The sequence below is a fragment of the Marinobacter sp. G5_S1_61_S3 genome, from assembly GCF_054968585.1.
In genome coordinates this window covers 1-57,529 of the sequence record NZ_JBQKUK010000023.1, presented here as the reverse complement: position 1 = coordinate 57,529, position 57,529 = coordinate 1, and the positions used below count along the sequence as shown (strand labels likewise).

Annotated in this window: 52 protein-coding genes (1 of these 52 cut by a window edge); 32 read left to right on the top strand and 20 right to left on the bottom strand. The window is 56.6% G+C overall.

What is annotated here, in order from left to right; translation table 11 throughout:
- The 4 genes from gltB to ACTRWH_RS19005 form a co-directional block, all read left to right on the top strand.
- Positions 1-2,520 carry the 3' portion of a glutamate synthase large subunit gene (gene gltB, locus ACTRWH_RS19020; protein ID WP_462826737.1) on the top strand. It extends 1,929 nt beyond the left edge of the window, so 2,520 of the gene's 4,449 nt are visible here — the last part of the coding sequence; its start codon lies off the left edge, out of view; its stop codon occupies positions 2,518-2,520.
- Between the two features lie 77 nt (positions 2,521-2,597).
- Positions 2,598-4,016: a glutamate synthase subunit beta gene (locus ACTRWH_RS19015; RefSeq protein WP_007154607.1), complete on the top strand. Its 1,419-nt coding sequence runs from the start codon at positions 2,598-2,600 to the stop codon at positions 4,014-4,016.
- A gap of 122 nt (positions 4,017-4,138) precedes the next feature.
- Entirely contained in the window at positions 4,139-5,209 is a 1,071-nt protein-coding gene (hemE, locus tag ACTRWH_RS19010) for a uroporphyrinogen decarboxylase (RefSeq protein ID WP_041335359.1), read from the top strand.
- A 237-nt stretch (positions 5,210-5,446) separates the two neighbouring features.
- Complete coding sequence (locus ACTRWH_RS19005) at positions 5,447-5,815, top strand: PilZ domain-containing protein (RefSeq protein ID WP_036203604.1); 369 nt, start codon at positions 5,447-5,449, stop codon at positions 5,813-5,815.
- 178 nt (positions 5,816-5,993) lie between these two features.
- Here the strand turns inward: ACTRWH_RS19005 and radA are convergent, their stop codons facing one another.
- Together radA and ettA are read right to left on the bottom strand one after the other, a co-directional pair.
- The gene (radA, locus tag ACTRWH_RS19000; RefSeq protein ID WP_036203607.1) at positions 5,994-7,373 is read right to left on the bottom strand and encodes a DNA repair protein RadA; all 1,380 of its coding nucleotides are present in this window, start codon (positions 7,371-7,373) and stop codon (positions 5,994-5,996) included.
- Positions 7,373-9,034 carry an energy-dependent translational throttle protein EttA gene (gene ettA / locus ACTRWH_RS18995; RefSeq protein WP_036203610.1) on the bottom strand — a complete coding sequence of 554 codons (1,662 nt, stop codon included), beginning with the start codon at positions 9,032-9,034 and terminating at the stop codon, positions 7,373-7,375. Before ettA ends, radA begins: the two co-directional genes overlap by 1 nt.
- A gap of 366 nt (positions 9,035-9,400) precedes the next feature.
- Between ettA and glyA the strand changes: the two genes are divergently transcribed.
- From glyA to ACTRWH_RS18955, 8 genes are all read left to right on the top strand, one after another.
- Positions 9,401-10,657 (top strand): serine hydroxymethyltransferase, encoded by a 1,257-nt coding sequence (gene glyA, locus ACTRWH_RS18990; RefSeq protein WP_151981417.1) that lies wholly within the window; start codon positions 9,401-9,403, stop codon positions 10,655-10,657.
- A gap of 66 nt (positions 10,658-10,723) precedes the next feature.
- The gene (gene nrdR / locus ACTRWH_RS18985) at positions 10,724-11,242 is read left to right on the top strand and encodes a transcriptional regulator NrdR (protein WP_007155557.1); all 519 of its coding nucleotides are present in this window, start codon (positions 10,724-10,726) and stop codon (positions 11,240-11,242) included.
- Positions 11,239-12,354, top strand: a complete 1,116-nt coding sequence (gene ribD, locus ACTRWH_RS18980; protein WP_462826736.1) for a bifunctional diaminohydroxyphosphoribosylaminopyrimidine deaminase/5-amino-6-(5-phosphoribosylamino)uracil reductase RibD — start codon at positions 11,239-11,241, stop codon at positions 12,352-12,354. Before nrdR ends, ribD begins: the two co-directional genes overlap by 4 nt.
- Before the next feature lie 68 nt (positions 12,355-12,422).
- The gene (ribBA, locus tag ACTRWH_RS18975) at positions 12,423-13,538 is read left to right on the top strand and encodes a bifunctional 3,4-dihydroxy-2-butanone-4-phosphate synthase/GTP cyclohydrolase II (RefSeq protein ID WP_007155555.1); all 1,116 of its coding nucleotides are present in this window, start codon (positions 12,423-12,425) and stop codon (positions 13,536-13,538) included.
- Positions 13,539-13,592: 54 nt separating this feature from the next.
- On the top strand, positions 13,593-14,069 hold the full coding sequence (gene ribH, locus ACTRWH_RS18970) for a 6,7-dimethyl-8-ribityllumazine synthase (protein WP_007155554.1): 477 nt from the start codon (positions 13,593-13,595) through the stop codon (positions 14,067-14,069).
- A complete protein-coding gene (gene nusB, locus ACTRWH_RS18965; protein ID WP_036203620.1) occupies positions 14,069-14,545 on the top strand; it encodes a transcription antitermination factor NusB in 477 nt (158 codons plus the stop codon). Before ribH ends, nusB begins: the two co-directional genes overlap by 1 nt.
- A 3-nt stretch (positions 14,546-14,548) precedes the next feature.
- On the top strand, positions 14,549-15,499 hold the full coding sequence (gene thiL / locus ACTRWH_RS18960; RefSeq protein ID WP_462826735.1) for a thiamine-phosphate kinase: 951 nt from the start codon (positions 14,549-14,551) through the stop codon (positions 15,497-15,499).
- 3 nt (positions 15,500-15,502) lie between these two features.
- Positions 15,503-16,030 (top strand): phosphatidylglycerophosphatase A, encoded by a 528-nt coding sequence (locus ACTRWH_RS18955; protein ID WP_462826734.1) that lies wholly within the window; start codon positions 15,503-15,505, stop codon positions 16,028-16,030.
- A gap of 31 nt (positions 16,031-16,061) precedes the next feature.
- Here ACTRWH_RS18955 and ACTRWH_RS18950 read toward each other — a convergent pair whose 3' ends face one another.
- Positions 16,062-16,265 (bottom strand): DUF6316 family protein, encoded by a 204-nt coding sequence (locus ACTRWH_RS18950; RefSeq protein ID WP_027830997.1) that lies wholly within the window; start codon positions 16,263-16,265, stop codon positions 16,062-16,064.
- A gap of 269 nt (positions 16,266-16,534) precedes the next feature.
- Here ACTRWH_RS18950 and ACTRWH_RS18945 point away from each other — a divergent pair, with 269 nt between their 5' ends.
- Positions 16,535-17,203 carry a DUF2057 family protein gene (locus ACTRWH_RS18945; RefSeq protein WP_462826733.1) on the top strand — a complete coding sequence of 223 codons (669 nt, stop codon included), beginning with the start codon at positions 16,535-16,537 and terminating at the stop codon, positions 17,201-17,203.
- A 49-nt stretch (positions 17,204-17,252) separates the two neighbouring features.
- Here ACTRWH_RS18945 and ACTRWH_RS18940 read toward each other — a convergent pair whose 3' ends face one another.
- Positions 17,253-18,779 carry a WS/DGAT/MGAT family O-acyltransferase gene (locus tag ACTRWH_RS18940; RefSeq protein WP_091643441.1) on the bottom strand — a complete coding sequence of 509 codons (1,527 nt, stop codon included), beginning with the start codon at positions 18,777-18,779 and terminating at the stop codon, positions 17,253-17,255.
- Positions 18,780-18,900: 121 nt separating this feature from the next.
- Positions 18,901-19,812 carry a LysR substrate-binding domain-containing protein gene (locus tag ACTRWH_RS18935; protein WP_462826732.1) on the bottom strand — a complete coding sequence of 304 codons (912 nt, stop codon included), beginning with the start codon at positions 19,810-19,812 and terminating at the stop codon, positions 18,901-18,903.
- Positions 19,813-20,090: 278 nt separating this feature from the next.
- On the opposite strand from ACTRWH_RS18935, the gene ACTRWH_RS18930 reads away from it, so the two are divergent.
- Positions 20,091-21,092, top strand: a complete 1,002-nt coding sequence (locus ACTRWH_RS18930) for a glutathione S-transferase family protein (RefSeq protein ID WP_428399325.1) — start codon at positions 20,091-20,093, stop codon at positions 21,090-21,092.
- A gap of 16 nt (positions 21,093-21,108) precedes the next feature.
- Here ACTRWH_RS18930 and ispB read toward each other — a convergent pair whose 3' ends face one another.
- A complete protein-coding gene (ispB, locus tag ACTRWH_RS18925; RefSeq protein ID WP_075195676.1) occupies positions 21,109-22,077 on the bottom strand; it encodes an octaprenyl diphosphate synthase in 969 nt (322 codons plus the stop codon).
- 230 nt (positions 22,078-22,307) lie between these two features.
- Between ispB and rplU the strand changes: the two genes are divergently transcribed.
- The 4 genes from rplU (at position 22,308) to proB (ending at position 25,539) form a co-directional block, all read left to right on the top strand.
- The gene (gene rplU, locus ACTRWH_RS18920) at positions 22,308-22,619 is read left to right on the top strand and encodes a 50S ribosomal protein L21 (RefSeq protein WP_036203642.1); all 312 of its coding nucleotides are present in this window, start codon (positions 22,308-22,310) and stop codon (positions 22,617-22,619) included.
- Positions 22,620-22,655: 36 nt separating this feature from the next.
- Positions 22,656-22,916, top strand: a complete 261-nt coding sequence (gene rpmA / locus ACTRWH_RS18915) for a 50S ribosomal protein L27 (RefSeq protein ID WP_007155544.1) — start codon at positions 22,656-22,658, stop codon at positions 22,914-22,916.
- A 137-nt stretch (positions 22,917-23,053) separates the two neighbouring features.
- Complete coding sequence (gene cgtA, locus ACTRWH_RS18910; RefSeq protein ID WP_036203646.1) at positions 23,054-24,250, top strand: Obg family GTPase CgtA; 1,197 nt, start codon at positions 23,054-23,056, stop codon at positions 24,248-24,250.
- 164 nt (positions 24,251-24,414) lie between these two features.
- Positions 24,415-25,539 (top strand): glutamate 5-kinase, encoded by a 1,125-nt coding sequence (proB, locus tag ACTRWH_RS18905; RefSeq protein ID WP_462826731.1) that lies wholly within the window; start codon positions 24,415-24,417, stop codon positions 25,537-25,539.
- A 205-nt stretch (positions 25,540-25,744) separates the two neighbouring features.
- Here the strand turns inward: proB and rpsT are convergent, their stop codons facing one another.
- Positions 25,745-26,014 (bottom strand): 30S ribosomal protein S20, encoded by a 270-nt coding sequence (rpsT, locus tag ACTRWH_RS18900; RefSeq protein WP_075195679.1) that lies wholly within the window; start codon positions 26,012-26,014, stop codon positions 25,745-25,747.
- A 286-nt stretch (positions 26,015-26,300) separates the two neighbouring features.
- Between rpsT and murJ the strand changes: the two genes are divergently transcribed.
- The 6 genes from murJ to ispH all read left to right on the top strand — a co-directional run bounded on the left by murJ (position 26,301) and on the right by ispH (position 33,779).
- Positions 26,301-27,881, top strand: coding sequence for a murein biosynthesis integral membrane protein MurJ (gene murJ, locus ACTRWH_RS18895; protein WP_081899213.1), 1,581 nt, complete (start codon positions 26,301-26,303; stop codon positions 27,879-27,881).
- A gap of 65 nt (positions 27,882-27,946) precedes the next feature.
- Complete coding sequence (gene ribF, locus ACTRWH_RS18890; protein ID WP_075195681.1) at positions 27,947-28,918, top strand: bifunctional riboflavin kinase/FAD synthetase; 972 nt, start codon at positions 27,947-27,949, stop codon at positions 28,916-28,918.
- Positions 28,919-28,953: 35 nt separating this feature from the next.
- Positions 28,954-31,773: an isoleucine--tRNA ligase gene (gene ileS / locus ACTRWH_RS18885; RefSeq protein WP_462826730.1), complete on the top strand. Its 2,820-nt coding sequence runs from the start codon at positions 28,954-28,956 to the stop codon at positions 31,771-31,773.
- Between the two features lie 25 nt (positions 31,774-31,798).
- A complete protein-coding gene (gene lspA, locus ACTRWH_RS18880; RefSeq protein ID WP_087148989.1) occupies positions 31,799-32,317 on the top strand; it encodes a signal peptidase II in 519 nt (172 codons plus the stop codon).
- Positions 32,317-32,769, top strand: coding sequence for an FKBP-type peptidyl-prolyl cis-trans isomerase (fkpB, locus tag ACTRWH_RS18875; RefSeq protein WP_075195683.1), 453 nt, complete (start codon positions 32,317-32,319; stop codon positions 32,767-32,769). The genes lspA and fkpB overlap by 1 nt, the downstream gene beginning before the upstream one ends.
- A gap of 59 nt (positions 32,770-32,828) precedes the next feature.
- Complete coding sequence (ispH, locus tag ACTRWH_RS18870) at positions 32,829-33,779, top strand: 4-hydroxy-3-methylbut-2-enyl diphosphate reductase (protein WP_041335403.1); 951 nt, start codon at positions 32,829-32,831, stop codon at positions 33,777-33,779.
- Positions 33,780-33,809: 30 nt separating this feature from the next.
- Here the strand turns inward: ispH and ACTRWH_RS18865 are convergent, their stop codons facing one another.
- From ACTRWH_RS18865 to ACTRWH_RS18820, 10 genes are all read right to left on the bottom strand, one after another.
- A complete protein-coding gene (locus tag ACTRWH_RS18865; RefSeq protein WP_083637212.1) occupies positions 33,810-34,217 on the bottom strand; it encodes a type IV pilin protein in 408 nt (135 codons plus the stop codon).
- A gap of 46 nt (positions 34,218-34,263) precedes the next feature.
- Complete coding sequence (locus ACTRWH_RS18860) at positions 34,264-34,638, bottom strand: hypothetical protein (RefSeq protein ID WP_075195685.1); 375 nt, start codon at positions 34,636-34,638, stop codon at positions 34,264-34,266.
- 59 nt (positions 34,639-34,697) lie between these two features.
- The gene (locus tag ACTRWH_RS18855; RefSeq protein WP_462826729.1) at positions 34,698-38,102 is read right to left on the bottom strand and encodes a PilC/PilY family type IV pilus protein; all 3,405 of its coding nucleotides are present in this window, start codon (positions 38,100-38,102) and stop codon (positions 34,698-34,700) included.
- A gap of 74 nt (positions 38,103-38,176) precedes the next feature.
- On the bottom strand, positions 38,177-38,659 hold the full coding sequence (locus ACTRWH_RS18850) for a pilus assembly PilX family protein (protein WP_199480883.1): 483 nt from the start codon (positions 38,657-38,659) through the stop codon (positions 38,177-38,179).
- A gap of 32 nt (positions 38,660-38,691) precedes the next feature.
- Positions 38,692-39,819 (bottom strand): PilW family protein, encoded by a 1,128-nt coding sequence (locus ACTRWH_RS18845; protein ID WP_075195688.1) that lies wholly within the window; start codon positions 39,817-39,819, stop codon positions 38,692-38,694.
- 2 nt (positions 39,820-39,821) lie between these two features.
- Positions 39,822-40,304: a type IV pilus modification protein PilV gene (gene pilV, locus ACTRWH_RS18840; protein WP_052479560.1), complete on the bottom strand. Its 483-nt coding sequence runs from the start codon at positions 40,302-40,304 to the stop codon at positions 39,822-39,824.
- A gap of 8 nt (positions 40,305-40,312) precedes the next feature.
- Positions 40,313-40,798, bottom strand: coding sequence for a GspH/FimT family pseudopilin (locus ACTRWH_RS18835; protein ID WP_083637211.1), 486 nt, complete (start codon positions 40,796-40,798; stop codon positions 40,313-40,315).
- Between the two features lie 156 nt (positions 40,799-40,954).
- Positions 40,955-41,527, bottom strand: a complete 573-nt coding sequence (locus ACTRWH_RS18830; protein ID WP_305937458.1) for a GspH/FimT family pseudopilin — start codon at positions 41,525-41,527, stop codon at positions 40,955-40,957.
- 121 nt (positions 41,528-41,648) lie between these two features.
- A complete protein-coding gene (locus tag ACTRWH_RS18825) occupies positions 41,649-43,037 on the bottom strand; it encodes a sigma-54-dependent transcriptional regulator (protein ID WP_305937457.1) in 1,389 nt (462 codons plus the stop codon).
- A 53-nt stretch (positions 43,038-43,090) separates the two neighbouring features.
- On the bottom strand, positions 43,091-44,737 hold the full coding sequence (locus ACTRWH_RS18820; RefSeq protein ID WP_462826728.1) for an ATP-binding protein: 1,647 nt from the start codon (positions 44,735-44,737) through the stop codon (positions 43,091-43,093).
- Positions 44,738-44,822: 85 nt separating this feature from the next.
- Here ACTRWH_RS18820 and ACTRWH_RS18815 point away from each other — a divergent pair, with 85 nt between their 5' ends.
- Positions 44,823-46,475, top strand: coding sequence for an NAD+ synthase (locus ACTRWH_RS18815; RefSeq protein WP_085681588.1), 1,653 nt, complete (start codon positions 44,823-44,825; stop codon positions 46,473-46,475).
- A gap of 44 nt (positions 46,476-46,519) precedes the next feature.
- Here the strand turns inward: ACTRWH_RS18815 and ACTRWH_RS18810 are convergent, their stop codons facing one another.
- Positions 46,520-47,356, bottom strand: coding sequence for an outer membrane protein assembly factor BamD (locus ACTRWH_RS18810; RefSeq protein WP_041336829.1), 837 nt, complete (start codon positions 47,354-47,356; stop codon positions 46,520-46,522).
- Positions 47,357-47,492: 136 nt separating this feature from the next.
- On the opposite strand from ACTRWH_RS18810, the gene rluD reads away from it, so the two are divergent.
- The 3 genes from rluD (at position 47,493) to clpB (ending at position 51,923) form a co-directional block, all read left to right on the top strand.
- Positions 47,493-48,470 (top strand): 23S rRNA pseudouridine(1911/1915/1917) synthase RluD, encoded by a 978-nt coding sequence (rluD, locus tag ACTRWH_RS18805; RefSeq protein WP_085681587.1) that lies wholly within the window; start codon positions 47,493-47,495, stop codon positions 48,468-48,470.
- A complete protein-coding gene (pgeF, locus tag ACTRWH_RS18800) occupies positions 48,460-49,203 on the top strand; it encodes a peptidoglycan editing factor PgeF (RefSeq protein WP_075195694.1) in 744 nt (247 codons plus the stop codon). Before rluD ends, pgeF begins: the two co-directional genes overlap by 11 nt.
- 143 nt (positions 49,204-49,346) lie before the next feature.
- Positions 49,347-51,923 (top strand): ATP-dependent chaperone ClpB, encoded by a 2,577-nt coding sequence (gene clpB / locus ACTRWH_RS18795; protein WP_036203689.1) that lies wholly within the window; start codon positions 49,347-49,349, stop codon positions 51,921-51,923.
- A gap of 67 nt (positions 51,924-51,990) precedes the next feature.
- Here clpB and ACTRWH_RS18790 read toward each other — a convergent pair whose 3' ends face one another.
- Positions 51,991-52,449: a DUF4124 domain-containing protein gene (locus ACTRWH_RS18790; RefSeq protein ID WP_350033409.1), complete on the bottom strand. Its 459-nt coding sequence runs from the start codon at positions 52,447-52,449 to the stop codon at positions 51,991-51,993.
- Positions 52,450-52,947: 498 nt separating this feature from the next.
- Here ACTRWH_RS18790 and ACTRWH_RS18785 point away from each other — a divergent pair, with 498 nt between their 5' ends.
- The 4 genes from ACTRWH_RS18785 to pssA all read left to right on the top strand — a co-directional run bounded on the left by ACTRWH_RS18785 (position 52,948) and on the right by pssA (position 57,187).
- The gene (locus ACTRWH_RS18785; RefSeq protein ID WP_085681584.1) at positions 52,948-54,666 is read left to right on the top strand and encodes an acetolactate synthase 3 large subunit; all 1,719 of its coding nucleotides are present in this window, start codon (positions 52,948-52,950) and stop codon (positions 54,664-54,666) included.
- Between the two features lie 2 nt (positions 54,667-54,668).
- Positions 54,669-55,160 (top strand): acetolactate synthase small subunit, encoded by a 492-nt coding sequence (gene ilvN / locus ACTRWH_RS18780; protein WP_007155058.1) that lies wholly within the window; start codon positions 54,669-54,671, stop codon positions 55,158-55,160.
- A 68-nt stretch (positions 55,161-55,228) separates the two neighbouring features.
- Complete coding sequence (ilvC, locus tag ACTRWH_RS18775; RefSeq protein ID WP_007155057.1) at positions 55,229-56,245, top strand: ketol-acid reductoisomerase; 1,017 nt, start codon at positions 55,229-55,231, stop codon at positions 56,243-56,245.
- A gap of 90 nt (positions 56,246-56,335) precedes the next feature.
- A complete protein-coding gene (pssA, locus tag ACTRWH_RS18770) occupies positions 56,336-57,187 on the top strand; it encodes a CDP-diacylglycerol--serine O-phosphatidyltransferase (protein WP_036203693.1) in 852 nt (283 codons plus the stop codon).
- 73 nt (positions 57,188-57,260) lie between these two features.
- On the opposite strand, the gene ACTRWH_RS18765 is transcribed toward pssA, so the two are convergent.
- Positions 57,261-57,529: hypothetical protein (locus ACTRWH_RS18765; protein WP_462826727.1), on the bottom strand; the 269-nt coding region annotated here is incomplete at its 5' end.

Sequence of the window (57,529 nt, the reverse complement as noted above, 5' to 3'; positions counted from 1 at the left end):
CGGTGTGACTCCAACATCCTGGTTGAAACCGGTTGGGCCCGCGACCCGCACCAGTTTGCTGTGTTGTTTGGCTTTGGCGCTACGGCGGTCTATCCGTACCTGGCCTACCAGGTGCTTAACGACCTGATTCGCACCGGCGAACTGATGATGGACCCCATTGATGCGAAGAACAACTATCGCAAGGGTGTCAACAAGGGCCTGCTGAAGATCCTGTCCAAGATGGGGATCTCCACCATCACCTCCTACCGGGGGGCGCAGCTATTTGAGGCGATTGGCCTGGCAGATGATGTGGTGGACCTGTGTTTCAAAGGTGTTCCCAGCCGTATCCAGGGCGCCGGTTTCTTTGATTTCCAGCAGGATCAGGAACAGCTGGCGGCGGTGGCCTGGAAGCATCGCAAGCCCATCACCCAGGGTGGCCTGTTGAAGTATGTCCACGGTCAGGAGTACCACGCTTTCAACCCGGATGTAGTGGGTAAGCTCCAGGAAGCCGTGACCAGTGGTGATTACGGGCAGTACATGGAGTACGCCGGGCTGGTAAACGAGCGCCCGGTGTCCACGCTTAGGGACCTTCTTGGGTTCCGCAAGGATATCAAGGCGATTGATCTGTCCGAGGTGGAGCCAGTGGAGAATATCTTCCCGCGCTTCGACTCGGCGGCCATGTCCTTGGGTGCGTTGTCTCCGGAGGCTCACGAAGCCCTGGCGGTAGCAATGAACACCTTGGGTGGTCGTTCCAACTCCGGTGAAGGCGGGGAAGATCCGGCCCGTTATGGCACGGAGAAACGTTCCAAGATCAAACAGGTGGCGTCTGGCCGCTTCGGCGTCACCGCTGAGTACCTGCGCAGTGCCGATGTCATGCAGATCAAGGTGGCCCAGGGTGCCAAGCCCGGTGAGGGCGGTCAGCTACCCGGTGGCAAGGTCAATGACCTGATTGCCCGCCTGCGCTACTCAGTGCCCGGTGTGACGCTGATTTCGCCACCACCGCACCACGATATTTATTCGATCGAGGATCTGGCGCAGCTGATTTTCGATCTCAAGCAAGTTAACCCGAGCGCACTGGTGTCTGTAAAACTGGTGTCGGAGCCTGGTGTAGGCACCATCGCTGCTGGTGTGGCCAAAGCCTATGCGGACCTGATCACGGTTTCCGGCTACGACGGTGGTACAGCGGCCAGCCCGTTAACCTCCATCCGTTACGCCGGCTCGCCCTGGGAACTGGGCCTGAGTGAAACCCAGCAAGCGCTGCGCGCTAATGACCTGAGGGGCAAGATCCGCTTGCAGACGGACGGCGGTATCAAGACCGGTCTGGATGTGGTCAAGGGCGCTATTCTGGGCGCTGAAAGCTTCGGTTTCGGCACCACGCCAATGGTGGCTCTGGGTTGTAAGTATCTGCGTATCTGTCACCTGAACAACTGTGCCACCGGCGTCGCGACCCAAAACGAGCACCTGCGGGAAGAACACTTCAAAGGCACCGTTGAAATGGCGATGAACTTCTTCCGGTTCGTTGCGACCGAGACCCGAGAGTGGATGGCCAAGCTGGGCGTTCGCAACCTGGAAGAACTAGTAGGGCGTGTTGATCTGCTGGAGCGTCTGCCCGGCGACACTCCGCGCCAGAAGAAGCTGGATCTGACGCGTCTGTTGTCTAACGACCACATTCCGGCAGACAAGCCCAACACCTGTCAGGTGGAGCGCAATCATCCGTTTGATGAAGGCAAGCTTGCCGAGCAGATGGTGAAGGACACTGCGGATGCGATAGCCAGCAAGGCTGGTGGTACCTGGTCCTACAGGGTTACCAACTGTGACCGGTCGATTGGTGCTCGCCTGTCCGGAGAGATTGCCCAGTTGCACGGCAATCAGGGCATGGTCTCGGCGCCCATCACTCTGGATCTGACTGGCACCGCCGGCCAGAGCTTCGGTGTCTGGAACGTGGGCGGTCTCAACCTGCTTCTGGAAGGCGATGCCAACGACTATGTCGGCAAAGGCATGACCGGTGGCAAATTGGTTATCCGGCCACCGTCCGGAAGCGACTTTAAAACCCAGGATACCTCGATCGTAGGTAACACCTGCCTCTATGGTGCAACCGGTGGCAAACTGTTTGCCGCTGGCACCGCCGGTGAACGCTTCGGTGTTCGTAACTCCGGCGCCCATGCGGTGATAGAAGGTGTGGGCGATCACTGCTGCGAATACATGACGGGTGGTTTGGTCACAGTTCTTGGCAGCACCGGCCACAACTTCGGCGCTGGCATGACGGGTGGTTTTGCCTACGTGCTGGACTTGAACAATACCTTCGTGGACAAGTACAACCATGAGTTGGTGGAGATTCAGCGGATATCCAGCGAGGAAATGGAGTCCTACCGTAATCACCTGCGCGGTGTGGTCCGCGAGCATATTTCTGAAACCGCGAGCGAGTGGGCAGAGCATATTCTTGACAATTTCGATGACTACATTGGCCGCTTCTGGCTGGTCAAACCCAAGGCGGCGAACCTTCGCAGCCTGCTGGCCAGCACCCGGGCGCGTCCCGAGTAAAGGCGGTTGAAACAGGTAGAGGGCATTGCTGGAGAGGCAGTGCCCGCGTCGAAATTGAGTCTGATGAGAGCGTCACAATGAAAGAACGACTGAGTAACGACTTCCAGTTTGTCGAAGTAGGGCGTGTCGACCCGAAAAAAGTACCGGCAAAGAAGCGCAAAAAAGAGTTTGGTGAAATTTACCATCCATTCACCCAGGATAATGCCGCGTCGCAATCGCACCGTTGCCTGGAATGCGGCAATCCGTATTGTGAGTGGAAGTGCCCGGTACACAACTACATCCCGAACTGGCTGAAGCTGGTGTCGGAAGGCAACATCATGAGGGCAGTTGAGCTCTGTCACCAGACCAACTCCCTGCCGGAAGTCTGTGGCCGCGTTTGCCCCCAGGATCGTCTGTGTGAAGGGGCCTGTACCCTGAACGACGGCTATGGCGCAGTAACCATCGGGTCGGTGGAAAAATACATTACCGATACAGCCTTTGCTCTGGGCTGGAAGCCGGATATGTCCGCCGTCAAATGGACCGACAAAAAAGTGGCAGTGATCGGTGCTGGTCCGGCCGGCCTTGGCTGTGCTGACGTCCTGGTGCGCAACGGTGTAAAGCCGGTGGTGTTTGATATTTACCCGGAAATTGGCGGCCTTCTGACCTTCGGGATCCCCGAGTTTAAGCTTGAGAAGTCGGTCATGACCCGTCGCCGCAAAGTGTTCGAGGAAATGGGAGTGGAGTTCCGTCTGTCCACGGAGGTGGGCAAGGACGTGATGATGGCCGACATCCTCGAGGAGTACGACGCTGTCTTTATGGGGATGGGAACCTACACCTACATGAAAGGCGGTTTCCCGGGCGAAGATCTGCCAGGCGTTCATGATGCACTGCCCTTCTTGGTCTCGAATGTGAATCGTCGTCTTGGGTTTGAGAAAGACGCCGACGATTTTATCGATATGAAAGGCAAGCGAGTGGTTGTGCTCGGCGGCGGCGATACCGCCATGGACTGTAACCGCACCTCGATTCGTCAACAGGCAGCGAGTGTTACCTGTGCCTACCGTCGTGACGAACAGAACATGCCGGGCTCGCGCCGGGAAGTGTCCAACGCCAAGGAAGAAGGCGTTAAGTTCATGTTCAACCGTCAACCGATCGCCATTATTGGCGAAGACCGGGTTGAGGGAGTCAAGGTGGTTCAGACTCGCCTCGGCGAGCCCGACGAAAACGGCCGTCGTCGCCCGGAAGTGGTCGCTGGCAGTGAGGAAGTGATTCCGGCCGATGCAGTTCTGGTGGCCTTCGGATTCCGTCCGAGCCCGGCCGACTGGTTTGACGAGTTGAAGGTAAACACCGACGACTCTGGCCGTGTCAGTGCTCCGGAGGAAGTGGAGTTCGGCTTCCAGACCAGCAATCCCAAGATATTTGCCGGTGGCGATATGGTCCGTGGTTCGGATCTGGTCGTAACGGCTATCTGGGAGGGTCGCCAGGCGGCGGAAGGTATCATGGATTACCTGGATATCTGACAGCCCCCGGTTTCATCCGGGTTGGAAGGGCGGCTTGCGGACGGCGGGCCGCCCTTTTTTATTGCCACAAACCGGGTATCATTGCCCTCCTAAACTTTGACAGACAGCAGACTGGGAATGCTATGACCGAGCTGAAAAATGACCGTTTCCTGCGTGCGCTGATGCGTCAGCCCGTTGATCGCACGCCAGTGTGGATGATGCGCCAGGCAGGTCGATACCTGCCGGAATACCGAGCGACTCGGGCCAAAGCCGGAGACTTTCTCAGTCTGTGCAAAAACACACCGCTGGCCTGTGAAGTGACGTTACAGCCGTTGGAGCGGTTCCCGCTGGACGCTGCCATCCTGTTTTCAGACATCCTCACCATTCCTGATGCGCTGGGGCTTGGCCTGTACTTCGAAACTGGCGAGGGCCCGAAATTCCGTAACACTGTCCGCTCCGCTGCCGACGTAGCCGCGTTGCCCAAAATCAATGCGGAAGTAGACCTGGATTACGTGATGAATGCCGTGTCCACCATCCGTGGCGCACTTAATGGCAGCGTTCCGCTGATCGGCTTCTCTGGCAGTCCCTGGACGCTTGCCACGTACATGATTGAAGGTGGTTCCTCCAAGGACTTCCGCGAGGCCAAGAAGCTGATGTACGGCCAGCCGGAGGTGATGCATCAGTTGCTGGACCATTTGGCGGATTCTGTGATTGATTACCTGAACGGACAGATTCGAGCCGGCGCCCAGGCGGTCCAGATCTTCGATACCTGGGGCGGCGTGCTGAGTAGTTGGGCGTATCAGGAGTTTTCCCTCAACTACATGAAAAAAATCGTCGCCGGCCTGATTCGAGAGAACGACGGGCGTCGCGTACCCGTTATCCTGTTCACAAAGAATGGCGGCCAGTGGCTGGAGTCGATAGCGGAATCCGGTGCTGACGCGGTCGGTCTGGACTGGACAACGGATATCGGCAAAGCCCGTGCTCGCATTGGCGATCATGTTGCCCTGCAGGGCAACATGGACCCGGCCATGCTTTACGCGCCGCCGGAGCGGATTCGCCAGGAAGTGGCCGATATCCTGTCCCGCTACGGCACCGGCCCGGGCCATATCTTCAACCTCGGGCACGGGATTACCCCGGACGTTGATCCGGAGCACGCCGGGGCGTTTATCCGTGCGGTGACTGAGCTGAGTCCGGAGTATCACCTGCAAGACTGATGGTTGGGAGTAGCGGGCGGTTATTGGGGCTTTCCAAAACACGCCCGTAAATACGTCCATGTAGGGCTCGGTCGCGCCATCCCTGGCGCTCCACGGTTTTGGAAAGCCCCAACAACCGCCCTCTGTCCGGCTTCTGCGTTAACGCTCCGCAGAGCCTCTGTTTGGTGTTAGCGCTAGATAGAAGCTTCTGTGCGGTCTATAGTCATAACAAACGAGACCGGTCAACAGGAGTAACCCTTGCCAACCAAAGCCCCCGAAAAACGCCGCTTCCACAGAATCTCCTTCGATGCCGAATGCGAACTGCATTGGCAGGACGAAGTGTGGGTGAGTGAGGTGTTGGATATTTCACTGAAGGGCGTACTGGTAAAGCGGCCGTTGGAGTGGAGGGTTCCGCTGAAGCAGCCTTGCGAAGTGATCATCCATCTCGACGATCACGAAACCGGGATCGTGATGGCGGTGGAGTTACGGCACATTGAGGAAGAGCGGTTGGGGTTCAAATGCCAATATATCGATCTTGAAAGTGCGACCCACCTAAAACGCCTGGTGGAACTGAATCTGGGGGACCAAGCGTTATTGGAGAGGGAGTTTGCACATCTGATTGATTGAGGCTAGGGATTTCCGGAGGTAACTGCGAAGCTGGTAGGCAGGATTGGAAGGGCCTTTCCAAAAATGTGCGGAGCCATGGATGGCGGAGCCCAAGCGCACATGGATGTGCTTGAAGCGTTTTTTGGAAAGGCCCTTCCAATCCTGCCCGGCACCAAAAAACCAGGCTAGAAACCAAGTCTCAAAGCTCCTCCAAAGCCGACAACGCATCACTAAGCTTGGTCACGGGAATAACCTTCATCCCCTCAATAGCCTTACGAGGCGCATTAGACTTAGGCACCAAAGCGCGGGTAAACCCATGCTTGGCAGCTTCGTAAATGCGCTCTTGGCCACTGGGCACCGGCCGAATCTCACCAGAAAGGCCAACCTCACCGAAGATCACCAGATCCTGAGGCAGGGCACGGTCGCGGAAGGACGACACGATGGCCGCAAGCAGCGCCAAATCCGCACTGGTCTCGTTAACCTTTACCCCGCCCACCACATTCACAAACACATCCTGATCCGACACATGCATGCCACCATGGCGATGCAGCACCGCCAGCAGCATCGCCAGCCGGTTCTGATCCAGGCCCACAGCAACGCGTCTCGGATATCCCCCCTGGGCCATATCCACCAGCGCCTGAATCTCCACTAGCATAGGCCGAGTGCCTTCCCAGACCACCATCACCACGCTGCCGGGAGCTGCCTCCTCGCCGCGGTTCAGGAAGATGGCACTGGGGTTCTTCACTTCCTTCAGGCCCTGTTCCAGCATCGCAAACACGCCCAGTTCGTTAACCGCGCCAAAGCGGTTCTTGATGCCCCTCAGGGTGCGGTAACGGCTATCGCTGGAGCCTTCCAGCAGGATGGAGCAGTCGATCATATGCTCCAGTACTTTCGGCCCAGCCAGGCTGCCATCCTTGGTAACGTGGCCCACCAGGAAAAGAATGGTGCCAGTCTGCTTGGCAAACCGTGTTAGATAGGCTGCGCTTTCGCGAACCTGGGATACGCTGCCCGGAGCGGATTCCGACTCGGCGACATGCATAACCTGGATACTGTCCACCACCAGAATGCGCGGCTTTTCAGCCTCGGCAACCTGCATGACCCGCTCAACACTCGTTTCCGAGAGCATCTTCAGGTCTTTGGTGGGCAGCCCCAGGCGCTTGGCGCGCATGGCGACCTGTTGCAGCGATTCCTCGCCTGTGACGTACAGGGCTGGAACGCTGGACGCCAGGTGGCAGACCGCCTGAAGCAAGAGGGTGCTCTTGCCAGCGCCAGGATGGCCGCCCATCAGGATGGCGGAACCTTCCACAAGCCCGCCGCCCAGAACGCGGTCAAACTCCTGCATGCCGGAGCTGATGCGCGGCTGTTCGGCAAGGCTGACGTCGTCAAGGCTTTTTACCTCTGAGAGACTGCCCGCAAAGCCTTCAAAGCGGGCGCCGCGGGCGCCCTTGGCGTTGCCGCCACTGATGCCGCGGACCTCGCTGATCGTATTCCAGGCCTGGCAGGCGGTGCATTGCCCCTGCCACTTTGAATAATCTGCGCCGCATTCGGAGCAAACATAGGCGGTTTTTGCTTTTGCCATCAGGCCAGCTTCTTATACTTCATGCGCTGGGGCACCATGGCAGAGTCGCCCTTCCGCTTCTTGTGATCCTCATCGTATTCGCTGAAGTTGCCTTCGAAGTAGACCACTTCACCGTCGTCCTCAAACGCCAGGATGTGAGTGGCCACACGGTCCAGGAACCAGCGGTCGTGCGAGATCACCAAAGCGGAGCCTGGGAAGTTGAGCAGGGCTTCCTCCAGGGCACGCAGGGTTTCCACGTCGAGATCGTTGGTCGGTTCGTCCAACAGCAGCACGTTGCCACCTTCCTTGAGCAGTTTCGCCAGGTGCAGGCGGTTGCGCTCACCGCCCGACAAGTCGGCCACACGCTTCTGCTGGTCGGAGCCCTTGAAGTTGAAACGACCTACATAGGCTCGTGACGGGGTTTCGTAGTTACCGATCTTGATAATATCGTTGCCGTCGCTGAGCTCTTCCCAGACGGTGTTGTCGCCGTTCAGGTCCCGCATCTGGTCCACGTAGGCCAGTTTTACGGTTTCACCGACTGTGATGGTGCCGGAATCGGGCTTGTCGTAGTCGCCGATCATCCGGAACAGCGTGGACTTGCCCGCGCCGTTGCCGCCGATGATGCCAACGATCGCTCCCGGAGGAACGCTGAGCGAGACGTCTTCGTAGAGCAGGCGGTCATCGAAGGACTTGCTGATGCCATCGATCTCAATCACCTTGTCACCCAGGCGAGGGCCAGGTGGGATGTATAGTTCGTTAGTTTCGTTGCGCTTCTGGAATTCCTGGGAGCTCATTTCTTCGAAGCGGGCCAGGCGGGCCTTGCTCTTGGACTGGCGGCCCTTGGCGTTACTGCGCACCCATTCCAGCTCGTGCTTGATGGTCTTCTGGCGAGACGCTTCCTGTTTGGCTTCAACTTCCAGGCGCTTTTCCTTGTTTTCCAGCCACTGGCTGTAATTGCCCTCAAACGGAATGCCCTGGCCGCGGTCCAGTTCCAGAATCCAGCCGGCCACGTTGTCCAGGAAGTAGCGGTCGTGGGTGATGGCAACCACGGTGCCGGTGTAGTCGTGCAGGAAGCGTTCCAACCAGGCTACAGATTCGGCATCCAGGTGGTTGGTGGGCTCGTCCAGCAACAGCATGTCCGGGCTGGACAGCAGCAGACGGCAAAGCGCCACGCGGCGGCGCTCACCGCCGGAGAGGTTTTTTACCATGGCGTCCCAGGCCGGCAGGCGAAGGGCATCGGCAGCCACTTCCATCTTGCGCTCAATATCGTGGCCGTCGGAGGCCTGTATAAAGGCTTCCAGTTCGCCCTGTTTCTTGGCGAGGGCATCAAAGTCGGCATCCGGCTCGGCATAGGCGGCATAGACCTGATCCAGCTCCGCCAGTGCGTCATGGACGCCCGAGACCGCCTCATCGACGATTTCCTTGACGGTCTTGGCGTCGTCCAGTTCCGGTTCCTGGGGCAGGTAGCCGACGTTGATGCCGGGTTGGGGGCGGGCCTCACCAATGTAATCCTGGTCGATACCGGCCATAATACGTAGCAACGTAGATTTACCAGCGCCGTTCAGGCCCAGTACGCCGATTTTCGCGCCTGGGAAAAAGCTCAGGGAAATGTCTTTGAGGATTTCACGCTTGGGCGGAACCACCTTGCCCACGCGGTTCATGGTGTATACGTATTGCGCCATGTGTCGGAATCCTTCTTGCGAGTGTAAGTGTCGGAATTACTGATGGTGTCTGACTAAGGCCGTCGGTCAGGGCGATCCGGGCTCGTCAAAATCAAGGATGATTTTGTCGAGCGTACAGGGACGTATTCACAGCGTATCCCGGATCGCCCTGACCGATGGCCGTAACGCCAATAGCTAGTAGCCGCAACCAATGAATATTGACCGAGTAAGGTATCGAAACCAACCGGGGATAGCAATTGAGCAAAAAGCGCAGGCGGCGGCGTGTCGGTATCTGCGGACGGCATAAAGGGTGATTTTTTACCCATTTGTAAGATAGAATAGCGGCCCATTTTTTCGGGCAGCTAAGCACATAGGGGCAGCGCATCCATGTTTAATCGTGATATGAAAATCGCCGGTTTTGACGACGAGCTCTGGAACGCCATCCAGGCGGAAGAGAAACGCCAGGAGGCTCATATCGAGCTGATCGCGTCTGAGAACTATACCAGCCCCAGGGTGATGGAAGCCCAGGGTAGTGCGCTGACCAACAAGTATGCCGAAGGCTATCCCGGCAAACGTTATTACGGCGGCTGTGAGTTTGTCGACATCGCCGAGGACCTGGCCATCAGCCGGGCCAAAGAATTGTTTGGTGCTGCCTACGCCAATGTGCAGCCGCATTCCGGCTCACAGGCCAACTCTGCCGTATTCATGGCGCTGCTCAAGCCGGGTGATACGGTTCTGGGCATGAGCCTGGCCCACGGTGGGCACCTGACCCATGGTGCCAGCGTCAACTTCTCCGGCAAGATCTACAACGCCGTCCAGTATGGCCTGAACCCGGACACGGGGCTGATCGATTACGATGAGGTGGAAAGCCTTGCCGTTGAGCACAAACCCAAGATGATCATCGCCGGTTTCTCAGCCTACTCCCAGGAGCTGGACTTTGCCCGGTTCCGCGCGATTGCCGATAAGGTTGGCGCCTATCTGTTTGTGGACATGGCCCACGTGGCAGGTCTTGTGGCTGCTGGTGTTTATCCAGACCCGGTACCTCATGCCCACGTGGTTGCGACGACTACCCATAAGACCCTGCGTGGCCCCCGTGGTGGTTTGATCCTGGCCTGTGACGATGCCGACTTGCAGAAAAAGCTTAACTCCGCTGTATTCCCTGGCGGCCAGGGCGGCCCCTTGATGCACGTTATTGCTGCCAAGGCGATTTGTTTCAAGGAAGCCATGAGCGACGAGTTCAAGGTGTATCAGAAACAGGTGATCAAGAATGCCAAGGCCATGGCTGAGGTGTTTGTGTCCCGCGGATTCGATGTGATTTCCGGTGGTACAGAGAATCATCTGTTCCTGGTCAGCCTGATCAAACAGGACATCACCGGTAAGGATGCAGACGCAGCCCTGGGCCGAGCGCACATCACCGTGAACAAGAACGCAGTACCTAATGATCCGCGTTCGCCGTTCGTCACCTCCGGCCTGCGCATCGGTACGCCCGCGGTGACCACTCGTGGTTTCGGAGAGTCCGAGTGTCGCGATCTGGCTGGCTGGATGTGCGATATCCTGGATAGCCTGGAAGATGAATCCGTTAATGACCGGGTTCGTGAGCAGGTTGAAGGCCTGTGTTCGCGGTTCCCGGTTTACGCCGGCTAAATAGCCTGATTGCGCCCTCGGGCAGGCCTTGTTGCCTGGCCCGATGGTTTGCAGGAGCTTCTGAGTATGCATTGTCCTTTCTGTGGTGAAGCGGATACCAAGGTAATCGACTCCCGGCTGGTGGCCGAGGGTGATCAGGTGCGTCGCCGCAGGGAGTGCCTGTCCTGCCGTGAGCGTTTTACAACGTTCGAGTCGGCTGAGCTTGTGATGCCTCGAGTGGTCAAGCAGGACGGCACCCGTCAGCCTTTCGATGAGGAAAAACTCCGGGCTGGCCTGATGAAAGCCCTGGAGAAGCGCCCGGTGAGCATCGAGGAAATTGAGGCGGCGCTGAATCGCATCCGATTCCGGTTGCGGGCGACCGGCGAGCGTGAGGTCAAGTCCATGCAACTCGGTGAAGAAGTGATGACGGAGTTGCGTCAATTGGACAAAGTGGCCTACGTGCGCTTCGCGTCGGTGTACCGCAGCTTTCAGGACGTCAACGAGTTCAAGGAAGAGATCGAGCGCCTTTCAGCGACCTCGGGCGAAGACCCGGTGGATGTAGCCAAGGCCCTGGCGGATAACCATTCTTCCGAAGGGCAGGCATGATCGACGCTCAGGACACGGCGTTTATGGCACGGGCGGTGCAGCTTGCCTGGCGTGGTCGCTATTCGACGCATCCCAACCCGCGGGTGGGGTGCGTCATCGCCCGAGGCAGCAAGATTTTGGGCGAAGGCTGGCATGAGCGAGCGGGCGAGGCTCACGCAGAAGCGCGCGCACTCAGCCTGGCTGGGCCGGATGCCCGTGGCGCAACGGCCTATGTCACGCTGGAGCCCTGCAGTCATTTTGGCCGTACACCGCCTTGTGCCAAAGCGCTGATAGAAGCGGGCATCGCCCATGTGTTTGCGGCGACCAAGGATCCCAATCCCTCGGTATCCGGTCGCGGCCTGAATATGCTCCGTGAGGCAGGCATTCGTGTAACGGAAGGCCTACTGGCGGAAGAGGCCGTGCGATTGAATCCCGGCTTCATGAAGCGAATGAACGTTGGCAGGCCCTATGTCCGGCTTAAAATGGCTGCGAGCCTTGACGGCAGGACGGCCATGGCCTCCGGCGAAAGTCAGTGGATTACCGGCTCGGAGTCCCGCCGCGATGTCCAGCGTCTCAGGGCCATCAGCGATGCCATTCTGACAGGGGTGGGGACGGTTCTTGCTGACAATCCTTCACTGACCGTTCGTCGGACTGAATTGGGTGACATTGGTGACGCCACGGAGCCGTCCCGCCAGCCCCTGCGCGTGATCGCGGACCGGGACGCGCGTACGCCCCCGGGCGCTACGATCCTGCAGGGTGGCAATGTCCAGGTGTATTGCGCCTCCCCAACACTGGCAACCGCGCCGGCACAGGACCTTGCCGCGTTGGGCGTGGGCCTGACGGGTGTGGCCTGGAAGGATAATGGAATTGATGTTCGCGAGTTGCTCGACTCACTGGGGGAGTTGGGCATCAACGAATTGTTGGTGGAAGCTGGTCCAACGCTGGCCGGTACATTTATCAGCGAGCGTCTGGTAGATGAGCTATGGCTCTACCAGGCGCCGGTGTTCCTGGGCAGCACTGGCCGGCCCACGGCCAATCTGCCACTGGAATCCATGGCGGATAAGGTGCAATGGAAAGTGCTGGATCGCCGTCAGCTGGGCGAGGACCAGCGATTGATCCTCGCGCCGGGGTAACGGTTACTAAATTCATGGCTGCCGGCACCGACACTCGGACGGACAGACCAACAGGATGCAAATACGGTATGGCACTGAATAGCATTAAAGACATTATCGACGATATCCGTCAGGGCAAGATGGTTATCCTGATGGACGATGAGGACCGGGAAAACGAAGGTGACCTGGTGATGGCCGCAGAGCACTGTACGCCAGAGGCTATCAACTTCATGGCCCGCTTCGGTCGTGGACTGATTTGCATGCCGATGACGCGCCATCGTTGCGAACAGCTTGGCCTGCCGTTGATGGTGCAGCAGAATGCATCGGGTTTTGGCACCAAGTTCACCCTTTCCATTGAAGCGACTGAAGGTGTAACGACGGGTATCTCTGCCGCCGACCGTGCGCGAACTGTCCAGGCTGCTGTTGCCCGCGATGCAAAAGCGTCTGACCTGGTTCAGCCAGGCCATATTTTTCCGCTGATGTCGGACCCGGGCGGGGTGCTCAGCCGAGCCGGCCATACCGAAGCATCCTGTGATCTGGCAGCCCTCGCCGGCTGCGAGCCTGCCGGCGTGATCTGCGAAATCATGAACGACGATGGGTCCATGGCCCGCCGTGAAGATCTGGAAAAATTTGCCGAAACTCACGACCTGAAGATCGGCACGATTGCGGATCTGATCCACTATCGGACATTGAACGAGCGCACCATTGAGTGCGTTGAGCAGTACGACCTGGATACCGAGTACGGTGTATTCAACTTGCGCACCTATCGCGACAATATCCAGGGTTCCACCCATCTGGCCATGGTGATGGGGGATATTGCGGCTGAGGATCCGGTGCTGGTGCGTGTGCACATCACCGATACTCTGCGTGACCTGCTCGGTGCCCGCCGCGCCGATTCCCGTAGCTGGCCATTGCATCATGCTCTGGAGAAGGTGGCGAGTGAAGGTCGCGGCGTCGTTGTCCTGCTCAATAGCGCCGAAGACAGCTACAATCTTGAAGATCGTATCCACGAATTTTTCGAGCAGGATAAAAAGTCCGCGGGTAAGGGCAGCTCCGGTGTCTATTTTACCGTTGGTACCGGCTCACAGATTCTGAGGGATCTCGGTGTTGGCAAAATGCGCCTGCTGAGCCCGCCCATCAAGTTTTCTGCCATTTCCGGATTTGAGCTGGAAGTTGTGGAATACGTGCCCTACACACCCGAATAATGAACCCCGGCAGGCCCGTATCGTAACGGCGGGGCTGCCAAGAAGGAGCCATGCATGGCAGACATTAAAGTAATAGAAGGCGATTTCACTCACTGCAGCGGTAAATACGCACTGGTTGTCGGTCGTTTCAACGGTTTTGTGGTTGAGAGCCTGGTGGAGGGTGCGGTTGATACCCTGCGTCGTCATGGTATCGCCGATTCCGATATCACGATTGTACGGGTTCCCGGCGCCTATGAGATGCCGCTTGCGGTCAAGCGTGTGGCGGAAACCGGCAACCACGATGCGATTGTTGCGCTGGGTGCGGTTATTCGGGGTGGTACACCACATTTCGACTATGTGGCAGGCGAAGCCTCCAGCGGTCTGGGTGCGGTTAGTCTCGAAACGGATGTGCCGGTGACGTTCGGCGTGTTAACGGTCGATTCCATCGAGCAGGCAATCGAGCGGGCCGGTACCAAAGCCGGTAACAAAGGCGCCGAAGCGGCGATTACGGCCCTGGAAATGGTCAGCCTCTTCAAAAAGCTGGGTGAATAATGAGCGCATCGGAAGACAGTGCCGCGCAACCGGCCCCCGCGGGCCAACCTAAGGCAGGCGATAGACGCAGAGCCCGGGCTCTTGCGATGCAAGGCCTTTACCAGCGCCACTTCAGCAAGAGCTCGATCACCGATATCGAATCCGAATTCATCGTCGACAACGACATGTCGAAGGTAGATGCGGCCTATTTCCGCGATCTCCTCCGGGGGGTTCACCGGGAGCAGGCTGAGTTAGACCGTCTACTGGAGCCATTCCTCGATCGCCCGATCCATGAGGTGGATGCCATTGAGCTGGCGATCGTACGCCTGGGCGCGTACGAGCTCAAACATCGCCTGGACGTTCCATACAAGGTGGTGATCAACGAAGGCATCGAGATGGCCAAGAGGTTTGGTGGCACCGAAGGTCATAAGTTCGTCAACAGCCTTCTGGACAAGCTCAGTCACCGACTGCGACTGGCTGAGACCCGTCCCCGCTAAGTGATGGGTGAGTTCGAGCTGATCCGCCGTTATTTCTTCCCCATCGCCGAGGTTGGAAATGCCTCCTCGGTTCTGCTGGGCCCCGGTGACGACTGCGCCATTCAGCGTGTTGTGCCAGGCCTGGACCTGGTCTTTTCGGTGGACGCCCTGGTCGAGGGCGTGCATTTTCCCCACCACTACGATCCTGAAAAGCTGGGCTGGCGAAGCCTTGCCGTGGCTGCGAGTGATCTCGCCGCCATGGGGGCCGATCCGGTGTGTTTTACCCTCGCGTTGACCCTTCCCGATGCTGATCCAGACTGGCTGAGCGCCTATGCCTACGGATTGGCAAGTGCGGCGAGACGCTTTGGGCTGTCTCTGGCTGGCGGCGACACCACGCGTGGCCCACTGACCCTGAGCGTGCAGGTTCACGGTACGGTGCCGAAAGGTGGGGCCATCTTGAGGTCTGGAGCCCAGGTGGGAGATTACATTTGTGTTTCCGGTATGCTGGGAGAGGCAGGAGCGGCATTGGATCACCTTGAGAATAATGATCCCGGGCCGGACGTGCAGGCGGTTCTGCGAAGGTACCACTTTCCAGAGCCCAGGCTTGTGCTTGGCAGGGCTCTTCGGGGGCACGCCACTGCAGCGGTGGATGTATCTGACGGTCTGGTGGCAGACCTGGGACATATCCTCGAGGCCTCTGGAGTTGCAGGCAGTATCGATGCGAGTCGGCTGCCACTGTCGCAACATCTGAAGCGCCTTGTGGGTCAGTCTGCTGCCGGCCTGGCGTTGAACGCCGGGGACGATTACGAGTTATGCGTTACCTTGCCTCCGCAGGTTTGGGCTAGTCTCCCCGAGGATGTCCGGCGGGAGTTGACCGTTATTGGCGAGGTCGTTGCCGGGGAGGGTGTAACCATTGACTGGGGTGATCATATCGAGAACCTGTCAGCGGGAGGATACGACCATTTCAGGAACTGATTCATGAGCAGCGACGACAACCTCCAGGAACCCGAGCTCACTGAAGCACTGCTGCCGCCAGGGTTTCTCCGTAATCCGGTCCATCTGTTAGCGTTTGGGTTTGGCAGCGGTACAGCGGCCAGGGCGCCTGGTACCTGGGGCAGTCTTGCGGCGATTCCCGTCTGGTTCTGTTTTGCCTGGTTGCCACCCGTGGCTTACTGGGGAATTGTCCTGCTGGCCTTCGTGATTGGGATCTGGTTGTGTGGCAAGACGGCAGCCGATCTCAAGGTCCACGATCATGGGGGGATCGTTTGGGACGAGTTTGTGGGCATGTGGATCGCGCTGGGACTCATCCCGGACAACATTTACGGCATTCTGATGGCCTTCACGTTATTTCGGCTTTTCGATGTGCTCAAACCCTGGCCGATTAGTTGGTTGGATGAGTACTTGCCGGGCGGGCTGGGTATCATGGTGGACGATGTCGTGGCGGGTTTCATGGCGTTACTGTGCCTGCTCGCCATTGACCGGTGGTTGATGCCGATCATTGTCTGAGCATCGTTATGAGACTGGAGGACAGTCCCTATCAGTGGACCTGTTGCTCTTCCGGAAGAAGTCGCACAACATGCAGGAAACGCCTGAGGCCGGTTTCTGCGCGTTGCCGGGAGGCAAAAGGACCGCTGTCGAAGCCCTCCCGGGTGGTGAAATACCACTTGCTCCCGACGCAGAAGAACCGACTGCTTCGGAACGGTGCGGGGCCGTTTTCTCCGGACCGACGTTGGGTATCCATGTTGTCTCCTGAGCCCTTCAGTGCATTTGTGACACGTGTGGGCGCTATTTCAATTCTATGACTGTTTAAAATTAAATCAATTCCTGCCGAATTCAACATTTTTTTACATTTTTTGGGTAGACTTGATGCCTTCCCCGTAACCGGAGTGTCATCGGGTTACTGTAAACAGGCTGCATGTCTTGCCCTTGGCTCGGCCACTCTTCAAAATGCCTTTCAACCACAAGTGATTATCCGCCGGTGAAAGCTGGCGAACAGCACAAGGATATAGCATGAGTATCTATCACGTTTTAGTCTTTTTCAAGAAAGTACGATTCAGTGCAATGGCCCTTGTTGCCATGGTTTTGCTGGCGGGATGCAGCTCTACCATGAGCAACGTCCAAACCTGGGAGGGGGACGCCGTGGATTCCTCGCAGGCCGCCGTCCTCGAGTCCCCGGGTGAAATCCGGGTGCAGCAGGTGAATGGTCGCAAACTCGGTAACTTTCTAATGGATGACCTGGCCCTGAACTACGAGCTTTTACCGGGCGAAAATCAGGTTGTGTTTACCTATAAGACCATCTGGGCCAAGAGCGGCGTGGTCCGCAATGGCGAATCCAAAGTGCACGTTGTTGAAACAGCACCCCAGGCAGTGATGATCAATGCGCAAGCGGGTGATACCTACCGTTTCAGTTTCGAGTCTCCCGCCAACAAGAGCGATGCCGAGGCTTTCGCCAATAATTTCACTGCTGATGTGGTTGATGGGTCCGGTAATGTTGTAGCCACCGCCAGCGCCTGGGATGGCCAACCTGCCGGCACTCGAACTGCTGCAAGGGCGCCGGTCGGCTCTGGTGGCGAAGGAGAAAGCGCCGACTCAATGGGTACTCTGGGTGAGCTCAAGTCGCTTTGGGGTCAGGCCAATGAGGAAGAGCGACGGGCGTTCCTGCGTTGGGCCTTCGAGTAACCCGCAATCCTGACGGGCGGCGGCTCTGCCTGCCGCTCGTCATTGCCGTTCAGTTGCGAAATCGCCTGAACGTTTTCCGCAGAGCACCTTCCATGACGTTCAGTGCCTCGTCAGTCAGAGTCGGGTGACTGTCGGGGTATTCGCGCGTGTCTTCTTCATACGGCGGCAAAGTCTCGGCCGCCGATTCGATTGATTTCAGGCTGTTTTCAAGCAGTTCCGGCAGTGAGTCGCCGTCAGCCACTACGTCGGGGCACAGGGTGAAATTGATCGTCAGACTGCCCTGATAGCTCACTGCAACAATCACCAATCCCATGCTGTCGAACAGGGGGGCGGAGTTGAACTGCCGCACCAACCGTGAACCTTGTAAGTACAGCGGCACTTGTGGCCCGGGTACGTTGGTGATCGGGAGGTTGAATACCGGCTGGTATCGTTGCGCAATCTGCAGTTCGGAATACAGTCTTGCGGAGAGTGCGAGCATGGTGGAGGGCAGGAGCTCTGTCAGCCTGTCTGCCGCAATGGCTTCACGGTAGGGCTCGGATTCCACCGCATTCCAGTGTATCCGCCGAATTCGTTCGGCGGGATTGGGCTCGGTGGTGGCCAGGTCCAGTAACATGGCGGACATCTGGTTGCCGGTGGCCTTGCGAAGGCTGCTTGAACGCACGGAAATGGGGGTCATCGCTACCAGAGAGCGTTCCGTTGTGGCATTGCTCTTGTCCAGGTATCGACTTAAGGTTTCAGCGCATAGGCCGAGGACGACGTCGTTCAGGGTTACATCACCGAGTGTTGCTTTGATGGCCTTTAGCCTGGACAGGTCGAGGCTGGCGGAAACGATCTTGCGGTTGGCGGTAATCTGGCGGTTAAACGGGCTGTGAGGTGCCGAAAACAGGGGGAACGGCAACGGCAGCTTTCGCATCTGCTTTTGTATAAGCCCGCGAGCAGTGGCTTCGGCCGCACTTATGGCGAGGGACGTCATTTGCAAGGGTTTGCGTAGCAGATTTGCACCGGTCTGGAGAATGACCCTTTCTTCGGACGGTTCCGGCTGTGGGTACCAGGGGCGCGGTGTTTCTATCGCTCTCGCCTTCGGTGAATATTCCAGAAGTTTGCCAATGATTTCCTCGCCACTGAACGCATCAATGGCGGCATGATGCAGTTTTACGATGAGCGCGAAACTCTTGCTGTCTGCATCGTCGTCGAGTTGGAATCCGTCGACAAACGTGATGTGCCATAACGGGCGATCCCGTTTGAGCGGTTCTTCCAGAATTCGCGAGGCCAGCCCCATCAGGCTGTCGACTTTGCCGTGGTTGCCGAGGTTCACATAAGCCAGGTGCCGCTCGATACTGAAGTCTGGATCGTCAATCCAGTAGGGGCGACCCAGCCGCAAGGGTATTTCCTTCAGGCGCTGGCGGAAGAGGGGGACCACGTGGAGCCGGCTTCGCAGATAGGCGACAAAGGTGCTGAAGGCCAGGGGTTTGTCGCGTTCTCGGGCATCAAAAAGATAGATGCCGCCAATGTGCATGGGGGCGGTTTCCGACTCCAGATACAGGAATGAGGCATCCAGCTCCGACAGCTGCCGCATGGTTTGAGCTCCGTTCACAGGTTCTTGCGTGGGGGCAGTATAAACGACTGCGCCACTATTCTGTTGGCCGTTTTGCCCCGGAGGCCTGTGTTGTGAAGTCAGGACTATTTTGGGCGGTCATTCAGGGCTGCAGCCAGGCAGCAATGTCTGGAGAGTCTCCCAGCTTTTCCCAGAACCACATCAGAGCCTTGCCCTGGTCCTCGGCGTGGCGGGCCAGGTGAAGCTGGATAGCCTGCCTGGGTTCGTGGACTTTGAGTGCTATCAAACGGCCATTCGCCAGTTGATCACGCACCCGTGCTTCCGGGAGCCAACCGACGGCAAGGCCGGTTTCTTGTACGGCAATCTTCTGGTCGATATTGGCAACGGTCACGGTTCGCTGGCGGCGGAATATGCCGGCGTGGCCGGGGGGCAAGGAGCGGGAAGTATCTGCAGCTACTGCTGCGGGGAAGCGAGCAATATCCTCCTCCTTTAATGGCTGAGAGGCCCTTGTCAGAGGGTGGTCCGGTGCTACTGCGTAGACGAACGTCATGTTTCCCAACGGTTTTGTGGTGAAAGAGCCTGCAGGTTTGCTCACCTGATCGGCGCCAACAACCAGATCAATTCGTCGGCTTTGCAGCGCATCCCAGGAGCCGGCGAAGACTTCTTCCACCAGTTGCACTTCCACCGGCACGCCGAGTTCGTAAAACTCTTTTGCGGCGGGAAACAGGCACTCGGCCGGTAGCAGGGAGTTGAATCCGATTCGCAGTCGGGTTTCCCAGCCCTGGGCCACCTGGCGGGTGGTGTGGGCCAGGTTTTCAGCAGCTTCCAGCAGGGTGCGGCCCTCTTCCAGCAGGTAGCGCCCGGCTGGGGTAAGGGCTGCTCGGTGGCCGGTGCGATCGAATATGGCGACGTTGAGGTCTTCTTCGAGTTTCTGGACGGTGTAGCTGATTGCCGAAGGGACGCGGAAGAGTTCGTTGGCGGCGCCGGCGAAGCTGCCTTTGCGGTCGATGGCATCGAGGACTTTGAGGGCGTCTATGGTGATGGCTGTGTGCATGTTCGAATTATCTGAATGTGTTGGCCAGAATTGATTGTTTGAGAGCGTAGCAGGGTGGCCGGTATTCTTCCTGTTAAAGATTTAAGGCTTATTCAGAAATTTGAAGGCTCGGAGTCAGGTCACGCCAGGGATGGGTCATAAAAACACGCCGTAAACCCATCCCTGGGGGCTCGGCATTGCCATCCTTGGCAATGCACGGTTTTTACAACCCATCCCTGACGCGATCACAAACTATCGCAGCCGCCTTCTCAAAACATAAGGTTCAGGAGTATAGGGTTATGGGACTTCTCGTCGACGGCAAATGGCATGATCAGTGGTACGACACCTCGAAAACCGGCGGCAAGTTTGAGCGTGAGGCCGCCCGGTTCCGGAACTGGGTCACGGCGGATGGCTCGCCGGGGCCCGCCGGGGAGGGCGGTTTTCCGGCGGAGTCGGGCCGGTATCACCTGTATGTGTCGATGGCGTGTCCCTGGGCCCATCGAACGTTGATTTTCCGGGCACTGAAGGGGCTGGAGAAGCATATCTCGGTGTCGGTTGTGCATCCGGATATGCTTGAGAGTGGCTGGGAGTTCCGGCCGGATGAAGAGGCGCATCGGGACTCGGCCAATGGTAAGCGCTTCATGTACGAAGTATATCTGAAGGCGGCGCCCGATTATTCCGGGCGGGTGACGGTGCCGACGCTGTGGGACAAGGAAAGGCAGACGATTGTCAGTAATGAATCGGCGGATATTATCCGCATGTTTAACTCGGCATTCGATGGGCTGGATGGTGTCCGGAGTGACTTGGACTTTCACCCGGAAGAACTTCACGATGAGATCGATGGGGTGAACGAGCGGGTTTATCACACGGTGAACAACGGTGTTTATAAGGCTGGATTTGCGACTGCCCAGGATAAATACGAGGAGGCATACGGGGCGTTGTTTGAGTCTCTCGACTGGCTGGAGGAGCGCCTCTCGGGGCAGCGTTATCTGGCTGGCAACCGCTTAACGGAAGCGGATTGGCGGTTGTTTACCACGTTGGTTCGATTCGATGCTGTGTATTTCAGTCACTTCAAGTGCAATCGTCAGAGAATTGCGGACTTTCCGGCACTTTCCGGTTATGTCCGGGATCTTTATCAAGTACCCGGTGTGGCAGATACGGTGGATATACGGCAGATCAAACGGCACTACTACGTGAGTCAGCGTACGATCAATCCGACACAGATTGTGCCGGAGGGGCCAAGGTTGGATTTTACATCGGCCCACAACCGGGAAGCGTTGGGGCCTGATTTTGAGGGCTAGGTTTGTTTGGGGATGATCAACTGACCCGTGCGACCGCAACTTCGGTCAGTAGCGTAAGCGCATCCCGGTGGTCAGATTCTGGAATGCCTCTCAGGCAGTCGAGGGCTGCCTGGGCTTCTGCTTTCGCGCGTTCCATGGTGTATTCCAGTGCGCCCGAACGGTTCACGATATCGAGGATACTGGGTAGGTCCTCCAGTCCACCTTTGCGGACAGCCTGGCGTATGAGCTGCTTCTCATCATTACTGCCGTTGGCCATAGCGTAAATCAGTGGCAGGGTGGGTTTGCCCTCGGCCAGGTCGTCGCCAACATTCTTGCCCATGGCTTCCGCATCGCCGCGGTAATCCAGTACATCATCCACCAGTTGGAACGCCAGGCCCAGGTGTTTGCCATAGGCGCTCATAGCCCGCTCCTGATCGTCATTTGCACCGGCGAGCAGCGCGCCGGTGTGGGAGGCTGCTTCGAACAGCATGGCGGTCTTGTTGTGAATCACTTCCATGTACTTGTCTTCGCTAACGTCCGGGTTTTTAACGTTCATCAATTGAAGGACTTCCCCTTCGGCAATTACAGCCGTGGCGTGAGACAGCACATCCATGATTTTCAGATTCTGGAGCTCCACCATCATCTCGAAGGCCCGGGCGTAGAGGAAATCACCTACCAGTACGCTGGGTGCGTTCCCCCAGCGCGCATTGGCGGTACTGCGGCCGCGACGCATGTCCGAGGTATCCACCACATCATCGTGCAGGAGCGTCGCGGTGTGCAGGAACTCGATGACCGCAGCGAGTTTCAGGTGATCGTCCCTTTCATAGCCCAGGGCTCGGCTTGAGAGTAAAACCAGTAATGGCCTCAGGCGCTTACCACCACTTTCAATAATGTATTGGGCGATTTTCTCCACCAGGGGAACGTCGGATGACAGCCGTTTGATGATCAGGTCGTTGACGCGGCTGAAGTCGTCCGCGACGGTGTCGTAGATACGCTGGGCTGTCATGCGGCTGGTCCGATCCCTTGTCTGGTGTTTTCGTTGGAAAAATAGGCGGGTGCCGCAATGCTAGGTATTGCTGTGATCGGTGTCAACTTGGCTTGTAAAGCGGCGGCGGTTTTCGTACAATCACGCGCCCAACTCATCCCAACCTGCGCTCCCTGCTATAGGGTTGCCGAAGCGCTTCCCTTAGAACCAGGTGGATAAGAGCAGGGATGGGTCAATCGCGGAGAACGTTAATGTACGCAGTTATTGTTAGCGGTGGTAAACAGCACCGTGTAAAAGAAGGCGAAACTCTGAAGCTGGAAAAGCTGGAAGTGGAAACAGGCGGCAACGTCGAGTTTGACCGCGTCCTGCTGATCGCTGATGGTGAGAAGGTTCAGGTTGGTGCACCGGTTGTTGATGGTGCCAAAGTGACTGCGGAAGTGGTTAGCCACGGCCGTCACGACAAGATCCAGATCATCAAGTTCCGTCGTCGGAAGCATTCCATGAAGCGTCAGGGCCACCGTCAGTGGTTTACTGAAGTCAAGATCACGGGTATCCAGGGCTAAGACCCTCGAGTAACCCCTTAGATAAGGAGGCTTGTAATGGCTCATAAAAAGGCAGCAGGTAGTACCCGTAACGGTCGCGATTCCGAGTCGAAACGACTTGGTGTGAAGCGCTTCGGCGGCGAGACTGTATCCGCGGGCAGCATCATCGTTCGTCAGCGCGGCACCCGTTTCCACCCGGGTCACAACGTTGGCCTTGGCAAGGACCACACGCTGTTTGCAACTGCAAACGGACAGGTCGTGTTTGAGGTAAAGGGTCCGGAGAACCGTAAGTTCGTGAGCATCGTTCCGGCTGCGTAAGCAGCGGCGATCTCGGGTTCTGTCGAACCTTCGGTGGCCCTGATATGATTTGATATCAGAGCCACCTGGAGCCCCGCATAGCTTCCATGAGGCTGCGGGGCTTTTTAGTTTATGCGCAGGGCGCAAAGGGTTGATTGATGAAGTTCGTAGACGAAGCCACCATCATTGTAGAAGCGGGCAAGGGCGGCCATGGTTGCCTGAGTTTCCGTCGTGAAAAATACGTGCCCAAAGGCGGACCCGATGGTGGTGACGGTGGCGACGGTGGCTCTGTGTATCTGGAGGCCGACAGTGCGCTCAATACACTGATCGATTACCGGTTCCAGCGTAAACACAAAGCCGAGAATGGCCAGCCGGGCTCAGGCCGCAACTGCACTGGCATCAAGGGCGACGACTTGGTGTTGCCGGTGCCGGTAGGCACCACGGTTGTGGATATGGATACCCACGAAGTACTGGGGGATCTGACCCGTGCCGGCGAGCGCCTGAAGGTGGCCCAGGCCGGTTTTCACGGGCTGGGTAATACTCGCTTCAAGTCCTCGGTCAACCGCGCCCCGCGTCAGACTACAAAAGGCTCCGAGGGTGAGCTTCGCAACCTGAGGCTGGAGCTGAAGGTGCTGGCGGATGTCGGTCTTCTGGGTATGCCCAATGCCGGTAAGTCTACCTTTATCCGTTCCGTGTCAGCTGCCCGCCCCAAGGTGGCGGACTATCCGTTCACCACCCTGGTGCCCAATCTTGGTGTGGTCAGCGTGCAGGCTCATCAGAGCTTCGTTATTGCTGATATTCCGGGCTTGATTGAAGGTGCGGCGGAAGGCGCAGGGCTGGGAATCCGTTTCCTCAAGCACCTGGTGCGCACACGCTTGCTGCTGCATCTCGTGGACGTGGCGCCTTACGACGGGTCTTCGCCGGTAGAAAGCGTACGTGCGATTGAGCACGAGCTGGAAAAATTCAGCGAAACCCTCGCCAGTCGCGAGCGTTGGCTGGTTCTGAACAAAGTAGATATGGTCTCTGAAGAAGACCGTGAGGCGCACTGTCGGGCCATCATCGATGAACTTGACTGGAAAGGTCCTGTATTCAGCATCTCCGCACTCAGCGGCGAAGGCACCAAGCCGTTGACTCAGGCCGTCATGCGCTGGATAGAAGATCAGGCCCAGGAAGAAGCGGAAAACCCCGAGTTTGCTGAACGCGAAGCTGCGCGCCGCCGGAAAATGGACGAAGAGGCGCGAGCGAGAATTGAAGCCGAGCGGCAGATCCGCCGCGAAGCCCGTCAGGATGACGATGATGACGACGACTTCGATGACGATGATTACGATGTAGAAGTGGTCTACGCGCCTGAGTAGCGGGTTATGTCGTCAGAGTTAACTGCCAAAGTATTGTCGGACAGGCGGGGGCCTTGCTGGTGGATCGTCAAAAACATGGATGTTTTTGTCGAGCGTACATGGACGTATTCACCGCGTATCCGCCAGCAAGGCCCCCGCCTGTCCGCTCCCTGAGCTGGAATGTAATGAGTACACGCACCCAATTACGTCATGCCCGTCGCCTGGTAATAAAAATCGGAAGCGCCTTGCTAACCAACGATGGCAGAGGTCTGGATGTTGCTGCTCTCGGGTTGTGGGTGGACCAGATTGCAGAGCTGGTCACTGCTGGCGTTGAAGTGGTGGTGGTGTCGTCGGGTTCTGTGGCTGAAGGCATGAGCCGGCTGGGTTGGACAGTTCGCCCTGAGCAACTGCATGAACTTCAGGCTGCAGCCGCCGTTGGTCAGATGGGGCTGGTGCAGACCTGGGAAGCCCAGTTCAAACGACATGATTTGCACACCGCACAAGTCCTGCTGACCCACGATGACCTTTCTGATCGCAAGCGCTACCTCAATGCCCGTAGCACCTTGAGAGCGCTGCTCGATTTCGGCGTGGTGCCCATCGTTAACGAAAACGACACCGTCGTCACCGACGAAATCCGTTTTGGCGACAACGACACCTTGGGCGCGCTGGTGGCCAACCTGATCGAAGCCGACGGATTGATCATCCTCACCGACCAGCTCGGCCTGTTCGACAAAGACCCCCGCAAAAATCCCGATGCCCAGCTGGTCGACGAACGGCGCGCCAGCGACACCGAGCTCGATGCCATGGCGGGTGGTGGTGCTGGCGTGCTGGGCCGCGGCGGAATGCAAACAAAGGTCCGCGCCGCCCGCCTGGCTGCCCGATCCGGCGCCTTCACCGTCATCGTCGGCGGCAGAATCGAAAAAGTCATCTCTCGCCTGCGCGACGGCGACAGCATCGGCACCCTGCTGCTCCCCGAGCAGGGTCGAATCGCCGCCCGCAAGCAGTGGCTCGCCAGCCATCTCCAGACCCGCGGCAAGCTCACCCTTGATCAGGGAGCGGTCAACGTCCTCTGCCGCGGTGGTCGCAGTCTTTTACCGGTTGGCGTAAAAAGCGTTTCCGGTCAGTTCCGTCGGGGTGAAATGGTCTCCTGCGTCGACGAAAGCGGCAAAGAAATCGCCCGCGGCCTGGTCAATTACGATGCTGACGAAGCCAGAGCCATCGCTGGCCGCTCCAGCAACCGTATAACAGAGGTTCTGGGTTACATCTCTGACGAAGAAATGGTCCATCGCGACAACATGGTGATTGTCTGATCAACTCAGTAGGTTGGGAGTAAAGGTTGGCAACTCTCTCCCCAAACCGTGCATTGCCATGGATGGCAATGCCGAGCCCCCATGGATGGGTTAACGGCGTGTTTGGGGAGAGAGTTGCCGGCCTTTGCTGTGCTCCTGGCAAACAGTCAGGCACAAAAAAACCGGCCCATCAGGCCGGTTTTTTCATTCAGGTTCCGAAGAAGCGTTACGCGCTCTTCAGAGCCTTGATGCGGGCGCTCAGACGGCTCTTCTGGCGAGCAATCTTGTTCTTGGCGAACACGCCCTTGTTAACCATGCTGTCCATGATTGGCTGAGCCTTCTGGAGAGCAGCTTGTGCTTCTTCTGGCTTACCGGCCTCAATGCTGGCCTGGACCTTCTTGATGTAAGTGCGCGCCATGGAACGCAGGCTGGCATTGTGCTTGCGGTTTTTCTCGTTCTGACGTGCGCGCTTCTTGGCTTGCGGGGTATTTGCCACCGTATAACTCCTGAGATCTGTGAAATCCGAAATTCGTTGTGAATCGATTCGTAAGAATCGCGGGCGCGCCAAAACCAGCGCGTCGAAATAAATGACGCGGAACTATGCCGCCAAAGCCCCAAAATGTCAAGGCTCAACGCTATTTCATCCCGGTATCTCCGGCCCCTGTGGTAAACTCGCCGCTCATCGCCGGAGAGTCCCGTTAAGGCCTTAAGGAATTACCGAAATATGGCCTGCTACATCCCGGGTACATCCAGAAACTACCGAACCATTGTCCAGGCCTAGAATGTCGTCCGAACCTGAGCAGACAGAAACACCAAAGGCGTTGCCCAAACCACCAGGGCTGTTGAGGTCATCTGGAGTCGTTGGCTCAATGACGATGCTGTCACGGGTCCTCGGTTTGGTAAGGGATATGGTGATTGCGCGTTATTTTGGTGCCGGGGCGGGCGCCGACGCGTTTTTCGTCGCCTTCAAAATCCCTAATTTTCTCCGCCGCCTGTTTGCCGAGGGTGCGTTCGCTCAGGCCTTCGTACCGGTGCTTTCCTCGTATCGGCAGCAGGAGTCCATCACCGAAGTCCGGCGTTTGGTTAACGCGGTCGCAGGCGTCCTTGGGTTGGTTCTGTTGGGCGTGACGGCAGTTGCCATGCTGGGGGCGCCGCTTCTGACCGCAGTGTTTGCGCCAGGTTTTCTGGATGACGACCTCAAGTTCGGCCTGGCCAGCGATATGCTGCGGATTACCTTCCCGTATTTGCTGCTGGTCTCCCTGACGGCGTTTGCGGGTAGTATTCTCAATAGCTACGACCGTTTTGCCGTTCCCGCGTTTACGCCAGTGTTGCTCAATCTGGCGATGATCAGCGCGGCCATATTTCTCTCGCCCCTGATGGAAACGCCTGTCATCGCTTTGGCTTGGGGGGTATTTATCGCCGGGGCGTTGCAGCTATTCTTTCAGTTACCCTTCCTGATGCAGTTAGGGTTGATGCCGCGGCCAAAAGTGGATTACAGGCACGAAGGGGTCCGTCGCATCATGAAGCTGATGGTGCCGGCGTTGTTCGGGGTTTCTGTCAGCCAGATCAATCTGCTTCTGGACACGGTTCTTGCGTCGTTTCTGCAGACCGGCAGTGTGTCCTGGCTTTACTACTCGGATCGCCTGTCGGAGTTGCCCCTGGGTGTATTCGGTATCGCTATTGCCACGGTGATTCTTCCCAGTCTGTCCCGCAAACACGCAGCGGAATCGGCAGACCAGTTTGCCGCAACGCTGGATTGGGCTGTGCGGGCGGTGCTGCTTATAGGTTTGCCTGCCGCGTTGGCCCTCGCTCTTCTGGCTGAGCCACTGATTGCGACTCTGTTCCACTACGGAGAAGTTACCGATCGCGACGTCACCATGGCGGCCCAAAGCCTGCGTGCATACTCCGCCGGATTGCTGGCCTTCATGTTGATCAAGGTGCTGGCGCCGGGGTATTTCGCACGGCAAGACACCAAAACGCCGGTTAAAATCGGCATTATCGCGATGGTGGCCAATATGGTATTTAACCTGGCGCTGATTTTCCCCTTGGCACATGCGGGGCTGGCGTTGGCAACTTCGCTGTCTGCGTGGTTGAACACGGCGCTCCTGTGGCGTGGCCTTATCCGTGAAGGCGCCTGGAAATGGCAGCCGGGGTGGACCCGCTTCCTGGTTCAGATCGGACTAGCCAATGCGGCCCTGGCTGCGGTCATCCTCTGGCTACAGCCGCCAGTGGGTCAGTGGCTGATGGCAGGCGGTCTCCAGCGGGCCACGGATATGGGTATTCTCGTAGTCTCGGGCGTCGCGGTGTACTTTATTGTGTTGGCATTGGCTGGGGTTCGGGTAAGACATTTTCGCCACAGGTAGGTTATAATCGCGCGTTTTCTCACCAGTGAAACCATACACCGCTGGCAAACAAGGGTTCGCTTTACATGCGTCTGATCCGGGGCCTGACCAACCTGAAAAGCCTTTCGCAGCAGGACGAAGCTCCGCTCGCGAACGGGTGCGTTGCCACCATCGGGAATTTCGATGGGGTGCATCTTGGGCACCAGACCATCATCGACCAGGTTCATGAAAAAGCACTGGAGCTCGGCGTGCCTTCCGTGGTGATGGTGTTTGAGCCCCAACCCCGTGAGTTCTTCCAGGGCCGTGACGCACCCCCACGGTTGATGCCGTTCCGGCAGAAATTTGAATTGCTGCTGGCGTCTGGCATCGACGTTGTCCTGTGTTTGCGTTTTAACGAGCGGTTCCGGAGTTACTCTGGTATGGGCTTTATTGAAGACGTTTTGATAGATGGCCTCGGAGTTCGCCATCTCGTGGTAGGGGACGATTTCCGTTTCGGTTGCGACAGGGCTGGCGATTTTTCGCTGTTGCGGGCAGTGGGTGAGCAACGCGGCTTCACGGTGGAGAATACCCGTACCGTGACGGTGCACGGCGAGCGTGTCAGCAGTACCCGAATTCGAGGTGTGCTTTCAGAGAACCGGATCAACGACGCCGAGGATTTACTGGGCCATCCTTACCGCATCCGAGGGCGAATCGTTTATGGCCGCCAGTTGGGGCGGCAGATTGGCGCGCCCACGGCGAACATTCTGTTACCTCATATGCCGGCGCTGAAAGGGGTCTATGTGGTAAGCGCAACCCTTGAGGATGGCCGTGTTCTGGACGGCGTAGCCAACATTGGTTTGCGCCCCACGGTGGATGGTAAGCAGCCGTCCCTGGAAGTGCACCTGTTTGACTTTGCTGGCACACTTTATGGCCAGCGTCTTGATGTGGTTTTCCGCCATGCCCTGCGGGACGAGGTGAAATTCGACTCGGTGGATGACCTCAAGGAGCAGATTGCCCGTGACTTTGACGATGCGCGGGCTTGGATTGCAGGCCATGGCTCCTCAGCCACCGAACGTTGACCGACATTTAACAACCTGAGCTACGCACCATTACCATGAGCGACTACAAGCACACTCTGAATCTGCCTGAAACCGCCTTTCCCATGCGCGGTAACCTGGCCAAGCGCGAGCCGGACATGCTCCAGCGCTGGCAGGACCTGGACGTATACGGCAACCTGCGCAAGCAGCGTGAGGGGCGAGACAAGTTCATCCTCCATGATGGCCCTCCTTACGCCAATGGCAGCATTCATATCGGTCATGCGGTCAATAAAATCCTCAAGGATATGATCGTCAAATCCCGCAGCTTCATGGGTTACGACGCGCCTTATGTGCCGGGCTGGGACTGCCATGGCTTACCAATTGAGCACAAGGTGGAGCAGGAGATTGGCAAGGCGGGTGTGAAGGTGGATTACAAGACCTTCCGTCAGGCCTGTCGTGATTACGCTACCAAACAGATCGCCGGCCAGAAGGCCGATTTCATCCGCCTTGGGGTGATGGGTGAATGGGGAAAGCCGTACCTGACCATGGATCCGAAGGTCGAGGCGGGCATTGTGCGTGCTTTGGGCAAAATAGTCGCCAAAGGCCATCTGGTGCGCGGGTTCAAGCCGGTGTACTGGAGCGTGGTCGGTCAGTCTGCACTGGCGGAAGCCGAAGTTGAGTACCAGGACAAGACATCAGTACAGATCGATGTGCGGTTCACGGTCGTAGACCAGGCGCACGTGCTCGACCTGTTTGGTACCGACAAGGGTGAGGGTGATGTATCGGTTGTTATCTGGACGACGACACCCTGGACCATTCCCGCCAACCAAGCTGTTTCACTGCACGCTGAGCTGGAATATGCTCTGGTACAGACCGATGCCGGACATGGACGGGAGCGTATGATCCTCGCCGCGGACATGGTGGATGGCATCATGTCGCGCTGGGGTGTTGAGAACTATGAGGTACTGGCGACTGTACCAGGCGCCACGCTGGAAAAACTGGATCTGCATCATCCGGTGTATGACAAGCAGGTGCCGCTGGTCCTGGGCGACCATGTGTCCACCGACGCTGGTACCGGCGCCGTCCACACGGCCCCCGATCATGGCATGGAAGACTTTGAAGTGGGGAAGGCCTACGGCATTGATACCATCAGCCTGGTCAAGGCCGATGGCACCTATACCCAGGCCGCCGGTGAGTTTGCTGGCGTTCACGTCTACAAGGCGGATGACCCTGTGTGTTCAGCTCTGGAACGCGAGGGCAAGTTGGTCCGGGCGGAGAAGTTCAGCCACAGCTACCCCCATTGCTGGCGTACCAAGACACCGTTGATCTACCGAGCCACCCCTCAGTGGTTTATCAGCATGGAGAAGGAAAACCTCCGTGACGACGCCCTGGAAGCCATCAAGGGTGTGCGCTGGGTGCCTGCCTGGGGGCAGAACCGCATCGAGGCCATGTTCAGGCAATCCCCGGACTGGTGTATCTCGCGCCAGCGTACCTGGGGCGTGCCGATCACATTGTTTATCCACAAGGAAACGCAGGAACTGCATCCGGATACCCAGAATCTGATTGAGGCGGCAGCGAAGGAAATCGAAAAGGGCGGTATTGACGCCTGGTACGACATCGATACCACTGAGCTGCTGGGCAGTGATGCCGACCAGTATGAAAAGGTGTTGGATACCCTGGACGTATGGTTTGATTCCGGAGTAACCCACGAATCCGTGCTGCGTCCCCGCACCGAACTGGGTCAGTTCCCGGCAGATATGTATCTGGAAGGTTCAGACCAGCACCGTGGCTGGTTCCAGTCGTCCCTGAAAACCTCCATCGCGATGAACGGCGTGGCGCCGTATAAGCAGGTGCTGACCCATGGCTTCACTGTCGATGGTAAGGGCCGCAAGATGTCCAAGTCCCTGGGCAACGTGATCGCGCCCCAGGAAGTGATGAACGAGCTGGGTGCCGATATCCTGCGTCTATGGGTGTCCGCGACCGACTACAGCGGTGAAATGACGGTTTCCAAGGACATCCTCAAACAGACTGCGGACGGTTATCGTCGTATCCGGAATACCGCCCGTTTCCTGCTCAGCAACCTCACGGGTTTCGATCCGGAGCAGCATGCCGTTGCGCCAGAGGATATGATCGCGCTGGACCGCTGGATGGTCGACAAGGCCCTGCAGCTGCAGACGGAGCTGCATGAGGATTACCAGAATTACGCGTTCCTGCGCATCTACCAGAAGGTGTACAACTTCTGCGAGGCCACCCTGGGCGGGTTCTATCTGGATATTATCAAGGACCGGCAATACACCACTCAGGCCGACAGCCGCGAGCGTCGCTCCTGTCAGACGGCCCTGTTCCATGTGGCAGAAGCGCTGGTGCGTTGGATTGCGCCGATCCTGAGTTTCACGGCCGATGAAATCTGGCAGCACCTGCCCGGGAAGCGTGGCGATACCGTGTTCTACGAAACCTGGTATGAAGGCCTGACAGCACTGCCGGACGACGCCGAACTGGGCCGTGATTACTGGAGCCGTATTTACAGCGTTAAAGAAGCGGTGAATAAGTGCCTGGAAGAGGTTCGTGGCAGGGGAGAAATCAAAGGTTCCCTCAGTGCGGAAGTGACTCTCTACTGCGAAGGCGACCTTGCCAAGGATCTGCAGTACCTTGGTGAAGAGTTACGCTTTGTGCTGATTACTTCGGAAGCCACGGTAGCACCGGTGTCTGACGCCGGCGACGCGGAGCCGACGTCCCACGAGGGATTGCTTGTAAAAGTAAACCCCGCCGGACACGCCAAGTGTGAACGCTGCTGGCATCATCGGGCCGATGTCGGTCAGAGTGAGCAGTATGGCGACCTGTGTGGTCGTTGTGTGACCAACGTGGAAGGGCAGGGCGAGTCCCGCTCGTTCGCCTGATGGACGTCACCTTGTGGAAAGCGTAATGACCAATACGGAAGAAACCGGCTCCAAGCTCCGCTGGCTCTGGCTGGCGGTGCTCGTTATCGTGCTGGACCTTGGGAGCAAGGCCATGGCTACGGCCATGCTGACCTATGGCAACCCGGTACCGGTAATGCCACTGTTCAATCTGACCTTGCTGCACAACACCGGTGCGGCGTTTAGCTTTCTGGCCGGTGCCGCAGGTTGGCAACGCTGGTTTTTTGTTTCCCTGGCACTGGTGGTCAGTGTAGTTCTGGTTGTATGGCTGAAATCCCTGCGGCGCCATGAAACCTGGTCGGCGATTGCCATCGTATTAATCCTTGGCGGCGCTCTGGGTAACGTTTACGACCGTGTTGTTCATGGCTACGTGGTCGACTTCCTGCATTTTTACTGGAACGGCTACCATTTCCCCGCTTTTAACATCGCCGATACGGCCATCACCATTGGTGCCGGTATGATGATTCTGGATATATTCCGCAAGCCCCGGGAACCGGATGCGGACAACAGGAGCGACAATCGCTGATGAAAGAACTTCCCGTAGATCAGGGCACTCGCGTTACGCTTCATTTTGCGTTGAAGTTCAGTGACGGTGAGATCATTGATTCCACTTTCGAGAAAGAACCGGCAACACTGGAGATTGGTGACGAGAGCCTGCCGGAAAATTTTGAGGCCTACCTGATGGGTATGACGGCGGGCGACCGCAATAGCTTCGAAGTACCTCCTGAAAAGGCCTTTGGGCAGCATAATCCGAGTAACGTGCAAACGTTCAAGCGGAGTGAGTTCAGCGCGGACATGGTGCTTGAAAAGGGGGTTATGATCTCATTCGCGGATGCGCGTCAGAGTGAGTTGCCGGGCGTCGTTAGTCGTGTGGAAGGAGATCAGGTCGAGGTGGACTTTAATCACCCTCTGGCGGGGCGTACACTGACATTTGAAGTGGAAATTATTGATGTGGAGCCTGTTGGTCGGGCCCACTAAACGCATTTTGGTCCTCCCGCAGGCTTCTGCAAACTTGTTTGATATCTCAGGGCAATTCTATGCAAATCCGACTCGCTAATCCTCGTGGTTTCTGTGCCGGTGTCGACCGCGCTATCGAAATAGTGAACCGTGCCCTGGATGTCTTTGGTGCGCCCATTTACGTGCGCCATGAAGTGGTGCATAACAAATTTGTGGTGGACAACCTGCGCAACCGCGGCGCTATCTTTGTGGATGAGCTGGAAGAGGTGCCGGACGACAAGCTGGTGATCTTCAGTGCCCACGGTGTGTCCCAGGCGGTGCAGAATGAAGCCGCGCGCAGGGGGTTGAAGGTGTTCGACGCAACCTGTCCTCTGGTAACCAAGGTTCACCTCGAGGTGATGAAGTACAGTCGCGATGGGCGTGAATGCATCCTCATTGGCCACCATGGTCATCCAGAGGTGGAAGGCACCATGGGGCAGTATGACCATGGCAACGGTGGCGATATCTATCTTGTGGAAGACGAGAAAGACGTTGCCGAACTGGTCGTGAAAGATCCGTCCAGGCTGTCTTATGTAACTCAAACCACGCTTTCCATGGACGACACCGCCCGAGTCATCGATGCCTTGCGTGAAAAGTTCCCGGACATTCAGGGCCCTCGCAAAAACGATATCTGCTACGCCACGCAGAACCGTCAGGATGCTGTGAAGCAGTTGGCCGGTGACTGTGACCTAATGCTGGTAGTGGGTTCGCCGAACAGTTCCAATTCCAATCGATTGCGGGAGTTGGCAGAGCGCATGGGAACGCCTGCCTATCTTATAGACCAATCAAATCAAATAGATCCGACGTGGCTCGAGGGCAAGCAATCCATTGGCGTGACTGCTGGCGCGTCTGCCCCGGAAATACTGGTCAATGAGGTAATTGCGCGTTTAAGGGAACTTGGCGGCGAGGTGCCCGAAGAGATTGAGGGCAGGGAGGAGAATATCGTTTTCTCGATGCCTAAAGAATTGCGAATCGATGCCATCGAAGTCTGATTGTGATGGCATCGTTCGTGTCATATTCGTTTACCAGCACCCTGCTGCCTGGTCTGCGCCGCGATTACCCTGTTCATCCAGCGTAAGAGTTCCACAATCATCGTCTGTCTGAGGTCCGGTTGGAACTGCCTGCAAGGTAAACGCATTCCGGGCTACGTTCCCCACAAAGCTGATATCGTAGAACGCGTCTCCGTTCTGCGGCGACTGATCGAATGGCAAAACAGGATTATTACCCCCATCGCGATAATCAAAACCGTTGGAGTATCGACGCTCCATCCATTGGGTGAGTTCTAGCAGGTCTGCCTGCGCAGTTGTTCGTCGGGTTTGCTCCATCTGGCTCTGATAAAGAGGAAGCGCTATTGCTGCGATGATGGCAATGATCGCGACCGCAATCATCATCTCGATCAACGTAAAACCTGAGTTCGAGTGAGTCTTCAAAATCGTTATCCCTCTTAGTTTACTAGTGGTCGCCATTCCCGCATGGTCAGTTCAGAACTTCAATTTTTTGCACCAGTCGAGCGCCAGATCTCTGGTCCGCTATCCCTCCGAGTTCCAGCTTAAGACGATCACCCTGTGCGAGCCGTTGGACGACCTGTTCCCGTGACCAGGTGCCACCGTTGAACGTGATGACGCGCTCAAGTACGAAAGAATAGTCGTCAATGACCAGCATGAACGAATCGGGGTGGACAAAGTTCACGGTTCCCTCAAAAACAACGTTCTCGAGGGATATCGGATTGCCCTCCATGACTTCATCGTCCGCCTGGGCGAATGCCATGCCGCTTGTCATTGTTGCCGCCAATGCGATTAGGGCTACGGCAAGAGCTCTGCGTGGTTGATTCAGTAGTAAGCGAGTAATCATAGTATTTTCCTGCTACTCAAATAAAAGATAGTTAGCTCGTGATCGGCCAAGGCAGCTTCTTAGCGAAGCTGCTCCCACGTTTGTCGGCCGATGCTTGAGTCCAGGGAACGGGCACAGAGTCCATCCTCGCATGGATCTCCCGGTGACAACTGGTTGGGATCCAGGCCCGGTATCACTACTTCTGCGTCGCCGTCTTCGGTCGCAATCGTACGGTTTTCACCGCCGTAACCCACCTGGATGCCGCTTGGCGCATAGCCGCCTACGATATCACCCGCGTTGAAGGTGCCATCGCTGTTAAGGTCGAACACGGGGGCCTCAGAAGGAACGCCGGTTGTCAGTTTAAGATCCATAATAAACCCGGTACGCCCGCTTCCGCAGGGGTCATCATCAGGGATGACGGTAGTGAATCGAACCCGATCCGGGTTTACACCAAACGGGAAGGTTGCCCGGCTGATAACTCGCTCTCCCTGTTTGTTTGAGTTGTAGGCAAGGTCCAGGTACCAGCCTTGCTGATTTGTCGACTGGTTGCTGGAGGTTTCCCGGACCGTAAAGCTGTTGGTACCGTTCCCTGACGCCCTATTCACAACGACATCTTCCTGTCTGGTGATGGTCTGTTGCACCAGGTCATCTCGTTCCAGCCCTGACGCGGTCAGATCGTCTTTTACGGCGTACAGTGTCTGGACATCGTAGTCACCTTCGTCGCCGTTTCGCAGGAAGCTACCGGTACCGAACGCTGCTACGAGTTCGTCACTGTTATTGGGGTTGAGCGCGACCCGGGGAGCCACAGTGATCGGTTGACTATTACCGTCAGGGCTTTCGGCGGTGAATACTTTGGTTGCGTCCCACTTGTTAGTGTTTCCAGTAAGGTCGAATCGCCAAAAATTGCCTAACAGATCGCCAGCGTAGGCATAACGGGTGATGGCATCTGTTTCCGGAAAACTGGTGATGGTAGCGGAGGCAAGGCCGTTTGAGTTCGCAGCGCTACCGGCTCCGGTTTGGAGTTCTTTGACGAGATTGCCGGTTTCCAGGTCAACAACAAACAGACTGGATTGACCGCTGGCCCCGTTGTAGCCATTTCCAAAAATGGCTACCCAGGTTCCATCGTCGAGGCGGGAAATCTGCGGATCGGTCACTCCGTATCCGAGATTCGGATGTTGGAACTCCCACAGCACATCATCTGCTGGAGAGAATGAGCCTGGCTCGGTTATATCAAGCGCAAATACTGTTTTGCCACCTTTGCCCATAGTTCCCAGAAGCACAGTTCGCCACTCGGAACCGTTTCCGTCCTTATCAATATAGGCATCCTGTACTCGTGGTGTGCCATCCATGAAGTATCGGTGGGTGTAGTTGGGCTTCATCAGCTCTGAAATGCGGGCATATGTATTTGAGCCCGAGGGGAGCAGCAGTTCTGATGGAATGTAGCCAAAGAGCTCTTTGCCGGTTTCGCCATCGAAGGCGTGCAGTATGCCGTCGTTGGCAGGCACATACAGTGCATCGATCCGGGTTTGGTAAGTATTAGTAGATCGGAATGAACCGTATTCGCTCCCTTCGGTACCACCCAGGCGTGCAAACCCATAGTTGGTTTTACCGACGAACTGCGGGTTCGCGTTGATGACATCACCCAGAAGCCGGAGGACGGTATTACCTCCAGCGTCAGTGCCCTGCCTGCTTCGGAGAGTTGCGTGAGCGTCATTGTCGCCATGAAGCCAGGCCAGTCGATTATGGCCAAGGTTATCTTGAGTGGCGTTCAGTGTTGGGTCGGCATTCAGCGCATCGCGTTGAGCAGCCGAGAGGTTAGAAAGAGAGCTGGCCGATGCGAATTCCAGATCAATGCCGCTACTTCCATTGTGGGTGATCAATTTCCGGTCTGTCGGGAGCGTCTGTCGCAGAATTTCTTCGGCATCCCAGAGCTGTTTGCCCTGGTCGAAGCTGAACCCTGACAAAGTGCCGGACCAGTCTTCACTGCGGAAGCCCGCAAAGAAACCCAGGGAGTCAGCGCGCAAGACTGCCGAACTGACAGCTGCGGATGAGGCAGATGTCTGTGAGCGAGCAATTACATCACCAAGGAAACTCTTGATTTCGTCGGCGAACTCCTTCGGGTTCTGCGCGCTGGCATAGCCACCGCGACCGTTGATCGCCGCATGGAGCAGGTCATCAATGTTGGCAGGGCTTCGGTTCGAGCCAGGTTCGGGCCAGTTGATGGTGATGTTGTTGTCCGGGTCGAGTGCAGCAAGTGCATCGGCTTCCTTGATGTCGCCTGTGACGCCTAGCCCGATCGTGAAGGTTGTCATGTGCTGCCAGAATGCCGGGTCGGTCGATGTGACGGGGACCTTGTTACCGAGGTCTGTGCGCAGATCGTTTTTCCAGTACTGCATCGCAACATCCGCCAGAGTGTTGGAATGCCCGTCGGTAAATGGCGACACGGCTGTGTAGTTGAAATCGGAGCCATCGGGGTCCGGATTGGTGTAGGACGGTCCCGGCGTATTGTCGACATTTCCGACAGAGGGGCTGCTTCCGTTCCAGATACCATCGGTCATAATAAGGGAGAAACTTTGGCGGCATTCAATATGTGCGGTACTGTCATTGGTGCCAGGAATTTCTCCCCACGGGCCCCGATTGTCAGTACGGGAATAGTACTTGCCGACATCCCTGAGTGCCGTTCTCAGTGGGGTGCCGCCGTTTACACTCTTGTTGTGAAGCCAGGTTAGAAATTGCTGGCGTCGAGCAGCTGTGTATGGGCGCACTCCACTGACAAGGGTATCTGTGTCGTTTACGCCATCAATGGTGTTGTTGTTGACGTTAATGGCGCCATAGCCAACCCGGATATTGTCTGGAAGATCAAAGAAGGCTTCCGTGATCCCCGATTTGGCCGCCAGGGTCCGCGTGCTGTAATAGGAAAACCAGTTCGCATAGTTCTGCTTGATCTCGGCGGATGCATTATTGAGAAGAACGGGGGTGTAACAATCATTTTGTCGGGGGTTGCTGTCGCAACTCGTGGAGGAGTTGAACTGCATGTAGAAACCTTCTTCGATGCTCCCGATACTATCGAAACGTATATCGTCACGAAGATCATCCCTTCCATCGGATTGATCAAACCCGTTTACCCACGCGTTGTTATAATCCGAGTCAGGATAACGACTACTGCCGTCTGGCTTGAATGGCGGCTGATACGTTATTGTTGGGTCGTAGTAGATCTTGTTCACACGGCTGGAGTAGTAATACCGGTTGCCGCCATGCCCATCAAGGTCATCGGGCATGTAACGCCACGCCATGGATCCGGAATCGTCATAGACAAACACCAGGTTTGAATCGACAGATTCTTTCAGAAACAGTGGCACCTGAGCCAGGTTGACCTGTGCCATGGCGGATTGCATTGTGCAGATTGAAAACACAAGGCTGGTGCTGAAGACGCTTAGTTTCGAGTAGCGCGAGCGCTTGTGTGATGCTGTCTTGAACGTTTTCATGGCAAACTCTCCAGTTGGAGTCAGCAATTCATTGTGATGTTTGTCTGGCGACGGTTTTTAACACACGCCGTCATTTACTCTGGTGGTAACAAAACCGTAGATTGGAGTACTGTGACTGCTTCATCGCTTCCCCCTTGGGCCCGAGACGTTGCCAGGTAGCGCTCGAAGCAGGGCTGTCCGGGTTCGATCGGGCACACATCCGCAAGACGCGCGAGATGGTAGGCAGGTTGTGCGCTTACATCCGGACCAGCGACCCCGGTGCCAGATCGGGCAGGGTTGTTGCCATCCCAATCCCACGGGCTGTCGAGCATTGCCTCGCTGAAGGCTGTCACACGGGTACCTGGGGTGTTCAGAATATCGTTTTCACTCTGTCGTAACGTCGCTTCTGAAGCCTGAAACGAAATCGCACTGTCGTGAGCGTTGCTCGCCATGCGTTCCTGCATCACGGATCCCTGCATGCCGCCGATGGCTAGCAGAGAAATGATCAGCAGCATGACAAGGGCCACGATCAAGGTCGCTCCGCGCTGGCGTTTAGTATGAGGGCTAACGTCTACCATAGGCGGCTTCACTCGATTCCGGGTCGCTTTCATTACATTCTCCCCCTGAGTGCAGTGGTGCTGACGGAGATAAGCCGAACACGTCGGTCCCCGTTGTTTGCCTGGGAGACTTCACTGCCAAGCATGTCAAAGTTGCGATTATTTTCTTCTTCCAGCACTTCGTCCTGGCTGCGGGTCATGACCGAGAATCGAACACTCACGATGGTGTTCCAGTCGACTACCTCGTCGGCGGGGACATAATCATCCGCGGCGCTGGTTCCACCGGTATCTTCGCCATAGAGGATCTGCAATGTTTCAACGCCGGAGACCAGCTCCTGGGGGTTCTGGAGCGGTGTCATCATGCGCCGGAATAAGGCAGGCTCTCCGTTGGTGCCCTGGCCGATGTAATAGGCCATTGACGTAAACTGATAGACCCTGGTTTGAGGGTCGTAATTCAGATTGAAGTTATTACCGTTATTGCCCGGATTGACATTGCCGCCAGCCATTACGATGGAATTGGAATTGGCATTGTTGCTCTTCTGAAACATTTCGCCTTCAGAGCAATCGCCACGGGTGGCCAGAACGACGGATCCGGCCTCCACTCCTGAGTCGTCAGCAAGGTTAATACTGTTACCATTCTGGGGAACGGCGGGGTTTAACGGCACACCAATAGAAGTCAGGGCATTGACAATAATGACATCGGAATTGGTGATCACGGAACCCGCAAGATCGGCGGGCAGGTTCGCACCAGCGGTTCCTGAGGCCCAGTTACCGGCGCCGGGCGTTGCCATGGCGTTTGCCAGCGTGACGCTATCTCCCGGGCCGGTTCCCGTGTACTCCCAGCCCTGGAGTGCCTGATCCAGTGGTACCGCCAGGCCGCCATTCAGGCGGTTGTCGACAACCTGGTCAAGTGGTCTGCCCATTTCTGCAAGGCAGCCAAAACTGCCGGCAGAACGGAGATCCGGTGTCAGGACGGCGGAAACAAATCGGGTGCTTTCCTGCGCGTGGGCAAGGCCCTGCGTCTGACGATAGGTCTCATTCCCGCTCAGATAAATTTGGATTACTCCAAGCGTAAGAATGAGGCCGAGAGCTGTTGCAATCAGCAGCTCAACCAGCGACAGGCCTGATTGGCTGGCCCCAGGACGAGTATCGGGGGCAGAGGGAGCGCGGAACTTTGACATGATCAAATCTGAGTCCTCACTACTACAGGGTTCATGGCCTGGTCGTTCTGGTTCCAGTCTATGGTGACTGTAACCACGTTGGTTAAGGGATCGACTGCAACGGTACGCTCAGCCTCTGGAAGAAGGCAGGCGAGGCTGTTTTCCCAGGCGGCAATGTCGTTGGCTGCAACGGTTGCATTTGCCGGTACGAAAGATGTGGCGCAATCACCACCATCAGCGCCCTGCGCGTCGTCCTGAGCCAGGGCATAGTCACCGGGATTGTCGGAATTCGCACGAATTCGGTCCAGCAGGTCTTCCGCGAGCAGGACCGCCTGGCTCCGGCTCTGGGACTGAGAGTTCATTTGCAGGGAAACGACCTGTGTTGAAGCAACGCCCAGTATGCCGATGGCAAGGACCAAGACAGTAATGAGGATCTCGATCATTCCAAGACCGGACTGGTGTCTCGGGGAAGCCAGGCCGGAGCGGTGCTTAGATGTCTGAGTCATAGTTGGAGTCACGGGCATACTTCTCCGTCATCTACTTCGGTTCGTCCAACCGGGCTTACCCGGATCCTTCGGAAGGATATGTCACCACTGGCACAGCCGACCGGAGCGACGGTAAAGGTTTGAGCAGCTTGTGGAACAAGAAACCCGCGCCGGTCAAACACCAGATCGCCTACGCTTTCAGTAAAGGTAAGATTACCAGGTGACTCGAACCCGCGAATCTGGTCATTGGCGCAGTCCCCGGCGTCATCGCCTTCGTGCACACACCAACCGCCCCCCAGGCCACCATCGGTACTGAACGTGACGTTTGTGCCGCGTTTGATGGCTTCTGTTCTTGCAAGTTTAATGGATGACACCAGCAAGTTCGTGCCGGTTACCAGCCGATTGCTTTCTATCAGCCTGCCAAAGCCGGGGAGCGCAACAGTCGCAATGATCGCGAGAATGACCATCGTGATGAGTAGTTCTATGAGCGTGAAACCTGCGGTTCTCTTCAACATGCCAAATTCCGTTGGTAAGCCTCAGGTTAGTAAACCAAAGGCGCCATAGATATGCATCGCCTATTCGATGAACGGTCGAACATCCGGTATGGGCGGTATTCGGCGGCTGAAGATGAGGTTTCGGTCACACTCTGGGGGCGACCATCGGGCCTTTGTTCATGGGCCAGGGCAGGTGATGGTCGTTCCCCAGGGAAGTTTGATTTTCCCATCCCCGTCTTCGTCATGGAGTGTCCGAATGCGGCCGCCAATATTGAGGGCCAGGTAACTCATGTCAAATCTTCCGTTGGTTGATGCAGAACACGCGACGAGGCTTCCCATGGTGCCGTGACTCATACCTTTGGCAGATAGCTGGAAGTAGCCTCTTCCGGCTGTTCGGGAATAGAGGCTGGACTGCCCCCTCGTGAGCGTGAACACCCGGTGGACTTTTCCCGCATCCGGCCGCTTGTCGTTGTTTCTGTCTGGAAAGACGGAGACGGCGTTATTCCAGTCATCGGTACACCTCAGCGCGGGAGACAGCGGGCACACGGTGGTCAGGGTTTTCTGGTGAACGGCGTAGGATCGTGCGACGGCAAACATCCGGCGAGTGTCGTTGATCACATCGGTGTGGCGCGTTGAGGAGATAAGCCGAGTCCAGGAGGTGCTGGCAATTCCGGCGAGCATTGCGACCAGAGCGAGCGTGAGAATAAGTTCAACCAGGGTGAAGCCCCTGGTTCGGGCAGGGTATCGCATAGTCAACATCCATGTTGGTGGTTTGGTCTGGGCGCTTTTTTACATCCTGTAGAAAAGCGACATGAATTCTACCGTATATCAATGAACGGTGGTTACCGGCGAGAGAATTCTGAGATACCGTTCACTCCATTCCCAGCTTCTTGAGGCGGTACCGAAGCGCTCGAAAGCTGATTCCCAGACGCTTAGCGGCCGCCGTTTTATTCCATCGGGTGGCTTCCAGAGCCTTCTCGATGGCTTGTCTCTCTATGTTCTCCAGGTAGTTTTCCAGGTCAATCTCGCCATCGGGCACCGGGGCAGTCCCGTCATCGTTGGCCTCGCCTTCCGCGATAACCTGGGTGGGAGACGACGCCGTCTGTACACCATTTCCCAGGTGCAGATCGCCGGCATCAATTTGATCGGCATCGCAAAGCGTAAAGGCGCGCTCCAGAACATTTTCGAGTTCCCTTACGTTGCCCGGGAAATCGTACTGTTTGAGCCGCCCGATGGCGCCCTGGGTTAGCGAGGCGGGTTCGCATTCATATTCTTTACCGATTCTTTCGAGAATGTGGCGAGCAAGCAAGGAAATGTCGTCTGGTCGTTCCCGCAGAGGAGGCACGGCCAGTTCAATGACGTTGATCCGGTAGAAAAGGTCTTGCCGAAAAATGCCTTCCTGAACCAGATCTGGAAGGTTCTTATGGGTCGCGCTTAGTACCCGGATATCCACCGGAACTTCCTTGGTATCGCCAACCGGGCGGACAGCCTTTTCCTGAATTGCCCTCAGGAGTTTTACCTGCATTGCCAGAGGCAGGTCAGCAACTTCGTCCAGAAACAAAGTGCCACCGTTGGCAGATCGAAACAGGCCGTCTTTGTTTTCAACGGCCCCGGTAAAGCTGCCCTTTTTGTGCCCAAAAAATTCACTCTCCATGAGTTCAGAGGGGATGGCTCCACAGTTGACAGCTATAAAGGGACCGTCGCGGCGAGGACCCTGCAAATGAATCATTCTTGCGACCAGTTCTTTACCGCTACCCGATTCCCCGCTGATGAAAACGGGTGCCTGGCTTCTGGCCAGTTTCCGAGTTTGGCTTCGGAGTTTTTGAATTTCTGTTGATTTGCCGAGTAACAGACCCGGTTCATCGTCAGTGTCCTGAGTGTTGGCTTCGGCCTCCGACAACCGGAGAGCACTGTTGACCAACTCCCGAAGCCGCGGAAGCTCAACCGGCTTGGACACAAAATCGAAGGCACCGGCCTTCAGGGATTCAATGGCCGTATCCATGTTGCCGTAGGCCGTGATTACAGCCACAGGGGTACAGGGCGTATTCTGCTGTATCCAGTGCACAAGCTCGATGCCGTTGCCATCGGGCAGGTTCATGTCTGTCAGGCAGAGTTGTGGTTTGTGTTCACCCAGAAGCTTCTTCGCGCAGGTGATGTCTGGCGCGGTCAGGGTTGTTATTCCCATACGGCTGAGTGTGATTTCCAGAAGGTCCCGGATGTCGGGTTCGTCGTCTACGATCAGGGCGGTATGAGTGGTCATTGGATTGTTATCGGTTCCATGTCGTTATTCAGACTACCGGGCTTCCGGATTTGTTAGATCATCCGTCCATGGTGGGCGAATGTAATGCGGAAACAACAGCCGGGCTGGTTGTCCTCTACCAGGGACAGGTGAGCCTGATTAGCCTCGCACAGTTCTCGAGCCAGATAAAGGCCGAGTCCCGTCCCACTCTTGTCGGTTGTGAAAAAAGGTTCAAAAACAGACACGCGGTGCTCCGGAGCGATGCCCGGGCCGAAATCGCGAACATCCACGTAGGCGCGCTCGCCATCGGCGGTCACACCTGCATACAGTTCTATGCGCCGTTCGCCGGTCGCCTGTTTACTATACCGGAGGCCATTGTCACAGAGGTTGACCATCACTTGTTCAATCTGGCTGACATCAAAGCGCGCCAGGGGTAGGTTGCGTTCGGTGCGAAGCAGAATCTCGTCGGATTTCTGGTGTTCGTTACTCTGGGTTTGCAGGTAATCGTCGCGGAACGCGGATAACCATTTGTCGACGTCAATGAGGTCGGTGTCGGCAGCGCGTCGTCTCGACAGGTCAAGCACATTTTCGATGATGCCGTTAACCCGTCGGGAATGCCGTTCGATGATGTCCAGCATTTTGCGATCCCCCTCATCCAGGTTGGGGGATTCGTTCATCAATTGGGACGCGTGGCTGATGGCCCCCAGCGGGTTCCGAATTTCATGGGCAATACCTGCGGTCAGCCGCCCCAGGGACGCCAGCTTCATTTGCTGGGCCTGTTGCGTCACCCTGCTCATGTCATCGATAAATACCAGGATCTGGTCGCCGCGCTGCTGATCGAGCTGAGTGAAATTGGCCTGTACCACGGGCGAGGTTTGTGTAGCCTGGAAAGGTTCTGTTCTGCGGGCAGGGTCTTTCAGCCAGGTATCGAGGCCTCTTCGGAGCGGCCGTGGCAGATTTCGTCCCCGGCTGGGTAATTTCGAGTCCTCGGTGGCAGTGCCAAACAGCAATTCTTCCGCAGCAGCATTAGCCAGGCGGATTCGCCCGAACCGGTCGAGAACAAGTATGCCGGTTCTCATGCGCTGGATAATCTGGCGATTGATCTGCTCCAGTTCGGCAATGCTGCGGGCTCGGGAACTGGCAAGCGCTTCGCTTCGCAGCATGCGCCGGGATATGTATTGGAGGATGAACGCTGCGGCAAAATAGAGAATGCCCAGGGAGCCAGCGCGAACAATTTCATCGGCGGAGTCATCAAACACCAGCACGGACCAGGCCGAGATGCCCAGAGAACAGATAGCACCCAACGCCGCGTAGAAGGTGCCGATCCTGGTAGGGGTAAGTATGTTGCCTGCAGCCACGGAAACGATAACCAGATTCGCCAGGCCATTGGTAATGCCGGTGCTGGCAATCAGGAGTCCATGCAGGAGCAGGATGTCCATCAATATGGATACTGTGATATGGCGGCTTCTGGGCTGAAACCCTGCCAGCATTGTCAGGGCAATGAAGCCATTGATGGCGAGATAGCAGACCACCCCGGCCTGGTAATAATCCATTGCCCGGAAGCGGGAGTCGAAGTTTATAGGGTCCACAAACAGCAACGCCACCAGTATAACGCTGACGACTACACGGTAGTGGTTATAGACCCGAAACAGCCGGCCCCTCTGGTTTGAGGGTGGTGTATCGGTAATGGGCTGCTGATCAGGAGTGGTTGGTTGCGCCATCGTCCAGTGGATATCCCGCGAGAATTCTGATGTCTTGCGGGGTTATAATAGCCTTTTAATGGCAATGAGTTACAGGAGCTGCGTTATGTCCGTGCAAAAGGATGGTCAGGGGCCCGGAAAACTTCGGGTAGTGATGGCCCAACTCGATTTTCTGGTGGGCGATATCCCTGGCAATACCCAAAAGGTGATTGAGGCGACCCGACGCGCGGAACAGGAGCATCAGGCGGATCTGGTTGTGTTCCCGGAATTGTGTCTTACCGGTTACCCACCGGAAGACCTTTTATTAAGGCCTAGTATGGATGTGCGCGTTGCAGACGCGCTGGAAACCTTGCGCGGGGAGCATCTGGGCCCCGCCATCATCGTGGGGGCTCCGATACGGGAGGGCGCTCTACTTTACAACGCTGCGGTCGCCATTGAGCAGGGAAATATAACCGGTCGCTACTTCAAGCGGTTTCCTCCCAATTATCAGGTTTTCGACGAGAAGCGCTATTTTGCCAATGGCGTGGATACTCTGGTCATGGATATCAAAGGGGTGCCAGTGGGCATTACCATCTGTGAGGACATTTGGAGCGAGGGGCCGGTGGAAGACGCTGCCGCGGCAGGCGCCAGACTGGTCGTCAACCTCAATGCATCACCCTACGATATTGACAAGCAGGTGCGGCGAAAGGCTCTGGTAGAACGCAAGGCTTTTGAGAATCGGGTGAGTATTGTCTACGTCAATCTGATTGGCGGGCAGGACGAACTGGTCTTTGATGGTGGCTCTGTGGTTTACGACCATTCCGGGGTGCTTGCAGCCGAAGCACCACAGTTCAGCGAAGGGCTCTATCCGGTGGACTTCGTCTGTGAGCATCATTGCCAGCCAATCCCGCAGCCTGCCGTTGCCGAACCGTCGCTGGAGGAAAATGTCTACAAGGCCCTGGTCCTGGGAGTGCGGGACTACGTCAACAAGAATGGTTTTAAATCCGTTGTTCTGGGGCTCTCCGGCGGTATCGATTCAGCGGTGACCCTGGCTGTTGCGGCGGATGCCCTGGGGGCCGACCGGGTACGCGCGGTGATGATGCCTTTTCGCTATACCTCGGGTATGAGTATTGAAGACGCGGAAGCCGAGGCCGTGGCCCTGGGCGTTCAATACGACGTGTTCTCCATTGAGCCGATGTATGATGCCTTTATGAAAACATTGGCGGCCCCGTTTGAGGGCACGCAACCTGACACCACCGAGGAGAATCTGCAGGCCCGGCTGCGGGGCGTTCTGTTGATGTCTCTGTCCAACAAGTTCGGTTCGCTGGTGCTGACGACTGGCAACAAAAGTGAAATGGCGGTGGGCTACTCGACCCTGTACGGGGATATGGCCGGCGGCTTTGATGTGCTCAAGGACGTTCCCAAAACCCTGGTTTTTCGCCTCGCCTGGTATCGGAACAGTGTTTCGCAGGTGATTCCGGAACGGGTCATTACCCGTCCGCCGTCGGCAGAGCTGGCACCGGATCAGAAAGACGAGGATAGCCTGCCGGGATACGACGTTCTTGATCAGATCCTCAATCTCTATGTGGAGCGGGATCTCAGTGCCGATGCCATTGTGGTGCAGGGATTCGACAGGGCGGATGTCGATCGCGTGGTGCGGCTGGTGGATATTAACGAATATAAGCGCAGGCAGGCGCCGATTGGCGTGAGAATTACCGAAAGGGGTTTTGGTAAGGATCGGCGGTATCCGATCACCAATGGCTGGAAAAGCGGGAAGTAGATTGCCAGCGGGCTGCCTGATTGCTCGGGCAGCCCTACCAAATCTTATTCGTCGCCCATCAGGCCGAAGGTCACCACGCTAGACAGGGAGCGGTCCTCGCGTTTGAGTATGTCTGGCTGGAACTCTCCGTTCTCATTGAAGGCGGCGCTGTCCGGGAAGTTCTCTTTCAGCATTGCCACGGCATCCGTTGCTCCTTTTTTCAGATCCATGAAACGGAACGTTTCCGCCAGGATGATCAAGGCTTCTTCGACGGACGGCGTCGTTGAATAATTTTCGATAATGTATCGAGCTCGGTTGTTCGCCGCGATGTAAGCTTCACGGCTGATGTAATATCGTGCCGCGTAAAGTTCCAGTTCAGCTAGGCGGTTGCGGATCGCAATCATGCGCTGGCGGGCATCTGGAGCGTATTCGCTGGAGGGGTAGCGGTTCAGCAGCTCGGAAAAGTCCCGGAACGCCTGGCGCTGTTCGCCGGGGTCTCTTGCCGAAACGTCCACCGGGAAGTAGCGGGCAGCCAGGCCAATATCCAGATTATAGGATGCCAGGCCTCGCATATAGAGCGCATAGTCGGCGTGATCGCTCTGTGGATTCAGTCTGAGAAAACGGTCTGCCGCCGCGCGGGCCCCTTCCAGGTCAAGATTCTGGTAGCGGGCATAAATGAGGTCCAATTGGGCCTGTTCCGCATAGCGGCCAAATGGGTAGTAGGTTTCCAGATAGTCGAGGTTCTGCTCGGCTTCGTTGAAGTTGCCCGAGTTCATCGCATCGCGGGCATTTTCGTAATAGGTTTGTTCCGGCAGCACTTCTTCCTGCTTATCGTTCGATGCGCAGGCACTGATGAATAGCGCTGCGGTGGTGACTAGCAGTAATCGGACAACTGATCTCATGCCGGAATCCCGTATAATGGCAAAATTCGAAACGTCGGCCATTGTAACGGGGATCCGTTCACATGTGCAGTGGCACGCGCCGTGGATTCAGAAATTCTGACTCAAACGTAACACTCATACCGGCCCCGGGGGCTCAATGTCATCTGAAAACCGTATTATCGCCAGCTTCTCCATTCCACCGGAGCACAGCGACCGCCGCCTGGATCAGGCTGCGGCCGAACTGATGCCGGAGCACTCGCGCTCCCGACTGCAGGGCTGGATCAAAAGCGGCGCACTGACGGTCAATGGAAAAACCTGTAAGCCCCGGGACAAGGTAATGCTGGGCGACCGGCTCGATCTGGATGCGGAGCCGGAAGCGCAAGTCAGTTGGGAAGCGGAATCGATAGACTTGGATATTGTGTATGAAGACGAGCACCTGTTGGTCATTAACAAGCCTGCGGGCCTCGTGGTCCACCCGGCGGCAGGCCACGCTGACGGCACCCTGGTCAATGCCCTGCTCAACCATGCCCCGGAAGTGGAGAACCTGCCCAGAGCAGGGATTGTGCATCGTCTCGACAAAGATACGTCCGGCATCATGGTGGTAGCGCGCAGCCTGATTGCTCACACATCGCTGGTCGACCAGTTGCAGACCCGGACCATGGGGCGGGAATACGAAGCCATTGTGGTTGGCACCCTTACTGGAGGCTCGACGGTGGATGCACCGATTGGTCGCCACCCTCGTGAGCGCAAGAAAATGGCGGTCGTGCCTACCGGTAAGCCGGCGGTAACGCATTATCGCCTGGTGGAGCGGTTCGCAGCGCACACCCACGTTCGCTGTAAGCTGGAGAGCGGCCGTACCCACCAGATACGGGTGCATATGGCCCACGTGAAACATCCATTGGTGGGCGACCCTCAGTATGGCGGTCGACTACGTCTGCCGAAAGGCACAACAGACGAACTGAGGGACGTGCTTGCCAGTTTCCAGCGGCAGGCGCTCCATGCACGCCAGTTGACATTGGAACACCCGCAAACCGGTGAGATACTGGCTTGGGAGGTGCCACTGCCCGATGACATCGAAGGTCTGCTGGCCGCACTTCGAAAGCACGTTAAGGAGTTGGAGAACCATGACGTCTGAACTGCCGGTGATTGTCCCTGACTGGCCCGCTCCGTCTTGGGTGCATGCCGCATGCACGACGAGAATGGGCGGGGTCAGCCAAGCGCCGTGGCAATCCCTGAACCTCGGCACGCATGTGGGAGATCATCCCGATGATGTTGCGAAAAATCGGTCCCTGCTTGGGCAGTGGGCTGAGCCCGGCGCTCAGTCGTTCGGTTGGCTTAACCAGGTTCATGGTACTGACGTTGTTGAGTTGCCGCAGTCGGGTGCGGTCACCGCGGATGCCAGTGTGACCTCCCAGCCTGGGGTGGCATGTGTGGTGATGACAGCGGACTGTCTTCCGGTGCTTTTCTGTAACCCCGCCAGTGGCCAGGTGGCCGCTGCCCATGCTGGCTGGCGCGGCTTGTGTGGTGGTGTTCTGGAGCGAACGGTTGAGTATCTGGGTAATCCTGCTGCCGTCCTGGCGTGGTTGGGGCCGGCCATTGGTCCTGAGCAGTTTGAGGTTGGCCCCGAGGTCAGGGAGGCTTTCCTGATGAGCGATTCCCAATCGGGTGATGCGTTCATTTCCAGCCCTCGAAATCCTACCCATTATCTTGCGGATATCTATGAGCTTGCCCGGCAGAGGCTGGCAATGGCAGGTGTGCTTCAGGTCTACGGTGGTGAATTCTGCACGGTGACCGATCGTGAGCGTTTTTTCTCCTATCGTCGAGACGGGCAAACCGGGAGAATGGCAAGCCTGATATTCATCTCATGACATTCGTCAATTTTCTGACACTTTCCCGTCCGGTCTGCTTGAACTCCCACCAATCGCCCCTACATTAACTGTCAAAGCAGACGCAATGTCGCCGATGGAATTCTCCCATCGGTTCAGTGACAGAGATTTGGGAAGACCGAATTATGAGAATCGACAAACTGACCAGCAAACTCCAGACAGCACTGGCCGACGCCCAGTCGCTAGCGGTAGGCAGGGATCACAACTTTATAGAACCCGTGCACCTGATGCAGGCGCTGATGGACCAGGAAGGCAGCTCCATCAAGCCGCTGTTGAAACAATCGGGCGCTGAGCCTTCCCGGATACGCCAGGCTGTGGCCCGGGAGATTGAAAACCTGCCGGAAGTGCAGGGCTCTGCCGGCGATGTCTCTATGTCAAACGATATGGGCCGGCTCTTCAATATTGCCGACAAGCTGGCGCAGAAACGTGGTGACCAGTTCATTTCCAGCGAATTGCTGCTGCTGGCCGCACTAGAGGATCGGGGCAGCCTTGGGCGGGTTCTGCGGGAGCAGGGTGTCGACAAATCCGCATTGGAGCGTGCCATCGATGAGGTCAGAGGCGGTGAGTCGGTTGACGATGCGTCTGCAGAAGAGCATCGACAGGCGCTTTCCAAATACACCATTGATCTGACCGAACGTGCCGAGGCTGGCAAATTGGACCCGGTGATTGGTCGCGATGATGAAATCCGTCGGACCATTCAGGTACTGCAGCGTCGTCGCAAGAACAATCCGGTGCTCATTGGTGAGCCCGGTGTGGGTAAAACCGCAATTGTAGAAGGACTTGCCCAGCGCATTGTCAACGGCGAGGTGCCAGAAGGGCTCAAGAACAAGCGCGTGCTGTCTTTGGATATGGGCTCGCTGATTGCGGGCGCCAAGTTCCGGGGTGAGTTTGAAGAGCGCCTCAAATCCGTGCTGAATGAGTTGTCCAAGCAGGAAGGACAGATCATCCTGTTCATCGACGAAATTCACACCATGGTCGGCGCCGGTAAAGCGGAAGGTTCCATGGACGCCGGCAATATGCTCAAGCCCGCCCTGTCGCGCGGGGAGCTACATTGCGTGGGCGCCACCACCCTTGACGAGTATCGCGAAAATATTGAGAAAGACGCCGCCCTTGAGCGTCGGTTCCAGAAGGTACTGGTCTCCGAGCCTACCGAGGAGGACACCATAGCGATCCTCCGCGGCCTGAAGGAGCGCTACGAAGTTCATCACGGCGTGGAGGTCACAGACGGTGCCATCATCGCAGCGGCCAAGTTGTCTCATCGTTACATCGCTGACCGTCAGTTGCCGGACAAGGCCATTGATCTGGTGGATGAGGCTGCAAGCCAGATCCGCATGGAGATGGACTCCAAGCCAGAAGCGCTGGATCGCCTTGAGCGGCGTCTGATCCAATTGAAAATAGAGCGGGAGGCGTTGAAAAAGGAAACCGATGCCGCCTCCAAGAAGCGGCTTTCTGAGCTCTCGGATGTCATCTCCGGTATCGAGCGTGAGTACGCGGACCTGGAAGAGGTCTGGAATACCGAAAAAGCGGCACTGCATGGTTCCCAGAAGATCAAGAGTCAACTGGAACAAGCCCGGATCGACCTGGAAAATGCCCGCCGTGCAGGCGATCTCGGGCGCATGTCGGAGTTGCAATACGGCCGGATTCCGGAGCTGGAGCGCCAACTGGATATGGCGAGCCAGGCGGAAATGATGGAGATGAAGCTGCTGCGTAACCGCGTGACCGATGAGGAAATCGCCGAAGTGGTGTCCAAGTGGACGGGTATTCCGGTTTCGAAGATGCTCGAGGGCGAACGCGACAAGCTGATGCGAATGGAGGAAGCCCTCCATGGACGTGTCATCGGTCAGGACGAAGCCGTTGAGGCCGTGTCCAACGCGGTTCGTCGGTCCCGTGCAGGACTGTCAGACCCTCACCGCCCTAATGGTTCTTTCCTGTTCCTGGGGCCGACCGGTGTGGGTAAGACTGAGCTCTGCAAAGCCCTGGCGTCGTTCCTCTTTGATACCGAGGAGGCCATGGTTCGAATCGACATGTCTGAGTTCATGGAGAAGCATTCCGTCGCTCGGCTGATCGGTGCCCCTCCGGGATACGTTGGTTATGAAGAGGGTGGCTACCTGACCGAGGCCGTCCGCCGCCGGCCCTACTCAGTGTTGTTGTTGGATGAAGTTGAGAAGGCGCACCCGGACGTATTTAATATTCTGTTGCAGGTGCTTGAGGATGGGCGCCTTACAGATGGTCAGGGCAGAACGGTGGATTTTCGCAATACCGTCATCGTGATGACCTCAAACCTGGGGTCGGACATCATTCAGCAGAAAGCGGGTGAGGAAAACTACGAGTCCATGAAGAAGGACGTTATGGACGTAGTGGGTACTCACTTCAGGCCAGAGTTCATTAACCGGGTGGATGAAGTGGTGGTGTTTCATCCGCTGGCTGAAAGTCAGATTCAGGGCATTGCCCGGATTCAGATTAATGCTCTGGGCAAGCGCCTGAAAGAGCAGGATATGTCGTTGATGCTGGACGACGCAGCGATGGAGTTGCTGGCGGAAGTTGGCTACGACCCCGTTTACGGTGCGCGTCCATTGAAGCGGGCCATTCAACGAATGATTGAGAATCCGCTGGCCCAGAGGTTATTGCAAGGGGACTTCCTGCCCGGTGATACCATTCGTGGGTCGGTCAAAGATCATGGTTTGGAGTTCTTGAAAGCGTAATGTCAGGAGCGACGAGGCGGAGCATTGTGCTCTCCCTCGTCCGGATCCAACCAGAGTGTCTCTTGCATTAACCTTCGGCAGGTTCGCCGCAGTTTTCCTCTGCGATTTTCTCAAACTGCTGTTTCTGCTCCTCGATTTCTTCGGGGGTCAGGTACCGCAGTTCCCCTTCCTCTTCTATACGGATCCTGCTGTTCTGCTGAATTAGCTTAAGATTGGTGCGTGCGGTTTCGCAGTTGGCTTCCCGTTGTTTGCGCCGCGCTTCCTCTACGGCGCTTTCCTGGCGCTTCTCGCTTTCTTTGGCTTCCTGGGTTTCGAGCTGTTCCAATTGTTCCTGCGGGCTCATCCGGTTGCCTCCGGAGGATTTGCCGGTGCGAACATTGACGGACTCCGCCTGCTGTCCGGTTGGCTGCCGATCGCCAAAGTGCGTAACCCCGTCTTCGTCGGTCCATTTATACACGGAAGCCGCGAAAGCCATTGATGGTGTCGCAGCCAGAAGTACTGCCAGGGTGAGGGTTTTTCTGTTCATGCCGTTGCTCATTCCGCGTTAGCCTTGTCGAAGTTCCGCCCGTAGCGGCCCCGTCTCTATGTTAGCCTATGTTTATCATGCCATTTGTAAAGGCAAGTTTCTTCAATCTGGTTCAAATAGTTGCACAAAGTATGGCAGACCTTCGGTGGGTACGGGCAGAGAAAACAGCCGCCGCTATTGACAGGGAGTTTAGCGCTGTCAAAATTACCGATTGCCTGAAGACTGGGGTCAATACGGCAGGCAATCCCGAGCGAGTATCCCCCGTTAATTACCACACTGAATGCCCCGCGCAGGTCGCGGACTGGTTGTTGCTTACGTGCAACCCGTTGATTGGCCGTTCTCCGCAACCCTCAGGAGGGCGGCTGGCCAGGAGACAACCTCTTAATAGCTGGTGTGGCGGAGTATCCGGTTCAGCTTTCACAAGAAGCATGATGTCCGGACATCCAGGCAACCGGGACGTTTCCCGGCTCATTCACTCGTAGAAGAGGGTAGAACATCGTGGAGTTATTGTCTGGCGCCGATATGCTGATCCGGTCCCTGCAAGATGAGGGGATCGAATACATATATGGCTATCCGGGTGGTGCAGCGTTGCATATTTATGACGCGCTGTTCAGGCAGGACAAAGTCAAGCACATTCTGGTGCGTCACGAGCAGGCTGCGGTCCACATGGCCGACGGTTATGCCCGTGCTACCGGATTACCGGGCACCGTTCTGGTGACCTCGGGTCCTGGAGCCACCAACACCATCACTGGCATTGCCACTGCCTTCATGGATTCCATCCCGATGGTGGTCCTGTGCGGTCAGGTTGCATCGACTCTGATTGGTGAAGATGCATTCCAGGAGACCGATATGATCGGTGTCTCCCGTCCTGTCGTGAAACACAACCTGAGTGTCCGTCATCCGGAAGAGATCCCCGAGATCGTTCGCAAGGCCTATTACATTGCCTCAACAGGTCGTCCCGGACCGGTTGTTGTTGATATCCCGAAAGATATGACAACGCCAAACGAGCGTTACGAGTATGTCTTTCCCAAGAAGGTCAAGCTCCGTTCGTACAATCCGGCCATTCGTGGCCACGCTGGGCAGATCAAGAAAGCCGTCGATATGCTCATGGCAGCCAAGCGTCCCATAATTTATGCGGGCGGCGGTGTCATCCTCGGCAAGGCCACGGATCAGCTGACCGAGTTGGTCAGGATGTTGGGTTATCCGATTACCAACACTCTGATGGGCATTGGGTGTTATCCGGCCTCCGATACTCAGCACATCGGCTGGCTGGGCATGCATGGCACCTACGAATCCAACATGGCCATGCATCATTCGGATCTTATCCTCTGCGTGGGGGCGCGATTCGATGACCGGGTGACCAACGCGACAGAAAAATTCTGTCCCGGTGCCCGCATTGTCCATATCGATATCGACCCGGCCTCCATCTCCAAAACCATTGATGCGGATGTTCCCATTGTTGGCCCGGTGGATGCGGTGCTTAAGGAAATGATCACTCTCGTCAAAGAGAGCAAGGAAAAGCCTGACGCCGATGCAATTGCTGCCTGGTGGAAGCAGATTGAAGAGTGGCGGGCATTCCATGGCATGCGTTACGAGACCAGCCCGGATGTCATCAAGCCTCAGGAAGTGGTGGAGGCGCTCTGGAAGCTTACCAATGGTGAAGCCTTTGTGACCTCCGATGTGGGTCAGCACCAGATGTTTGCAGCCCAGTACTACAAGTTTGATAAACCCAATCGCTGGATCAACTCCGGCGGCCTTGGCACCATGGGCTTCGGCTTGCCAGCGGCTATGGGGGTCAAGTTGAACTTCCCCGATGACGAGGTGCTTTGCATTACCGGTGAAGGCAGTATCCAGATGAATATCCAGGAGCTGTCGACCTGTAGTCAGTACGATATTCCAGTAAAGATCATCAATCTGAATAACCAGGCCCTTGGTATGGTCAAGCAGTGGCAGGACATGAACTACGAGTCCCGTCACTCCCAGTCCTACATGGAGTCCCTGCCGGACTTCATCAAACTGGCAGAGGCCTATGGTCACGTTGGTGTCCGAATCGACCGAAAGGAAGATCTGGTGCCAAAGCTCAAAGAAGTGCTGGCGATGAAAGACCGGCTGGTTTTCGTTGATATCTACGTGGACCGTTTTGAACACGTCTACCCGATGCAGGTGGCCCGTGGTTCAATGAAGGACATGTGGCTCAGCAAGACGGAGAGGGTCTGATCATGCGTCGAATCATTTCTGTTTTGCTTGAAAACGAGCCCGGTGCACTGTCCCGTGTTGTTGGTCTGTTCTCGCAGCGTAACTACAACATTGAAACGTTGACGGTGGCGCCGACCGAGGACGAAACCCTGTCGCGCCTGACGGTAACAACCACAGGCTCGGACAAAGTCATCGAGCAGATCACCAAGCAGCTCAACAAGCTGATTGAAGTGGTCAAGCTGGTGGATCTGACGGAAGGCTCCCACATCGAGCGTGAGCTGATGCTGGTCAAGCTCAAGGCCACCGGGTCCCAGCGTGCCGAGATCAAGCGTACGGTTGATATCTTCCGTGGCCAGATCGTGGATGTTACCAGCTCGGTCTATACCGTTCAGTTGGCCGGTGCCAGTGAAAAACTGGACGGCTTTATTCAGGCGGTGGGTACCTCGGGCGTGCTTGAGGTTGTTCGCAGCGGGGTTTCGGGCATCGCCCGTGGTGAAAAGGTATTAAGCCTGTAACAGGCACTGACATCATTCTGTACAATGACGGCCCCCAAAAGGCCAATACAATATTATAGAGGTTTTCCATGCAGGTTTATTACGATAAGGATTGTGATCTTTCCATCATTCAGGGCAAGAAAGTTGCCATCATCGGTTTTGGCTCACAGGGGCACGCGCATGCATGCAACCTGAAAGAGTCCGGTGTGGATGTAACGGTTGGTCTGCGCCCAGGTTCTTCTTCCATTGCCAAGGCGGAAGCCTATGGCCTCAAAACCAGTGACGTTCCCGCAGCAGTTGCCGCAGCGGATGTCGTTATGGTTCTGACGCCGGACGAGTTCCAGGCCCAACTGTATAACGCAGAGATCGAGCCGAATCTGAAGCAGGGCGCCACTCTGGCGTTTGCCCACGGTTTTGCGATCCACTACAACCAGATCGTGCCGCGCAAAGATCTGGATGTGATCATGATTGCCCCGAAAGCGCCGGGCCACACTGTGCGCACCGAATTTACCCGTGGCGGCGGTATCCCTGATCTGATTGCCATCTTCCAGGATGCTTCCGGCAACGCCAAGAACCTGGCGCTCTCGTACGCCAGCGGTATCGGTGGCGGCCGCACCGGCATCATCGAAACCACCTTCAAGGATGAGACTGAAACCGATCTGTTTGGTGAGCAGGCTGTTCTCTGTGGTGGTACCGTTGAGCTGGTAAAGGCGGCCTTCGAAACACTCGTGGATGCCGGTTACGAGCCTGAAATGGCGTACTTCGAGTGTCTGCACGAGCTGAAGCTGATTGTTGACCTGATGTACGAGGGCGGTATTGCCAACATGAACTACTCCATCTCCAACAACGCGGAGTATGGTGAGTACGTGACTGGTCCGGAGATCATCAACGAGCAATCCCGCGAAGCTATGCGCAATGCCTTGAAGCGCATCCAGACCGGTGAATACGCCAAGATGTTTATTCAGGAAGGCAGCAGCAACTACCCGTCCATGACGGCCCGTCGCCGCATTAATGCCGAGCATCAGATTGAGACCGTTGGCGAAAAACTGCGCTCCATGATGCCCTGGATCTCCGCGAACAAGATCGTGGACAAAGACAAAAACTGATCCGGTACCTCGGACTGGTTTGGAAAACGCGGCCCGGGTGGCCGCGTTTTTCGTATATACTCCGCCTAAATGCTTTCCGGAGTGATTGGAATGACTGATGAAAAGAAGCAGGCCGAAACACAGGCTGAAAAGAAAGATGTTCGGGGACGGTCAGACGCCTCTGGTCATGAACATGATATTGAGTCCGGCGAAGTTGTCGAGGAAGAGTTGGTAGAGGGGGCGCCGGTTCGTCGCAAGGGGATATACCTGCTGCCTAATGCGCTGACAACGGCTTCCCTGTTCTCTGGCTTCTACGCGATCGTTTCCGCCGCAAACGGCGTATTCGACAATGCCGCGATTGCGATCTTTGTATCCATGATCCTGGATGGGCTTGACGGTCGGGTTGCCAGGTTGACCAATACTCAGAGTAAGTTCGGCGAGGAATACGACAGTCTCGCGGATATGGTCGCCTTTGGTGTGGCTCCGGGTATGGTGGCGTTCTTCTGGTCGCTGAACAGTCTTGGTCAGGTTGGTTGGGCTATTACCTTTATCTATGTGGCGGGAGCTGCTTTGCGGTTGGCACGATTCAACACCCAGATCGGCTCCATGGACAAGAAGTTTTTCGTGGGGCTGCCCAGTCCTGCGGCTGCAGCGTGTGTTGCCGGGTTAGTGTGGTGTTTTCATGCGATGGAGCCGGCCAGTTGGCTAACCCTCATGACGATCATCGTCGTTGGCGGTTGTGGTGTGTTGATGGTCAGCAACATTCTCTATAAGAGTTTCAAGGACCTGGATATGCGGGGGCGGGTGCCGTTCGCTGCAATACTCCTGGTGGTGCTGATGTTTGTGGTTGTCGCGCTTGATCCGGCAACAGTCCTGTTTAGCGGGTTCCTTATCTATGCGTTGTCGGGGCCGGTTTTTGCACTGTTTAGAAAATCGCGCCGCTCGGCAGGCGAGTCGGCGTAATTTCGGCCTGAAAAATGAACGTTCTGATTGAGGTTTGATCAGCGTTATAGGGGGTAACCGAAACAGAGTAAAATTAATTGATTAACCTCGTTGACACATTCTCAGGGCTCTGTAGAATGCGCATCTCTTTCGAGGGGAACGCCACCGAGGCGGACCAGAAATTGAAAGGCAACCGTTTGAATTTGTTGGCAGTTTTTCGGTTTAAAACCGAAGTCAAAATAAACGGTTGACAAGGCGGCGATTCGATGTAGAATACGCCACCTTGATCGGGCAAGCCCCGAACGCTCTTTAAAAAGTTAACCAAGTAATTCGTGTGGGCGCTGGCCGAGGTATTTCGGATGC

Coding starts and splice junctions, on each gene's coding strand:
- rpmA (WP_007155544.1), top strand. CDS start 22,656: ATGGCTCATAAAAAGGCAGCAGGTAGTACCCGTAACGGTCGCGATTCC.
- fkpB (WP_075195683.1), top strand. CDS start 32,317: ATGAAAGAACTTCCCGTAGATCAGGGCACTCGCGTTACGCTTCATTTT.
- pssA (WP_036203693.1), top strand. CDS start 56,336: ATGACTGATGAAAAGAAGCAGGCCGAAACACAGGCTGAAAAGAAAGAT.
- ACTRWH_RS18950 (WP_027830997.1), bottom strand. CDS start 16,265: ATGGATACCCAACGTCGGTCCGGAGAAAACGGCCCCGCACCGTTCCGA.
- ACTRWH_RS19015 (WP_007154607.1), top strand. CDS start 2,598: ATGAAAGAACGACTGAGTAACGACTTCCAGTTTGTCGAAGTAGGGCGT.
- ACTRWH_RS18945 (WP_462826733.1), top strand. CDS start 16,535: ATGAGTATCTATCACGTTTTAGTCTTTTTCAAGAAAGTACGATTCAGT.
- ribD (WP_462826736.1), top strand. CDS start 11,239: ATGATCGACGCTCAGGACACGGCGTTTATGGCACGGGCGGTGCAGCTT.
- ACTRWH_RS18820 (WP_462826728.1), bottom strand. CDS start 44,737: ATGGCGCAACCAACCACTCCTGATCAGCAGCCCATTACCGATACACCA.
- ACTRWH_RS18810 (WP_041336829.1), bottom strand. CDS start 47,356: ATGAGATCAGTTGTCCGATTACTGCTAGTCACCACCGCAGCGCTATTC.
- nusB (WP_036203620.1), top strand. CDS start 14,069: ATGAGCGCATCGGAAGACAGTGCCGCGCAACCGGCCCCCGCGGGCCAA.
- nrdR (WP_007155557.1), top strand. CDS start 10,724: ATGCATTGTCCTTTCTGTGGTGAAGCGGATACCAAGGTAATCGACTCC.
- ACTRWH_RS18860 (WP_075195685.1), bottom strand. CDS start 34,638: ATGATTACTCGCTTACTACTGAATCAACCACGCAGAGCTCTTGCCGTA.
- ACTRWH_RS18940 (WP_091643441.1), bottom strand. CDS start 18,779: ATGCGGCAGCTGTCGGAGCTGGATGCCTCATTCCTGTATCTGGAGTCG.
- ACTRWH_RS18935 (WP_462826732.1), bottom strand. CDS start 19,812: ATGCACACAGCCATCACCATAGACGCCCTCAAAGTCCTCGATGCCATC.
- ispH (WP_041335403.1), top strand. CDS start 32,829: ATGCAAATCCGACTCGCTAATCCTCGTGGTTTCTGTGCCGGTGTCGAC.
- ispB (WP_075195676.1), bottom strand. CDS start 22,077: ATGACAGCCCAGCGTATCTACGACACCGTCGCGGACGACTTCAGCCGC.
- murJ (WP_081899213.1), top strand. CDS start 26,301: ATGTCGTCCGAACCTGAGCAGACAGAAACACCAAAGGCGTTGCCCAAA.
- ACTRWH_RS18845 (WP_075195688.1), bottom strand. CDS start 39,819: ATGTCAAAGTTCCGCGCTCCCTCTGCCCCCGATACTCGTCCTGGGGCC.
- lspA (WP_087148989.1), top strand. CDS start 31,799: ATGACCAATACGGAAGAAACCGGCTCCAAGCTCCGCTGGCTCTGGCTG.
- pgeF (WP_075195694.1), top strand. CDS start 48,460: ATGACGTCTGAACTGCCGGTGATTGTCCCTGACTGGCCCGCTCCGTCT.
- ACTRWH_RS18855 (WP_462826729.1), bottom strand. CDS start 38,102: ATGAAAACGTTCAAGACAGCATCACACAAGCGCTCGCGCTACTCGAAA.
- ilvC (WP_007155057.1), top strand. CDS start 55,229: ATGCAGGTTTATTACGATAAGGATTGTGATCTTTCCATCATTCAGGGC.
- ACTRWH_RS18850 (WP_199480883.1), bottom strand. CDS start 38,659: ATGGTAGACGTTAGCCCTCATACTAAACGCCAGCGCGGAGCGACCTTG.
- ilvN (WP_007155058.1), top strand. CDS start 54,669: ATGCGTCGAATCATTTCTGTTTTGCTTGAAAACGAGCCCGGTGCACTG.
- rplU (WP_036203642.1), top strand. CDS start 22,308: ATGTACGCAGTTATTGTTAGCGGTGGTAAACAGCACCGTGTAAAAGAA.
- ribH (WP_007155554.1), top strand. CDS start 13,593: ATGGCAGACATTAAAGTAATAGAAGGCGATTTCACTCACTGCAGCGGT.
- pilV (WP_052479560.1), bottom strand. CDS start 40,304: ATGACTCAGACATCTAAGCACCGCTCCGGCCTGGCTTCCCCGAGACAC.
- glyA (WP_151981417.1), top strand. CDS start 9,401: ATGTTTAATCGTGATATGAAAATCGCCGGTTTTGACGACGAGCTCTGG.
- ACTRWH_RS18930 (WP_428399325.1), top strand. CDS start 20,091: ATGGGACTTCTCGTCGACGGCAAATGGCATGATCAGTGGTACGACACC.
- ettA (WP_036203610.1), bottom strand. CDS start 9,034: ATGGCGCAATACGTATACACCATGAACCGCGTGGGCAAGGTGGTTCCG.
- ribBA (WP_007155555.1), top strand. CDS start 12,423: ATGGCACTGAATAGCATTAAAGACATTATCGACGATATCCGTCAGGGC.
- ileS (WP_462826730.1), top strand. CDS start 28,954: ATGAGCGACTACAAGCACACTCTGAATCTGCCTGAAACCGCCTTTCCC.
- ACTRWH_RS18825 (WP_305937457.1), bottom strand. CDS start 43,037: ATGACCACTCATACCGCCCTGATCGTAGACGACGAACCCGACATCCGG.
- thiL (WP_462826735.1), top strand. CDS start 14,549: ATGGGTGAGTTCGAGCTGATCCGCCGTTATTTCTTCCCCATCGCCGAG.
- ACTRWH_RS18815 (WP_085681588.1), top strand. CDS start 44,823: ATGTCCGTGCAAAAGGATGGTCAGGGGCCCGGAAAACTTCGGGTAGTG.
- ACTRWH_RS18830 (WP_305937458.1), bottom strand. CDS start 41,527: ATGCGATACCCTGCCCGAACCAGGGGCTTCACCCTGGTTGAACTTATT.
- rluD (WP_085681587.1), top strand. CDS start 47,493: ATGTCATCTGAAAACCGTATTATCGCCAGCTTCTCCATTCCACCGGAG.
- ACTRWH_RS18835 (WP_083637211.1), bottom strand. CDS start 40,798: ATGTTGAAGAGAACCGCAGGTTTCACGCTCATAGAACTACTCATCACG.
- ribF (WP_075195681.1), top strand. CDS start 27,947: ATGCGTCTGATCCGGGGCCTGACCAACCTGAAAAGCCTTTCGCAGCAG.
- radA (WP_036203607.1), bottom strand. CDS start 7,373: ATGGCAAAAGCAAAAACCGCCTATGTTTGCTCCGAATGCGGCGCAGAT.
- hemE (WP_041335359.1), top strand. CDS start 4,139: ATGACCGAGCTGAAAAATGACCGTTTCCTGCGTGCGCTGATGCGTCAG.
- proB (WP_462826731.1), top strand. CDS start 24,415: ATGAGTACACGCACCCAATTACGTCATGCCCGTCGCCTGGTAATAAAA.
- ACTRWH_RS18790 (WP_350033409.1), bottom strand. CDS start 52,449: ATGAACAGAAAAACCCTCACCCTGGCAGTACTTCTGGCTGCGACACCA.
- cgtA (WP_036203646.1), top strand. CDS start 23,054: ATGAAGTTCGTAGACGAAGCCACCATCATTGTAGAAGCGGGCAAGGGC.
- clpB (WP_036203689.1), top strand. CDS start 49,347: ATGAGAATCGACAAACTGACCAGCAAACTCCAGACAGCACTGGCCGAC.
- ACTRWH_RS18955 (WP_462826734.1), top strand. CDS start 15,503: ATGAGCAGCGACGACAACCTCCAGGAACCCGAGCTCACTGAAGCACTG.